Raw genomic sequence first — 45,925 nt, forward strand, 5'->3', positions numbered from 1 at the left:
TCAGCCCCTCGATGCCGGCGCCGACGAGCGCTTCGCGCACGTCGTCCAGCTTGAAGGGTTTGACGATCGCTATGATCAATTTCATCGCCTGCTCCCGCGCGGCCCAAGCCGAGACGCGCCAGTGGGTTGTTTTCCCGCGCCGTCGGCGAAACGCGGCTTGCACTCCCCCTCCGACAGCAAGGCGACGCTATCGATCGCGAGGGGCGGCGAGGGCGCTTGGTAACCTCTGGTCAAGGAAAAGGCCTTTCCCGCCTGTTTTTCAGGCGCCGACTGGCGGGTTTGCCTCAAATTGAGGCGATTACCGCCTCCAGCGGAGGCGTTTGCGACCGGGGACGGACGGAATGTGGGCGGTTCCGGGGCGCGGTCTCACGAAGCCGTGATGGGGGAAACTCCTGGGCCCGCCGCGCGTAGTGAGCCGCGAAGGCCGGGCTTCCCCTGGCCAGGGCTTGATCTCTCCACCCCCCCAGAGGACCCAGATGCATCTGACCCGATTCCTGACCACCGCAGCGGTCGCGGCCCTGCTCGCCGGCGCAGCCCAGGCCCAGACTCCCGCCACCCCGGCGACCAAGGCGCCGGCCGCCACCGCCGCTCCAGCGCCTGCCGCGGCCGCTCCAGCGCCTGCCGCGGCCGCGCCGGGCGCCGCGGTCGCGGCCAAGGTCACGCCGGCCGGCGACATCGTCGACACGGCCAAGGCGTCGGGGCAGTTCACCACCTTCCTGAAGGCGGCCGAGGCGACCAATCTCACGGGCCTCTTGAAGACCAACAAGAACCTGACGGTGTTCGCGCCGACCGACGCGGCCTTCGCGGCCCTGCCGGCCGGCGAGCTGGAAAAGCTGATGCTGCCCGAGAACAAGGCCCAGCTGCAGAAGCTGATGATCTATCACATCGTCAACGCGCCGGTGACCTCGGCCGACTTCAAGGGCTCGACCCGTAAGGCCGCCACCGTGGCCGGCCCGTCCGTCGAGCTTTCCGGCGGCGAAAAGCCAATGGTCAACGACGCCACCATCGTCCAGGCCGACATCGCCGCCAGCAACGGCATCCTCCATGTGGTGGACAAGGTGCTGATGCCGGGCGCGGCCTCGGCGGTCGCCAGCGGCGCCGCGGCCTCGACCACCGCGCCGGCCTCCCCGGAAAAGCCCGCGACCCCGCCCGCGGCCGAGGCCAGATCGACCTCGCCCATGCCCAAGACCACGCCGCCGAAAGACAAGGTCGCCGCGCTCGACGGTTCGGTCGTCCAATGCCTGACGCAGGAAACCAAGGAGATGGCGCCATCGCCGGTTCCGCCCAAGGAGCCCGTGGAGGACACGAAGGCCGCGGTGAAGGACGAGTCCGCCACACCACCGCCCGCCGCCGACAAGTCCGGCGCCGACGCCGCGGTCCAGGAGCAGACGCCTCCGCCCGCCGCCGAACCGGCGCCGACCCCCGAGGCGGTCCCTCCGACCAGCGATGCGACGACGCCTCCGGCCACCGACGCCATGACCGCGCCGGCCGCGACGCCCGGCGCCGATGCTTCGGCCGCGGTCACCGCGACCACGTCCACCGCCACCATGCAGCCGGTGGCCGACACCCCGGAGAACCGCGCCAAGTACAAGCCGCTCTCCAACGCGGGCAAGCGTAGCAAGGCGAAGGGGAACTAAGCCGGACTCGGCGCGCTAATTCGTCGGGCGGCCCGGAGTACGGGGAACCGGGCTTCATTCAGGACTCAGGAGTGAAGACCATGTATCTCAAGACCTTGCTCACCGCGGCCGCCGCGACGGCGCTCTTCGCTGGCGCGGCCCAGGCCCAGACGCCGCCGGCCGAGCCGGCCAACCCCCCGACCTCGGCCGACGCCATGGCGCCGGCCACGCCGGACACCGCCGTCAATCCCCCGGCCGGGACCATGATCGATCCGGGAACCAAGACGTCCGAGGCTGCCGCCACCCCGGCCACGGCCGCGGCCATCGACGCCTCGGCCACGGTCACCACCACTCTGGTCACCAACGGCCCGATCGCCGACACCCCGGAGAACCGCGCCAAGTACGGCCAGCCGCTCTCCCGGGCCGGCAGGCGCACGGCCGCGCGCGGCAACTAGAGAGACACTTCAAAGCCTTGTGGCGGCGGTCGGCGGGCCCTATGGTCCGCCGACTTTTTTTGCGCCTGCGAAGTCCATTCGATGCCCGCCCAAAAGCCGCTTTCGTTTCAGGGACTTATCCTGAAACTGCATGATTATTGGAGCCGTCAGGGCTGCGTGATTCTGCAGCCGCACGACGTTGAGGTGGGGGCCGGCACCCTGCACCCGGCCACGGTGCTGCGCGCGCTCGGCCCCAAGCCGTGGCGGGCGGCCTATGTCCAGCCCTCGCGGCGGCCCGGCGACGGCCGCTATGGCGAGAACCCCAACCGCTTGCAGCACTACTACCAGTACCAGGTGATCCTGAAGCCGAACCCGGACAACCTGCAGGAGCTCTATCTGGGAAGCCTGGAGGCCATCGGCCTCGACACGCGCCTGCACGACATCCGCTTTGTCGAGGACGACTGGGAGAACCCCACGGTCGGGGCCTGGGGCCTGGGCTGGGAGGTCTGGTGCGACGGGATGGAAGTCACCCAGTATACCTACTTCCAACAGGTCGGCGGCCTGGACGTCTGGCCGGTGGCCGGGGAGCTGACCTACGGCCTGGAGCGCCTGGCCATGTACATCCAGAACGTCGACCACTTCACCCAGCTGGCGTTCAACGATCCGGACGGCCCCGAGCCGATGACCTATGGCGACGTGTTCCTGGAGAACGAGCGCCAGCAGTCGGAAGCCAACTTCCATCTCTATGACGTCGAGACCCTGAAGCGTCAGTTCGAGGACATGGAGGCCCAGGTGCCGCGGCTGCTGGAGGGCAGGGGCCCCCAGGGCCAGCGCACCGTGCTGCCCGCCTATGACCACGTGCTCAAGGCCAGCCACCTGTTCAACCTGATGGACGCCCGCGGCGCGATCGCCGTGGCCGAGCGCCAGAGCTATATCGGCCGCATCCGCGACCTGACGAAGATGTGCGCCGAAGCCTGGGTGGCCAACGAGGGGGGCAACGCGTGAGCCTTCATCGTCTTACCGGCGCGGTCGCTGGGGTGGTGGTGGCGATTTCGGCCATGCCGCTCCTCACGGCCTGTCAGCGCGAGAACTTTGTCGTCGTTTCGACAGGCGACCCGGCGGCCACCACCCCAGAGGTCGAAGCTCGTAAGACGCTGCCAATCTTCTGGTCGAAGGTTGAGGGCGCGCCCGCGGGCGTCGGCGAGTTCCGTTTGAAGATCGGCCTTCCGACGCCGAACGGAGCCGTCGAGCACATCTGGACAGATCTCGTGAGCCGGTCGAGCGAAGAGATCGTCGGAACCATCGCCAACGACCCGGTCAATTTGCCCGACCTCAAATTCGGCGCGGTGGTTCGTATCGATCCTGAGACAATCTCGGATTGGAGCTACGTGAAGGGCGAAAAACTGTACGGCGCATACACGATGCGCGCGCTGCTTGATCGCATGCCGGCAGACGAGCGGGCTGAGGCCCTTGCGCTTCTGTCGGCCCAGCCGCTTGAGGCCGGAGCCAACTGATGCCCCAGCTTCCGGTCAATCAAGTTCGCACCCTGTATCCCTCTCCCCTTGCGGGAGAGGGTGGCCGCTCGAAGAGGGGTCGGGTGAGGGGTTGCGCTCCCCTCGACGCGCGCCCGGCGATGACTTTCCGGAGAGGTCTGGGAGACCCCTCATCCGACCTCGCTCCGCGAGGCCACCTTCTCCCGCAAGGGGAGAAGGACGCTAAGCCCCACCTTCTCCAGCTTCTGGAGAAGAGAGCCTGATATGCCCCAGCTGCTGATCGAACTGTTCTCGGAAGAGATTCCCGCTCGCATGCAGGTCCAGGCCGCGCGCGATTTCGAACGCATGGCCCGGGAGCATCTGGCCGCCGAGGGCTTGCTGCCCGAGGGCCTGAAGACCTTCGCCGGCCCCCGCCGCCTGACCCTGGTGGCCGAGGGCCTGCCCGCCGCTCAGGGCGACCGCCACGAGGATCTGAAGGGCCCCCGCGTCGGCTCCCCCGATCAGGCCATCGAGGGCTTCTTGCGCAAGGCCGGGATCGCTCGCGACCAGCTGGTGGAGAAGGACGGCCTGTGGTTCGCCCATATTCATCGCGCCGGCCGGCCTACCCCCGAGATCGTCGCCGAGATGGTCGACAAGATCGTGCGCAACTTCCCCTGGCCCAAGTCGATGACCTGGGGCCGCGGGACCCTGCGCTGGGTGCGGCCCCTGAAGCGGATCGTCTGCCTGTTCGACGGCGAGGTGGTTGCCTTCGCCATCGACGGGATCGCCAGCGGCGACGTCACCGAGGGCCACCGGTTCATGGGCTCGGGCAAGCCCTTCAAGGTGAAGGACTTCGACAGCTACCGCGACAAGCTGGCGGCCCACTTCGTCATCCTCGACCCCGAGGAGCGCAAGGACCGCATCATGGACGGGGCGCGCACGCTCTGCTTCGCGCGCAATCTGGAGCTGGTCGAGGACGAGGGCCTGCTGGCCGAGGTGGCGGGCCTGGCCGAATGGCCGACCTCGATCCTGGGCGATATGGATCCCGCCTTCCTGGACCTGCCGCCGGAGGTGATCCGCACCTCCATGCGCACCCACCAGAAGTACTTCGCCGTGCGCGACCCTCGGTCGGACAAGCTCGCGCCGCACTTCCTGACCGTGGCCAATATCGAGGCGGCCGACGGCGGCAAGGAGATCGCGCGCGGCAACGGCAAGGTGCTGTCGGCCCGGCTCAACGACGCCCGCTTCTTCTGGGACGAGGATCGCAAGACCAGGCTGGAAGAGCGCCTGCCCAAGCTGAACGGCGTCACCTTCCACGCCAAGCTGGGTACGCTCGGCGAGCGGGTCGAGCGGCTGGAGATGCTGGCCAGGGACATCGCGCCCCGGGTCGGCGCCGACGTCGCAAAGGCGGTGCTGGCCGCGCGGCTCAGCAAGTCGGACCTCACCACCGCCATGGTGGGCGAGTTCCCCGAACTGCAGGGCCTAATGGGCGCCTATTACGCCCGCGAGGAGAAGCTCAGCGCCATCGTCGCCGACGCCATCCGCGATCACTACCGCCCGATCGGCGCCACCGACGAGGCCCCGGCTGCCCCGGTGACTATGGCCGTGGCCCTGGCCGAGAAGCTCGACACGCTGACGGCCTTCTTCGCCATCGACGAGAAGCCCACCGGCTCGCGTGACCCCTACGCCCTGCGCCGCGCGGCGCTCGGCGTGATCCGCATCCTGCTGCAGTCCGAGGTCCGCGCGCCGATCCGCCAGCTGGTCGGCGACTGGTATCACGCGCTGAAGTGCTTCGTGGATCCCGGGCGGGCCCTCTACGTCTCCACCCGCCGCACCACCGGCTATCTGGGCGCGCTCGCCCGCTCGCCCTCACGGGTGTTCGAGGTCTATGTCGACGAGTTCGAGGACGCCCTGCTCGAGGGCAAGCCCTATGTGGTGGCCGTAGCCGAGGACTTCGACATTCGCTTCGACCGCTCGGCCCCGGCCGGCGACCCGCCCGAGGGCGGGGTGGCCTACGAGTTCCGACCCTATCCGGTGGTGGCCGACGAGGTCCTGGAGTTCCTGGCCGACCGCCTGAAGGTCGTCCTGCGCGACCAGGGCAAGCGCCATGACCTGGTGGACGCGGTCTTCGCGCTCGGCGACGACGACCTGGTGCGCATCGTGGCCAAGGTCCAGGCCCTGGATTCCTTCCTCACGACCGAGGACGGCGCGAATCTGCTGGCCGGCTTCAAGCGGGCCGGCAACATCCTGCGCGCCGAGGAGAAGAAGGGTCCGCTGCCCGCGGGTCCGGCCGTCCCGGTCGCCACCGCGCCGGCCGAGGAGGGCGCTCTGATCAAGGCGCTCGACCAGGTCGAACCCCAGGTGGCCCGCGCGTTGCACGACGAGGACTTTTCCGCCGCCATGCGCGCCCTCTCGGGACTGCGCGGACCGGTGGACGCCTTCTTCGAGGGTGTATTAGTGAATTCTGAGGTAGCAGCGGAACGCGAGAACCGCTTGCGGCTTCTGGCTCAAGTTCGAGACCTGATGGGACGGGTCGCGGATTTCAGCCAAATCAACGGCTAAGGAGGACTACAAGGATGTCGACCGAAACGCTGACCAAGTCGCGCTGGGTCTATTCCTTTGGCGGAGGCGGGGCCGACGGCGACGCCTCCATGAAGAACCTGCTGGGGGGCAAGGGAGCGAACCTCGCCGAGATGTCCTCCCTGGGCCTGCCGGTCCCGCCGGGCTTCACCATCACCACCGAGGCCTGCGTCCACTATTACGCCAGTGAGCGCCAATACCCCGCCGACCTGAAGGAACAGGTCGCCACGGGCCTAGCCACGGTCGAGAAGCTGACCGGCAAGGTGTTCGGCGATCCTTCCAACCCGCTGCTGGTCTCGGTGCGCTCGGGCGCCCGGGCCTCGATGCCGGGCATGATGGACACGGTGCTGAACCTCGGCCTCAACGACGAGACCGTCGCGGGCCTGGCCAAGCTGTCGGGCGACAAGCGTTTCGCCTTCGATAGCTATCGCCGCTTCATCCAGATGTACTCCAACGTGGTCCTCGACCTGGACCACCACATGTTCGAGGAGATCCTCGACGAGCATAAGGAGCGCCTCGACGTCACCGTCGACACCGCGCTCACCGCCGAGGACTGGGAGAAGGTGGTCGCCGACTACAAGGCCGCCGTCGAGCAGGAGCGGGGCGAGCCCTTCCCGCAGGATCCGCACGCCCAGCTCTGGGGCGCGGTCGGCGCGGTGTTCGCCAGCTGGATGAACGACCGGGCCAAGTTCTACCGCCGCATGCACGACATCCCCGAGAGCTGGGGCACGGCGGTCAACGTCCAGTCGATGGTGTTCGGCAATATGGGCGACAGCTCCGCCACGGGCGTGGCCTTCACGCGCAACCCGTCCACCGGCGAGGCCCGCCTCTATGGCGAGTTCCTGATCAACGCCCAGGGCGAGGACGTGGTCGCCGGCATCCGCACGCCCCAGGCGCTCACCAAGATCGCCCGCGAGGAGATGGGCGAGAAGTCGCTCTCCATGGAAGAGGCGCTGCCTGAGGTCTTCGTCCAGTTCAAGGCCGTCGTCGAGAAGCTGGAACAGCACTATCGCGACATGCAGGACATCGAGTTCACGGTGGAGAAGGGGCGCCTCTACATGCTCCAGACCCGCAACGGGAAGCGCACGGCCAAGGCGGCGCTGAAGGTTGCGGTCGATCTCGCCAGCGAGGGCCTGATCACCCAGGAAGAGGCGATCATGCGGGTCGAGCCCGCCAGCCTCGACCAGCTCCTGCACCCGACCATCGACCCCGCCAGCCCGCGTGACGTGATCACCACCGGTCTGCCGGCCTCGCCCGGCGCGGCCACCGGCAAGATCGTCTTCAACTCCGACGAGGCCGAGCGCCTGGGCTCGGCGGGGGAGGCGGTCATCCTGGTTCGCGATGAGACCTCGCCCGAGGACATCCACGGCATGCACGCGGCCAAGGGCATCGTCACCGCCCGGGGCGGCATGACCAGCCACGCCGCCGTGGTCGCCCGCGGCATGGGGCGTCCCTGCGTCTCCGGCGCCGGCGAGCTGCAGATCGACGGCAAGGCCGGCGAGTTCCGCGTCCGTGGCCGCACCTTCAAGGCCGGCGAGATCATCACCGTCGACGGCTCGCGCGGCGAGATCCTGGCCGGCGCCGTGCAGATGATCGAGCCCGAGCTCACCGGCGACTTCGCCACCCTGATGGTCTGGGCCGACAAGGCCCGGCGCCTAAAGGTCCGCGCCAACGCCGAGACCCCGCTGGACGCCCGCACCGCCCGCCAGTTCGGCGCCGAGGGCATCGGCCTGTGCCGCACCGAGCACATGTTCTTCGACGAGGACCGCATCGCCGCCGTGCGCGAGATGATCCTGGCCGACGACGAGAAAGGCCGCCGCGTCGCGCTCGCTAAGATTCTGCCGATGCAGCGCAACGACTTCGTCGAACTCTTCACCATCATGGAGGGCCTGCCGGTCACCATCCGGTTGCTGGACCCGCCGCTGCACGAGTTCCTGCCCCACACCGAGGCCGACCTCGAGAGCCTGGCCAAGGCCAGCGGCATCGACGCCGTCAAGCTGATGCGCCGCGCCAAGGAGCTGCACGAGACCAACCCCATGCTGGGCCACCGCGGCTGCCGCCTGGGCGTCTCCTATCCCGAGATCTACGAGATGCAGGTCCGGGCCATTTTCGAGGCCGCCTGCGAGATCGCCGAGAGCGGCAAGACCGCCCCGATCCCGGAGATCATGCATCCCCTGGTCGCGAAGGGCGAGGAGATGAAGTTCCTCCGCATCCTCACGGACCGCACCGCCCAGGCGGTGATGAAGGAGCGCGGCCGCGAGGTCGCCTACCAGGTCGGCACCATGATCGAGCTGCCCCGCGCCGCCATCCGCGCCGGGGACCTGGCCGAGAACGCTGAGTTCTTCTCCTTCGGCACCAACGACCTGACCCAGACCACCTTCGGCATCAGCCGCGACGATAGCGGCCGGTTCCTCAACGCCTATCTGGAGAAGGGCATCTTCGAGAAGGACCCCTTCGTCAGCATCGACCAGGAAGGCGTCGGCGACCTGATCCGCATCGCCGTGGAGCGCGGCCGCGCCGCGCGGCCCGACGTCAAGCTCGGCATCTGCGGCGAACACGGCGGCGATCCGGCCTCCATCGAGTTCTGCGAGAAGGTCGGCCTGGACTATGTGAGCTGCTCGCCCTTCCGCGTGCCGATCGCCCGCCTCGCGGCGGCCCAGGCGGCGGTCGGGGTGATGGAGAAGGACAGATGAGCCGGGTCACCGTCATCCCGCGTGAGCGGGTGCTGGTCTCGCCCCGCGCCACCTCGGCCGGGGCCATCGGCCTGGGCGCCATGGGCAGCCTGATGCTGGGGGCCATGGCCTTCGGCGCCCTGGCGGTCGGCGCCATCGCCATCGGAACCCTGGCCATCGGCAAGGTCGGGATCGGCCGCGCCAGGATCAAGAAGCTCGAGATCGACGAACTGACTGTGCGGCGCCTGACGGTGCTCGACGACGGCGAACCCAAGCGGTTCTAGGCGGGCCGCGCCTCACTCACAGGTGTCATCCCGGTTTGCGAAGCAAGACCGGGATGACACGGGGTGGGAACCCACCCTAACCCGCCGCCACGACCTCGATCTCCAGCAGCCAGGCTTCGTCATAGATGCCGGTGATGATCACGGTGAGCGCGGGCGTGCGCGCCTGCAGAACCTCGTGGCGGATGCGCATGTTCTCGTCGCGATAGAGCCGGTCGGACAGGAAGATCGTGACCTTGACCAGGTTGTCGAGGCTCATCCCGCCCGCCGCCAACTGGCGCTCCACATTGGCCCAGGCCAGCCGGCACTGGTCGCCGAAGGTCTGCGGCACCCCGCCGTCACGATCGGCCGGGACCTGGCCGCTGATGAACAGCCAGCGCGTGGCGCCCTCCACCTCGAAAGCCTGGGCGTAGGAGGTCTCCGTCGGGTCGATCGCTCGGGTTCTCACTTGCCGACATCCTCCGTTGAGGCCACCAAGGAAGCCCGAGCCAGGAAGAGATGTCCATGACCGATAAGCCGCGCCCCCGTCTCGACCAACAGGCCATCCGGACCCAACTGGGCGTGGGGTAGGGCAGATGGGCGGGGACTTGGCCGCGGACTTCTACCGGCTGACCAGCTTCGAACTGGTGCGGCTGGGAAAGACGGCGATCACGGTGGGCGGCCTGGCCGCCGCCGTGGTGATCGTCATCGCGGCCCTGCTCGCCGCGCGCCTGGTCTCTGCCTTCTTCCGGCGGGTGCGCGGGCGGGTGACCGAGGCCGCGCCGTCAATCTACATCTTCGAGAAGCTGGCCGCCTACGGGGTGGTGGTGTTCGGGGTGATCGCCGCCTTCTCGACGCTGGGCCTCGACCTGTCGTCCTTCGCCCTATTCGCAGGCGCGCTCGGCGTCGGCCTCGGCTTCGGCATGCAGGGGGTGGTCAAGGAATTGATCTCCGGCCTGGTCCTGCTGTTCGACCGCCTAGTGCGTATCGGCGACTATATCGAGCTGCAGACCGGCGAGCGCGGGGTGGTGGCCGAGATCGGGCCGCGGGCCACGCGCATCCGCAACAATGACGACCTGGATGTCCTGATCCCCAATTCGCGGCTCATCGAGCAGCCGGTGACCAACTGGACCCACCAGAACGGCACCCGCCGGATGCATGTCCCCTTCGTCGTCGCCTACGGGACCGACAAGGAGAAGGTTCGCGACGCGGTGCTGAAGGCCGCCCACGACGTGCCCTTCACCCTTAAGGACACGAGCGCGCGCAAGACCCAGGTCTGGCTGGTCGGCTTTGGGCCGAGCGGCCTCAATTTCGAGCTGGTGGTGTGGCCGAGCGTCGAGGCGGTGAAGCGCCCCAACGCCGCCCACGCGGCCTATACCTGGGCCATCGAGGACGCCCTGCGCGGCGGCGGCTTCGAAATCCCGCTGCCCCAGCAGGAACTCCGCGTCCGCGCCTTGTTCGGCGAGCAGGGGGAGGCGGCCCGCCGCACCCTGGGCCTGCAGGCCGACGGCCCCGGCGAGGCCCTGCCGGAGGTCCATGCCTCGGTCAACGACGCCGCCGAGGATCTAGTCCGCGGCGCCGAGCAGGATGAGGACGACCCGCTGCAGGTCAGGCCGCGCCCGGAGCCCTGACGACCGGCGCCAGGTTCCAGACAGCAAAACGCCGCCGACCAGGGGTCGGCGGCGCAATGTTGTTTGGTTCGCGCGACTAGATCGCGGCGAGCGCCATCTTGCGACGGTTGCTGCGGAGCATCGTGCCCGCCGCGCCGAAGCCGATGATCATCATCGCCCAGGTGGCCGGTTCCGGAACCACGCCGCCGGTCTGATACAGCACGGCCGAGGAGCCGCCGTTCAGGTTGAGCTTGAAGGTGTCCAGGTTGTTCGCGGTCAGCTTGAAGAAGGCCGTGCCGTCGAAGCTGCCGCCGACGCCCTTGTGGATGCCGATATAGGTCGTGCCGTTCAGCGGGGTGTCGAAGTCGTAGGTGAAGCCGTCGACTTCGGGGCTGATCTTCGTCGTGAGCGTGTCGACCGCGGCCCAGTTACCGTCCCAGACGAAGCCAAGCTCGGCCAGGGCGGCGATTTGGTCCGCGATGTCGCTGGCGGTGCCGGTCAGAAGATTGGAGTTTCCGTCCGTGCCGGTCCACCAGCCGCTGCAGTCGTCGGCAACCGGGTCGATATCGCCGTTGCTGCACTCGCTTCCCAGCGCGATCGTAGCGGCGCTGGCGGGAGCCGCCGCGGCCAGCCCGAAGGCCATAGTCGCGACCGCGGCCGCCATCGTCAGTTTAAAGTTCATCGTCACTAACCCCTAGATCTCAAGTGCCCCAGACGACCTGTCGAGCCGGGAGTCCCCACGCCCCGCCCATTCGGCATCCGCCCATTGGGTTCATATAAAATTTACCCGGTAGTGCACGCAACGAAATTCCCCAAATGCGTGTCATTTCAAAAGACTGTTATGAATAATTAGGATTTTGAAGATTAGTTTTCGCCGCTCTTAAACGGCGAAGCGGCGTTTTCCGCCCCGTTCTCCGAGCCCTGGGTCCGGACAACAGGACGCCGCCGACCAGGAGAGGCGGCGCCTCAAGGAATTTTAGTGAACGGCGGGCGACGAGATTCCCCACACACGTCTGCGATCTCCAGCAATCGTTATCGAGCAGCCGGCCGCGTTGTTGATCGTCATGATCTGTCGGCGGTCAATTCCAAGCAATTCGAATGTCGCCCGCAGCGCGCGCGGTTATGTGCGGGGCTCGGCGCTGTTGGAGGCGGAGAGGTCGATACAGCGGCCCGCAAGAAGTCGGCTACAATTATAAGTAATTATAGTTTCAAGCACGCTTTCGTGGTCTTCAAGCTTGACTGTTGAACCCTGGATTGTGCGTATTAAGTCTTCACCAACTTGTGCGAATAAGGCAAATACCTGCCGCGGGAATTCACTTGCCGCCAGATATGGTCAGTGTCTGATGGGTGAAAGCGGCCAGCGTAGCGCTGGTTACTTCTTTTTCTGACACAGGCTAACTGTTGGGGGATCAGTCGGCCCGCAAAGCGAGGGCTATCGGATGAAAAGGTATCTAGCGTCAGCGATCATTGGGGCCGCCTGCCTCGTAGCCATGCCGGCCTCGGCGGCCGTCGTGTTGTCGTGGAACAGCGCCGACACTGGCGTCACCCAGGGCTCCGACTTTATCGGTATCGTCAACGGGTCGGTGCTCGCCGGCCTGACCGCCCATGTGGACTACACGCTGCAGTCGGTTTCCGGCAATGACTGGACGTTCGCCTATTCCGTGGAGAACACGTCCAGCGCGCCGGTCACGGCGTCGCGCGTTTCGGTCTTCGGCTTTGACGTCACCCCTGACATCTCAGGCGGAAGCTCGACGGGCGTGTATGACAACTTCACCGCCGACGGCAACGTGCCGCAGATCGGCTTCCGCGAGGCCTGTTTCTCGCAGGTGAACTGCGCGGGCGGCGCCGGGGCCGGGGCGCTGCTCGGTCAGACCTTGTTCGGCACCTTCACCCTGACCTTCGCCTCGGCGCAGACCGACCTGTCGCTCGAAAACCTGTTCGTGCGCTACCAGTCGATCGATGCGCCCGGGATCAACGGCGGTTCGGGCACTGGCGTGCCGCCGGGCGGGGTCATCCCCGAGCCGGCGACCTGGGCGATGATGATCATCGGCTTCGGCGCGGTCGGGACGATGCTTCGCAGCCAGCGGCGCAAGTATGCCTTGGCTTGATCCAAACTAGCGACCTCCAGACGAAGCGCCGCCGGCCGCAAGACCGGCGGCGTTTTCGCGCTCAGCTTCCCGCGTGGCGAACCTAACCGCCTTTTCACCTGACAAGCCGCGCCATCTCTGGCCTGCTCCGCGCGGGTAGTTTGGGGGAGGGGCGCATGGCCCAGAGTTTCGATCCGGCCGCGGCCACCGCGGCCTATCTGGCGCAGCTGCCGCCCGAGGCGCACGCCAAGGCCACGGCCTATACCCAGGGCGGCCACTGGCTGCTGCTCTGGGGCGCCCTGGTCGCCATCCTGGTGGCCTGGCTGGTGCTGAAATCGGGCGTCCTTGTGCGCATCCGCGAGAAGGTCGAGAGCCGCAAGGCCCGGCCCTGGCTCGCGGTCTTCGCGGTGGTGGCTGCGGACTCCCTGATCGAGACCCTGCTCAGCCTGCCCTGGAGTGTCTACGGCGACTGGTGGCGCGAGACCGCCTATGGCCTCACCAGCCAGGCCTTCGTGGGCTGGCTGGCCGAATTCGTGCTGATGGCGGTGATCTCCACCGTGCTCGTGGTCCTGCTGGTCGCCGGCCTCTACGCCCTGATGCGCCGGGCGCCCAGGACCTGGTGGGCCTGGGGCGGCGGCCTGGTGGCGGTGTTCTTCGTGATCGTTATGGTGCTGGCCCCGGTGTTCATCCAGCCGCTGCTGAACGACTATCAGGAGGCCCCGCCCGGACCGGTCCGCGACACGGTGGTGGCGATGGCGAAGGCCAATGGCGTGCCGTCCGACAAGATCTACATCTATGACGGCTCCAAGCAGTCCAACCGTTACACGGCCAATGTCTCGGGCATGTTCGGCACGGCGCGGATCGCCATGAGCGACGTGATGTTCAATAAGGGCGCGGACATCGCCGAGGTGCGCGGCGTGGTCGGCCACGAGATGGGCCACTATGTCCACATGCACGCCCTTTGGATCGCCGGGACCTATGGCCTGCTGGCCCTGGTCGGTTTCTTCCTGGTCGACCGCCTGTTCCCGCGGGTTCTGCGGCTGACCGGCGCCAAGGGGATCCAGGGCCTCTCCGACCCCGCCGGATTCCCGGTGATCGGGATCATCCTGGCGGGACTGAGCCTGCTTTCCACGCCGCTGTTCGTTACGGTCATCCGCCAGGCGGAGGTCGATGCCGACCGTTACTCCCTGGAGCACGTCAACGAGCCGGACGGCCTGGCCAAGGCCCTGGTCAAGACCATCGAGTATCGCGCCGCCACCCCCTCCAAGCTGGAGGAGACCCTGTTCTACGATCACCCGGCGGTGGGCAATCGCGTGCGCATGGCCATGGACTGGAAAGCCGCCCAGGCGACGACCGACCAGGTTCGGTAGGCGATGTCGTGAGCCGCGCCCTGCTGGCAGCGACTTGCGCTGACCGGCTGGAGACGGCGCAAGCCGCGAAGATTCGAGGAAACGGGACACGAAGTACGCAAAGACCACAAAGGGCGCCTGCGGCGCGGCCTATCGCGTTCGGCTCCCTTCGCGCCCATTGCGGTCTTCGTGTCTAGACTGGCTTCGCCGATCTGACCGGCAAGGTCCGGGAGCCCCCTTATCCGGCTGTTCTCCGAATGGCCACCTTCTCCCGCGAGGAGAGAAGGCTGCTCAGGCTTGGGCGAAGGCCCGCGCTCCCCGGCGGTGGGCGGACCGCAGCATGACGCCGGCCGCGCCGAAGCCGACGATCATCATCGCCCAGGTCCCGGGCTCGGGCACGGCGGTGAGCTGGGTCACCGTAAACCGGTAGTCGATGGGGGTTCCGTCGAGGGTTGCGGCTTCCGCGAAGAGGCTGAAATAGGGGCTCTCGAACTTCTCCTCCAGATAGACCGGCGTCCCCGGCGCGATCCCAAAGTCCGCATAGTGGGCGGGCGCGCCGAAGAAGGTGAAGCCCGTCTTCGGAACGGTGAACTCCCACGCCGCGGTCAGGCCGTTGGCGTATTCGTCGATGACGAACGGATTGCTGTTGCCCTCGATGTTCTCGTTGTGGGGCCTGGGCGGCGGCGCCAGGAAGACGTCCCAATGCTCCTCATAGCCGCCGGTGAAGGTGAAGAAGGCGGCCACGTCGCTCGTCGCCTCGAACCGGTACTTGCCCGGGCCGGGCAGGGGGGCGTTCGAGATGTTGACGAAGCTTTCTGTTCCCGTTTGCTGGAAGATCACCGTCGAGGCCTGGGCCGAGCCGGCGCCGGCCAGGACGCAGACCGCTGAACAGGCGGCGAAAAAGATACGCATGGTCGATCTCCCCTAGGTAGCCGAGGAGCATCGACGCACGCTTCGGACTGTCAAGCGGCGAACCGACATGGGCGGTGAAATGAGTCGGGCCGCGGTGACCGCGCCACGCGCTAGGCGCCCAACGCCATGACATAGCGATCGGCGCCGTCCTCGGTCTCGCCGGTGGCGCTCAGGCCCAGGCGCAGGGCGAGCCGGACGGAGGCGAGGTTGGCCGGCTCGACGAAGGCCTCGACCTCCACTGCGCCGGGGCGCGCCGCGAGCCAGGACACGGCGACGACCGCCGCCTCGGTCATCAGGCCCCGGCCCCAATAGTCCGGGCGCAGGTGGTAGGCGAGCTCCGAACAGGCGCCGAGCGCGTTGAAGCCGATCGCGCCGACGAAAGTGCGGTCGTCGCGGGTCAGCATGGCCCAGCGGAACCGCGCGCCGCGCGCCGCTTCGTGGGCGAAGAAGTCGATGATCTTGTCGCTGTCGTCCGGCGTCTGGGCCGGCAGGCGGATCGGGCGCCCCTCGATATCGCCCGCGCCGCCCGAAAATTCGCAGACCTCGGGGCGCGACCATAGGGCGAACATGCCGGCCGAGTGGGCGACCGACAGCGGTTCGAGGATCAGGCGTTGCGACCGCAGCGTTGGAACGGCGAGGGCAGGCGCCATCCTACCGCTTGCGCACGAAAACGGTCCCCGCCGAATAGCCCGCCCCAAACGAGCAGATCAGCCCGGTCTCGCCCGTCCCGAAGTCCTCGCTGGCCTTGTGGAAGGCGATGATCGAGCCGGCCGAAGAGGTGTTGGCGTATTCGTCCAGGATGATGACGTTCTCGCCCGGCGCCGGCTCCCGGCCCAGGACGCGTTTGCCGATCATCTCGTTCATGTTGATGTTGGCCTGGTGCAGCCAGAGGCGCTTCAGCCCCTTGGGGTCGACACCCAGGTCCGCGGCGTGCTGGACGATCATCTCGGCCACCATCGGCACCACCTCGCGGAACACCTTGCGGCCCTCCTGCACGAACAGCTTGTCGGTCGCGCCGATCCCCTCGGGCGCCGCGCGGTTGAGGAAGCCGAAATTGTTGCGGATGTTGTTGGAGAACACCGTCTTCAGGCGCGTGCCCAGGATGTCCCAGCCATCGGTGGCGTCCTCGGCCCGCTCCACGATCACCGCCGTGGCCACGTCGCCGAAGATGAAGTGGCTGTCGCGGTCGCGGAAGTTCAGGTGACCCGAGCAGATCTCCGGATTGACCATCAGCACCGCGCGCGCCGAGCCGGAGGCCACGAAGTCGGCCGCCGTCTTGATCCCGAAGGTGGCCGAGGAGCAGGCCACGTTCATGTCAAAGGCGAAGCCGTCGATCCCCAGCGCCTGCTGCACCTCGATGGCCATGGCCGGATAGGCCCGCTGCATGTTGGACGCCGCGCAGATGACCGCGTCGATCTGGGAGGGGTCCTTGCCCCAGCGCGCGATGGCCTGGCGGGCCGCGGCCACCGCGATCTCGGCCAGCACCGAGATCTCGTCGTTCGGCCGCTCGGGGATCACCGGGCGCATGACGTCGGGGTCGACCAGGCCGGACTTGTCGATCACGAACCGCGACTTGATGCCCGAGGCCTTCTCGATGAATTCGGGCGAGGAATAGGTCAGGGCCGGGGTCTCGCCCGCGGCGATGGCCTCGGCGTTGGCCGCGTTGAATCGGTCGACATAGGCGTTGAAAGTCTCGACCAACTCGGTGTTCGAGAGGCTGTGCGGCGGGGTGTATAGCCCGGTGGCCGCGATTACGGCGTGATGCAAAATGGTCTTCTCCGACGTCGCGCTCCTTGTCGCCGGTATGCCGGCGGGCGCTTCCCGGGCAAGTGATAGCACGCCTTCACGCCAGGTCAGCGGCCTTGTGGCCATAAGGTCACAACCGCAAATGGTCTTGGCAAAACCGGCGAACCGGCCTTTTCCGGCCGCGTTTGCATCCCACCTGACGACACGGCTGGGGAGCTTGAGTGTAAGTACGTACGGAGTAGTAAAATGAAGTCTCTCGCAACCGCAGCGGCCTTCGCCGCGATCGCCGCAGCCGCCCTCCCCATGGCGGCCCAGGCCCAAGACCTCGGCACGACCACCTTCTACGGTTCGGCCGGATACAGCCACGCCGACCTCGACGACGCGAAGCTTGGCGCCATCACCGGCCGGGTCGGCGCCCGCTTCGGCCAATACCTCGGCGTCGAGGGTGAAGCCGGCTTCGGCGTCAAGGACGACGAGGTCAACATCCCGGCGATCGGCGCCTCGCCCGTCGACGTCGAGCTGAAGCACACCTTCGCCATCTACGGCGTCGGCTTCCTCCCGGTGGCCCCCAACGCGGACCTCTACGCTCGCGTCGGCTACGGCACCTCGAAGATCAAGGCCTCCGTCGCCGGCCCGGCCGGCGGTTCGGCCACCGCTGACGGCGAAAGCTGGAACTACGGTGTCGGCGGCCAGTACTTCCTGGACGACAAGAACGGCGTCCGCGCCGACTACACCCGCTACGACTTCACCGACGGTGGCGGTGACGCCGACGTCTGGTCGGTGGGCTACGTCCGCAAGTTCTAAGATACCGGAGCGCCCCTCTCCCAAGACGGGAGAGGGGATCGCTTGGGTTGCGGATTCACCAAAACCTTCCCCAAGACCGCTAGGCGAGTGCAATTTTATGCGCTCTCGGGCCGTATCCGTCGAACAACTTGACAGTTTTGCGACGCGCCCCCCATCCTCCGGCGAGTAACTACGGCACTACCAAATCAATCAAAGAAGGCGCTCTCACTAGCGCTCGCCGTTAGGACTGCGCCTCGCACCTGGGGAGGTGATCATGAAGCGCCTAACGGGAGGCTTGGCCTCTCTAGCCGTCACAGCTATGGCCGCAACGCCGCAGGCGGCGACAGCCCAGGCCAGGGACCAGGGCACGGCCGTCGAGGAAATCGTCGTCACCGGCTCACGAATTCGGACCAGTCCGCTGGACCAGGCCCAGCCGATCGTCCAAATCGACCAGGACGCCATCGCCAAGACCGGCCTCACCTCCACCGCCGACGTGCTGCAGCGCATTCCCTCGGCCGGCGGCGGCCTCAATTCCAAGTTCAACAACTCCGGCAATTTCGGCAATCCGCCGGACGGCGGCGGGGTCGGCGCAGGGTCGGCTGAGATCGACCTTCGCTATCTCAGCTCGCGCCGGGTCCTGGTGCTGGTCGACGGCCTGCGCTGGGTCAGCGGCGCGGCGGCCTCCGGCGTGCCGGGCTCCGTCGACCTCAACACCATCCCCACCGGCATGATCGGGCGGGTCGAGGTGCTGCAGGAAGGCGCCTCGCCGATCTACGGCTCCGACGCCATCGCCGGGGTGGTCAACATCATCACCAAGGATCGGCAGGAGGGCCTGCAGGCCACGGCCAATTTCGGCGGCTATGGCGACGGCGACGGCTTCAGCCAGGACTACACGGTCTCCTGGGGCGTCAATCAGGACAACCTGCGGGTCGTCGTCGGCGGCGGCTATTTCAAGCAGGACCCGGTCTATGCCGCCGACCGCGACATCTCGCGGTTCCCCAGCCCGTTCGCCACCTCCTGCCTGGACGGCGGATGCAGCTCGGGCACGCCGCTCGGCCGGTTCATCATCAGCGACCCGAACACCGGCCAGGATCTCGACATGACCCTGAAGGCGGCGCTGTCGCCGGGGGTTCGGCCGACCTACATCCCGGGCGACCCCACCGGGGCGGCCGGCAGCTACAAGCCCTTCGCCACCATCGATCGTTTCAACTTCCAGCCCTACAACTACATCGTCACCCCGTCCGAGCGCCTAAGCCTGTTCGGAAACCTGACCCAGGAGTTCAGCGACAGCCTTCGCCTGCGGGTGCGCGGCAGCTATGTGGAACGCAAGTCCGCCAACCAGGCCGCGCCCCTGCCGCTGTTCGTCGGCCCTGACGCCGGCAACGGCAACCTGCTGGACACCGTCGCGGTGGACGCCACCAACCCCTTCAACCCCTTCGGATTCACCCTGCAGCCCGGCACCTACGCCTTCATCGGCCGCCGCCTGGTGGAGAACGGGCCGCGCCACTACGAGCAGACCGTCAACACCTGGAACATCACCACCACCCTGGCTGGCGAGGTCCCGCTGGGATCCAGGACCTGGTACTGGGACGCCAACTATGTCTGGTCGCGCAATCGCGCCGAGCAGACCTTCACCGGCAACGTCAACGCCCAGCGCGTACAGCAGGCGCTAGGCCCGCTCGCCGGCTGCACCGGCTCCTGCGTGCCGCTCAACATCTTCGGCGGGGAGGGGACCATCACCCCGGCGATGCTGAACTTCATCGCCTTCACCCAGCAGGACGTCTCACAGCAGGAACTGCGCGACTTCAGCGCCAACCTGACCGGCGACTTGTTCGACCTGCCGGCCGGGCCCCTGGCCTTCGCCGCCGGGTACGAGCACCGCGAGACCGAGGGCTTCTTCCAGCCCGATCCCCTGGTGGTCGCCGGGCTCTCCTCCGACATTCCGGCCCAGCCGGCCCGGGGCTCGATCACCATCGACGAGTTCTACGGCGAGGTGCGCGTGCCGCTGCTGGCGGACATGCCCATATTCCACAAACTGGACGTCTCCCTGGCCGGCCGCTGGTTCGACTATTCGACCTCCGGCAAGGACGCCACCTACAAGGCGGGCCTGACCTGGAAGCCGATCGAAGACGTGCTGCTGCGCGCTTCCTGGGGCGAGGGCTTCCGGGCCCCGGCCATCGGCGAGCTGTTCGGCACGGCCTCGCGGTTCGACCAGGAGGTGGTCGATCCCTGTTCGGACATGCTCAACCTGCAGCCCGGCGGCCCGCCCGCCGCCAGCGCCACGGTGCAGGCCAACTGCATCGCCCGCGGCGTTCCGGCCAACGGCAGCTATGTGCAGCTCAATCCGCAGGTCTCGGTGATCACCAGCGGCAACCGCAACCTGGCCCCGGAGACCAGCGAGAGCGAGAACTACAGCTTCGTCTGGGAGCCCAGCGCGCTGAAGGGCGCCAGTTGGGCCAATGGCGGCTCGATCGAGGTGGTCTATTCCAAGATCGAGCTCGACCAGGCCATCCAGGCCCAGAATGGTCAGAGCCTGCTGGACCGCTGCGCCCAGACGGCCGACGCGGTGGCCTGCGCCACCATCACCCGCACCGCCTCGGGCCAGGTGGCCGCGATCTCCAACCCGCTGATCAATATCGGCGGCATCAAGACCCGCGCCGTTGACGTGAACCTCAACTACACCTCGCCGGAGACCAGCGTCGGGACCTTCGGCCTGCGGTGGTACACCACCTTCCTGCTGGAGTTCACCGAGTTCGTCCCGACCTCCACCGGCCTGGCGCCGGTCGAGCGCGAGGGCACGGAAAAGGGCAGCCCCGACCAGGCCTATCCCAAGACCAAGTCCACCCTGATGCTGGACTGGGACCGCGGCGAATGGGGCGCGACGGGGGCCCTGCGCCACATCTCTTCGATCGACGAGACCACCGTGGCCAACAAGCTCAGCGCCCGCACCTATGTCGACGCCCAGGTGCGCTGGGAGCCGGCCTTCCTCGACGAGCGGGTCACCCTGGCCGCAGGGGTCAACAACCTGTTCGAGAAGGACCCGCCAGGCTGCGTCAGCTGCGGCCTGAACAACTACGATCCCAACGCGTATGACGCCCCGGGCCGCTTCTTCTACATGCGGCTCAGCTACCGCCAATAGTCGACGACGTTCGTGGGGAGCACGGGCGGCGGAGGGGGCGACCCTTCCGCCGCCTCGCTTTTCTTGAGGCGCCCTGTCGGGGCCCATCGTCCTGGTTCGTCCTCAGGCAAACAAGGCGGCCGGATGCGCTACGCGATACTTTGCTACAGTTGCGAGGACGCCATCGGGTCCTGGACCCTGGAAGAGGAAAGGCTTGTCATGGGGCGACTGGCGGCCGTCGAAGGCAAGCTCATGAGGGAAGGGCGGCTCGGCCCCACCGCGCGCCTGTTGCCCACCACCTCGGCCACCACCCTGCGCAAGAGCCGCAAGACCGTCGTGCTGGACGGACCCTATGCCGAGACCAAGGAACAGCTGCTCGGCTTCTACCTGGTCGATTGCAACGGCCTGGAACAGGCCATCGAGACCGCCATCGAGCTCGCCGCGGCCAATCCGTGCGGGGGCGCCTATGAGATCCGGCCCGTCGACATCATGAGCCTGAACCTGCCCCGGACGCCCTTGCCATGAGCGATATCGGCTGGATCGACGCGGCCCTGACCTCCGCCCGGCCCCAGGCGGTGGGGGCCCTGCTGCGCTATTTCCGCGACCTGGACACCGCCGAGGAAGCCTTCCAGGACGCCTGCCTGCGCGCGCTCAAGTCCTGGCCCCAGAACGGACCGCCCCGCGATCCCGCCGCCTGGCTGATCCTGGTGGGCCGCAATTCCGGCATCGACGCCGCGCGCCGCCGCAACAAGCAGACCGAGCTGCCCGACGAGGCGGCCATCTCCGACCTTGAGGACGCCGAGACGGACATGGCCGAGCGCCTGGACGGCGCCCACTATCGCGACGACATCCTGCGGCTGCTGTTCATCTGCTGCCATCGCGACCTGCCGGCCACCCAGCAGATCGCCGTGGCCCTGCGGATCGTCTCGGGCCTGTCGGTCCGCCAGATCGCCCGCGCCTTCCTGGTGGGCGAGAGCGCCATGGAGCAGCGGATCACCCGCGCCAAGGGCCGCATCGCCAAGGCGGGGGGGGGCTTCGAGAACCCGACCCCCGACGAGCGCGCCGCGCGCCTGACGGCGGTGGCGGCGATGATCTACCTGGTCTTCAACGAGGGCTATTCGGCCGCCGGCGGCGACGAGGCCGAGCGCCGCGCCCCGCTCTGCGACGAGGCGATCCGCCTGGCCCGCCTGCTGCTGCGCCTGTTCCCCTCCGATCCGGAGATCATGGGGCTGACGGCGCTGATGCTGCTGCAGCACGCCCGCGTCGCCGCCCGCTTCGACGCCGAGGGCTTGGCCATCCTGCTGGCCGACCAGGATCGCAGCCTGTGGAACGCGCGCCATATCGCCGAGGGCCTGGCCCTGATCGACAAGGCCATCCGCCACCGCACGCCGGGCCCCTACCAGGTCCAGGCCGCCATCGCCGCCCTGCACGCCCGCGCCGCCAGGGCCGAAGACACCGACTGGGCCCAGATCGACCTGCTCTACGCCACCCTGGAGGTCCTGACCCCGTCGCCGGTGGTCACCCTCAACCGCGCCGTGGCGGTCTCCAAGGTGGCCGGGCCCGAAGCGGCCCTGGAGATGATCGAGCCCCTGGCCCCGCGGCTCGCGGGCTATTTCCACTATTTCGGCCTGAAGGGCGCCCTGCTCAAGCAGCTCGGCCGCAACGGCGAGGCTCGCACCGCCTTCGACCAGGCCATCTCACTCGCCAACACCGCCGCCGAAGCCGCCCACATCCGCCTCCATCTCGACCAGCTCACCGAGGGCGCGGACCGGGTCTAGGGCACTATGCGGACACCGAAGATGCTCCCCTCTGGGGGAGCTGGCCCGAAGGGCCTGAGGGGGACTTTAACCCCTGCTGAGACCGGTCGAACCGCCGCCAAAGTCCATTCTAGTCCCCCTCACCCGGCCATTCGGCCGGGAGCTCCCCCAAGAGGGGAGCATCTGGCCGCCGTGCCGTTCCGACCATTGGCCATATGCGATAACCCTGGGCTCTATGAGAGGCCCGCGAGAAAAATTCGAGCGCGTGTCGTGGAGCCGATCGCTCGTTCGTCCTCGGGATACAAAGAGCCCGGAGAGAGACTATGAACCCCACCATCACCGCCTTCAAAAGTTCGCCCGATCGCGGCAAGGGACTGGCGCGGGACATGCGCGTTCGCTGGGCGCTCGAAGAGGTCGGCCAGGCCTACGACGTCCGGCTGGTGACCTTCGCCGAGATGAGGGAGCCCGCGCACCTGGCCCTTCACCCGTTCGGGCAGATCCCGACCTATGAGGACGGCGATCTGGTTCTGTTCGAGTCCGGCGCCATCCTGTTCCACATCGCCGAGCGCCATGCCGGCCTGCTGCCCGCCGATGCGAACGCCCGCGCACGCGCGGTCACATGGATGTTCGCCGCGCTCAGCACGGTGGAGCCGCCGATCGTCGAGCGTTCCATGGCCACGATCGTAGAGCGCGACAAGAGCTGGTACGAGGAGCGACTGCCCGTCCTCGAAGGTCGCGTCCGTGACCGGCTGGGCCAGCTTTCCAACCGCCTGGGCGACGCCGACTGGCTCGACGGCGCGTTCAGCGCCGGTGACCTGATGATGGTGTCGGTGATGCAGAGGTTGGCCGGCTCGGGTCTGGTGGAGGAATATCCGAACCTCGCCGCCTATATCGCCCGCGCCGAAGCGCGGCCCGCCTACAGGCGGGCCTTCGACGCTCAATATGCGGTCTTCGTCGCCGCCTCAGGCGGCTGATCGAGGCTCGGGTCGATCTAGCCCATCACCACCGCGCCAACATGTCGCCGCGGCGCAGGAACGCCCGGATGGCGGCTGTCGCGGCGGGCTCCATGAGGTCCGGCGCGTGGCCTCGGTCGGGGATCGTCACCACCTCGGCGGTCGGAAACCGTCGCGCCACCTCCGAAGCCGTGTCCGCCGCCAGGATGTCCGAAAGCGCGCCCCGCACGATCAGGGCCGGGATCGTGCGCAGCACCTCGAAGGCCGGCCACATGTCCGGCGCCACCCCCGTGTCGGTCGCGAAGGCCTGGGCCAGGGCGGGATCGTAGTCCGGCCGCAACCGTCCCTCCGGCGTCTCCACATAGGTGGCCTGGGCCATGCGCATCCAGTCGGCCGGCCCATAGGTGGGATAGGAGCCGCCTTGCGCCGCCTGGAGCGCCGCGGCCGCCTCGGCCCAGCTGGCGACGGGCGCGCCCTTGCCGACATAGCCCGCGATCCGCGCCAGGCCGCGGGGGTCGACCTCGGGGCCGGCGTCGTTGAGCACCAGCCCGGCGATCCGGTCCGGCCGCGCATTGGCCATCAGGATCGCCATCAGGGCGCCCATGGAGGTGCCGACGACCACGCAGCGCTCGACGCGCTGCTGGTCGAGCAGCGTCCAGACATCCCCCGCCTGGACGAGCGGATTATAGTTCAGCGGCTGCGGGTCGTAGGCCGACGCGCCGCGGCCGCGCTGGTCGGGTGCGATGACCCGGTGCTCGGCCTGCAGGGCGGCGGCCAGGCCGGTGAAGTCGCGGCTGTTGCGGGTCAGACCGTGCAGGCAGAGCACGACCCCGGCGCCCGGCGGACCCGGGAAATCCCGGGCCGCCAGGGTCAGGCCATCCGTTGAGCGAAAGGCCAGCGGGTTTCCGTCCATCACCGCCTCAGAACCGGTAGTCGAGGGCGACCGAGATCGTTCTCGGCGGACCGTAGAAGCCAATCACCGAGTCCCCGAAGATGATTGTCGACGGCGCCGCGGGGTCGAAGGCGAAGGTGTAGGCCCCCGTGCGGTAACGCTCGTCCGTGAGGTTGCGGCCGTGCAGCCCGACCCGCCAGCGCTCATCGTTCGAGGTGAAGACCAGGCTCAGGTCATAGAGCTCGTAGGCCTTCTGATCGACCTGCGGGAAGGGGGTCTCGAACATCGAGCTGTCCGAACGGAAGGACATCGAGCCCAACAGCTGCAGGGCGCCGGCGTCGCCCAGCGGATGCTCGTAGGCCAGGCTCAGATTGCCCGTCCATTTCGGCGTGTTCTGGAACTGCCGCGAGTCCGCCACGTCGGTCTCGATGAACACCGGAGGCGGCGCGGGATTGGCCACGAAGCTGAGGAACTGGTCGAACTCGGCCTTGGTGTAGCCCAGGGCGAAGCTGGCGCTCAGCCGCTCGCTCAGCCGGGCGCGGCCCTCGAACTCCCAGCCCCAGATGGTGGAGGAGCCGACATTGTCGACAAAGCTGACCACGCCGGTGCCGGCCGGGTTCACCCGCTGGGTGGTGATCTGCTGGCCCGCATAGTCGGTGTAGAACACCGCCGAGGTGAGGGTGAGCCGGCGATCCAGCAACGCGCCCTTCAGGCCGGCCTCATAGGAGTCGACGATCTCCGGATCGTATCCGTTTCGCGTGGAGGGGGTGGCGGTGGCGTCGCCGCGCATGTCGAAGCCGCCGGATTTGAAGCCCCGGCCATAGGCGGCGTAGACATTGACCTCGGGCGTCAGCTCGTAGGTCAGGCTGACCCGCGGCGTGAATTCCTCGAAGGTCGCCGAGGCCGAATAGTTGGTCAGGGTCTGGATGGGAGCCACCACCCGGCCGGTGATCGGGCTGCCGATCCCCAGATAGTTGGCCTTGAAGACGGAGGCGTCCTTCTCGTCGCGGGTCCACCGCCCGCCCAGCGACAGCGAAAGCCGATCGGTCAGGTCGTAGGAGAGGTCGCCGAACACTGCGATGCTGCGCGTGTCGACCCTGCCGGTCGTGCCCTGCGTCAGGTTCGCGGCCTGCAGGATCGTGTCGAACTGCCCGCTCGCCGTGGCGTCCAGATAGTAGATCCCGGCCACCCCCTGCAGTCGCGGACCTTCGTAGAGCAGTTGGAATTCCTGGGAGAACTGGTCGTCGCGATAGATCGTGTTGGCCACCGCCACATCCAGGATCCGCGCCGGGGTGTTGTCGAAGTCGATCCCCGTGCCGTGGGTCACTCCCTTCCGGTAGGCGGTGATCGACTTGAAGGTGAGCGCCTCTTGCGGTGACCACTCCACGAGCGCCGAGGCGCCCTTGGTGATGACCTCATTGGCGTCGCCGAGGCCCGCGCAGGTGTCGTACTTGCTGGCCAGCACGACGCGGCACTGGACGGGGGTCACCAGCGGGGCGAGCGCGGCCGGGATCGGGCGTTCGCGGTGGCCGTGGTTGGTGTTGGAATCGTCTTCCAGCCGGTCGGCGCTGAGCCGTACGAAGAGGTTGTCCGTCGGGCGGAGCTCCAGGCTGATCCGGCCGGCGAGCACGTCCTTGTTGTAGGTGTCCGCCCCCGTGAAGACGTTCTCGCCGTAGCCGTCGCGCCGGTAGAGCGCGAACGCCCCGCCCACCGTCGCGCGCTCGCCCAGCGGAACCGAGCCGGAGAGGATCAGGTCCCTCTGGTCATAGCTCCCCGCCGTTCCGCGCACCCGAAGATGCGGCGCGGTGTTGTCCAGGCGCGCGGTGACGTACTTGATCGCGCCGCCGATGGTGTTGCGGCCATAGAGCGTCCCTTGCGGACCCCGAAGCACCTCGATGCGCTCGACGTCGAAGATGTCCAGCACCGCGCCCTGCGGCCGGGCGACATAGACATCGTCCACATAGAGGCCCACGCCGGGTTCGAAACCCCAGAGCGGATCCTGCTGGCCCACCCCCCGAATGAAGGCGGTCAGGGTGGAATTGGTGCCGCGCGAGACCTGCAAGGTCAGGTTCGGCGTGACCCGCTGCAGGCTGGTGATGTCCGGCGCGCCCCGCGCCTCCATCTGCTCTCCAGTCTGGACGCTCATCGAGATCGGCACGTCGATCAGGGTCTCGGACCGCCGGCGGGCGGTCACCACCACTTCCTCGACCACGGCCGTGTCGCCCGTGGAGGCGGTTTGGGCGACGGCGGGCGCCGCTCCGCCCAGGCATATGATTGATGTTCCAGCGCACAGGATGCGCTTCAGGCCAAGGTCCGTGATCACCGACGTTTCCCCCATATTTTCCCGGAGGTTGGGGGGAGGGCGGTCGTCATGTCAATTAATTTATTGATCGACCAATAAAGTTGTTGCCATACCGTTGCGCTAGGGTTCGGAACTAAGGTACGGCGAGGACATGGCGACGGTCGCGACACGACGGCGAACGAACAAGGCCCGGCGCGGTGAGTCGCAGGAGAAGATCCTGGACGCCGCGGAGGCCCTGCTGGCCACGCACGGTTTCAATGGGGTCAGCATCAAGGATATCGCCACCGCCGCGGAGGTGGATGCGAGCCTGCTGCACTACTATTTCGCCACCAAGGCCGGGCTGCATGCCGCGGTCATCGCGCGCCGCGCCGACGAGGTGAATGCGAGCCGTCTCGCCTCGATGCAGCGTTACGCCGAGACCGCGGCCGGACACTTCACGGTGGAGGGGGTGCTGCGCGCCTATCTCGAGCCCACCTTCGCCTTCGTGCGCACCCCTGACGCGGGGCGCTTGAGCTATCTCACGCTCATCGCGCAGCTGAACAGCACGCCGACCGGCGTGATCCCCGGCGCCGAGGTCACGCCCTTTGATCCCGTGATCCAGGTCTTCATCAAGCTGCTGCGGGAGGCCAGCCCGGCCTCGTCCGACGAGGACCTCTACTGGTTCTACCACATGCTTTCCGGCGCCATTTCGGTGTCATGGGCCCGAACCGGCCGCATCGACAGGCTGTCCGGCGGCCTCTGCCGCTCAGACGACTTCGAGTCGATCGCCCGCCACATGATCGCGCTCTTCGCGGAAGGCCTGACGCGCGACCGTGCGGGCGGCGGCGTGCCGTCGGCCGACAGACGTTGAAGCTCCGTGTCCCGGGTGCGCCCGGACATGTCTTGAGTTTCGCGCGCGCCTGACTCGATCAAGGATCGAGGCGTCCTCGCGAGTTTCTTTAGGGCGCGTGTCGGAAGCGTGTGGTTCGGTTCGTCCTCGATATGACAGCGCCCAGGCGCCGTCATATCGCTCGGAAAGGAGCCTGCCGTGACCACCGACCTCAAGACCCGCCCCGACATCTTCCGCGTCGAGCGTTCGATCCAGATCGCCGCCGCGCCGGAATCCGTGCTCGCCTTGATCGAGGACTTCCGGAAGTGGACCCAGTGGTCGCCCTACGAGCACATGGACGCCGATCTCAAGCGCACCTATGGCGGCGCCGCCAAGGGCGAGGGGGCGACCTATGCGTGGGAAGGCAAGAAGACAGGTTCGGGCAACATGCGGATCACCCGCGCCACCCCGTCCCTGGTCCAGATCGACCTCAACATGATCAAGCCGTTCCAGGCCAGCAACCTGGCGGAGTTCACCCTGACCCCACAGGGCGACGGCACGCGGCTCACCTGGGCCATGAGCGGGACGAAGACCCTGATCTCCAAGCTGATGGGTCTGTTCTTCAACATGGACAGGTTCGTCGGCGGCCAGTTCGAGACCGGCCTGGCTGACCTCAAGGCCGCCGCCGAGGGCCGCGCCTGATCATGCGCCTATGGCCGATGGTCGGAGCCGGCCCGGGCGTCAGATGCGCCCCCTCTGGGGGAGCTCCCGGCCGAATGGCCGGGTGAGGGGGACTAAAATGCGCTTCGACGGCGGTTCGACGGGCCTCAGCAGGGGCTAAGGTCCCCCTCAGGCCCTTCGGGCCAGCTCCCCCAGTGGGGGAGCATCCCAGGCCCGCCGCATATGCGATAGGCCCTGGGGCTGGCAGGCGCAGATCTCCCGTCAGGCGTCAACGAACCCACGCGCGGACTGGAGCACGCTCGGACGGCAGCGGATCTCGCAGACGACGCCCTCGGACGCAAAAGCGACCACGACCTCGCCATGCAGGTCGCGGGCGAGGCTCCGCTGCAGGAGACGGGAGCCGAAGCCCGAGCGGACCGGCGGCCGGACCGGCGGCCCGCCGTCCTCGCGCCAAGTGATCGTCAGCAAGTCCCCCGTCAGGTTCCAGCCGATCGTGACGCGACCATCGGGTGTCGACAGCGCGCCGTACTTCACCGCGTTGGTGGCGAGTTCGTGCAAGGCCAGGCTTAGCGCCAAGGCGGGCTGAGCGGCCAGCCAGACGGGCTGGCCGGAGCGGCTGATTTGCGACCGCTGCAGGGTTTCGAAGGGGCCCATGGCCGCGGCGATCACGTCGACCAGACGTGCGCCGTGCCAGCTCTCGGCCGTGAGGATATCGTGCGCGGCCGCCAGCGCCACCAGGCGCGCTTCCAGGGCGACGCGCGCGCTCAACAGGTCGGGGGCGGAGCGCAGCGTCTGGGCAGCGATCGACTGCACCGTGGCCAGGCTGTTCTTCACCCGGTGGTTCAGCTCGTTGATCAGCATCCGCTGCCTATGCTCGGCGGCGCGCATTTCGGTGACGTCCCTGAAGAGGCCCACAGCCCGTGTGTTGGGGCCGTGCGGACCCGGCGACAGGACGCTGACGCTGACGATGTCGCGCTCGACGCCGTTGGGCAGGTGGATCCGGAACTCGCGCTCCTGTCTTGGACTCTCCGACCAATCGGGCGTCGTCCCGATGCCGATGCGCGTGAGGTCCTTGGGAGCGATCCGCAGGATCACGTCGTCGATGGTCACGATCGCGTCGGGTTCGAAGCCGAAAATCTCGCGCGCGCGCTCGTCAAGCGTGGCTTCGCGGGTCTGGCGATCCCAGCGAATGGCGCCCAGGCGCGCGATCGCGATCGCTGCGCTCAGCTGCTGACCGCTCTCCTCCGCCGCCGCCTGGGCGCGCGCCTGCTCAGTGACGTCGAAGCCCTCGACGAAGATGCCGGAAACCTCGCCCTGCACGTTGCTCACCGGCTGCAGGACGAAATCGAGAAGGTGCTGCTCCAAGGGGCCGTCCGGCCGATCTCTCAGGTTCACCGGCTGAGCCCGGGCGACATGGCGCTTTCCGGTCGCGTAGACGTGGTCCAACAGCTCGATGAACCCCGGATCCGGGAGGTCGGCGAAGACCTCGGCGTGGAATCTTGCAACCTGGTCCCGCTCCCCGAACAGGCGCTTGTGGGCTTCGTTTCGAAACTCGAAGAGGTGGTCTGGGCCGCTCAGCAGGCAGATGAACCCCGGCGCCTGTTCCAGCATCTGCCGTTGCCGCTCCGCATTGGCCGCGTCCCTCCGCTCGGCAAGCACCCGCTGGGTGGTCTCCACCACGAGGGCCAGCACGCCGGCGGGCCGCCCCGCTTCGTCCGGGACGGGAGAGTAGTCGAGGTCGAACCAGAGCGTTTCCAGCACGCCCGAACGGCGCAGCTCCAGCGGCTGGTCGCGGTAGTTCAGGGTCGCGCCCGCAAGCACGGTCCTGAGCACCTGCTCGTTGAACTCGATCAACTCGGACCAGGCTTCCCCCACCTTGCTGCCGAGCAGATCCGGATGACGCGACCCGGCGATCTCGGCATAGGCGTCATTGTAGATCATCACGCCTTCCTCGCCCCACAGCAGCGCCATGGGCGCGCGCGAGCGCAGCACGATCGCCGTGGCGGTCCTCAGGCTCTGGGGCCAGGCGCTTAGCGGGCCGAGCGAGGTCGAGGCCCAGTCGAACTTCGCGATCAGGGCGCCTGTCGCACCGCCGTCGCGGAGGAAGGCCGCATCACCGCCCGGATGGTCTGGCTGGCCCACGTTTCACCGATGTTCTGCATCAAAATGAAGCACATGATCCAGGTTTTGCCGCAACCAACCAGCGCGAGAGCCGAGCGCGCCCAGGGACGGCTTGGGCGCCCTAGGCCGAGGCCCGATTTCCGCGAGATTCCGGGTCGCGCGCGTCGGCCGCCGGCGTCCGGTTCGTCCTCGGCCGCGAAGGGAGTCGCCCTCAATCGCGAGAAGGGCGACCCACTCAAGGCGGTCTACTTGATGAACTTCAGCTCACGGCCGAGGAAGCCGCCCCGGGTGGTCCGCAGGGTCTCGCGCGACACCGCGGCCTGGTTGGCCTTCACCGGCGAGCCGAAGGCCGCCGAGGTCTGCTTGTCCAGTTCCTCGTCCGACTGATCGAAGACCGCCATGTTCTTGTATTCGACCATCAGGACCAGATCCGGTTCATTGTCGCGCACGTCGTTCACGCTGAGAATCTTGTAGCTGATGACGTCGCCGCGCTTCTTGGCGGCTTCCTGGATCGCCTTCCAGGGGCCGTTCAGATAGGCCATGTAGTCGTCGAACATGCCGGGCTTGGTCTCGATATAGCCGACCGACCAGACCGTACCTTGAGCGTAAACGCGTTCCGCCGTCTGGGCCTGGGCAATACCGGCGCTGCCGCAAGCGATGGTTGCGGCAAGCGCGGCGGCGCGAATGATAGTCTTCATGATCTCTTCTCGCTAACGGGACGAGACGGCTGAACTCCCCCGAGCCCTGATCTGCTGACCGTCGTCCCGTCGATACTGAACGCCTGAGATGGAAACTTGGCAATAACTTATGCAGCGCTGTTATGATGCATTATGAATACGGGGTCAGAGGCCTGCTCCGGGCTTCTTGCGCCGGGGTCGTTCCCACATCACGCCGGGATAGCCCTTGAGCGGCGCCAGGGGCTCGCCGGCATAGGCCCAGTCGGCCTTCTCATGCAGCGACATGTGGTAGCGCGGCTCGCGGCCGGTGCGGGTGGTGAAGAGGGCGCGGGGGATATTGACCATGGTCGGAGAGCGGGCGCGTTCGTAGATCAGCGGCGTGCCGCACCGGGCGCAGAAGCTCCGCGCGGTCCCGGCCTTGGCGTCCTCGAACCGGCTGATGCTCGCCGCGCCCTTCAGGATCCGGAAGCGGCTGCGGTAGCTGCCCACATAGGTCGCATAGGCGGTCCCTTGGGCATGGCGGCTGGCGGCGGAATGGTCGTGCCAGGCCCAGCGGGCGGGGACGTCGATCTCCAGCGCCACCGCGCCGCAGACGCAGGCGCCCTCCGCCTGGACGGCCGAGGCCTTGCCGGTCTTGGAGGCTGCCTTGCGCATGTGAACCCCGCGAGCTTGCGCTTTCCATCTAGCTCCTAGACGCTGGCCCGCAAGGGGAGGCCATCGTGACATCGCAATCCAGCCCGTCGGCCGAGGCCCCCACGGGGTTCGCCCCCTACCTGTTCGCCCACGCCGCCTGGTTCCTGGCCTTCGGGGTGCAGGTGGTGCTGTTCCCCTATCTGGTGCGGGTGGTGCTGCAGGAGAGCGAGGTCCGCTTCGGATTGGCCCAGATGGCGCTGCAACTGCCAACCACCCTGTTCATCCTGCTGGGCGGGGCCCTGGCCGACCGGGTCCCGGTCAAGTCCATCGTCGTGGTCGCCTGCGCCTTCGCGGTGCTGATCTTCGGCGGCCTGGGCGCGGTGGTCAGCCTGGGCGTGCTGACCTATGGCCTGATCATCACCTACGCGCTCACCGTCGGGACCGCCCAGGCCTTCGCCACCCCGGCCCGCGACAGCCTGCTCAGCCTGGTGGCCCCGGCCAGGGGCGGGGTCCAGGGCGCGGTGGCCTACGCCTCGCTCGCTCAGTTCGGCGGCCAGATCCTCGGCATGGGCTGCGCCGCCGCCGCCCCGCTGGTGGGGGTCGGCCCCCTGCTGCTGGGCCAGGCGGGGCTCATGGCCGTGGCGACGCTGGCGGCCCTGCGCATCCGCCCGCGCCCGGCCTATGTCCGCCCCCGCCGCGAGGGCGGCCTGCTGATCGGTATCGGCCGCGACATCCGCGAGGGCTTCGCCGCGGTCCTGGCCTCGCCGGTCATCGCCCCGGTCATGCTGTGCGGCGTGGCCATGGGCGTCTGTTTCATGGGCAGCTTCTTCGTCCTGCTGCCGCTGATCGTGGAGAGCTATTTCGACGGCCAGGTCTTGAGCCCCGGCAAGACCGAGATCGCCGCGGCGCTCGGCCTGTTCAGCATGTGCTTCTGGATCGGCAGCATGGTCTCGGCGCTGGCCCTGGTGCGCATCGGCCCCCTGCGCCGCAAGGGCCTGATCTATCTCGCAGCCCTCGGGGCCGGCGGGGTGATCCTGATCCTCTGCGGCTTCCGCATGCCCTTCTGGCTGCTCTGCGGGCTGAACTTCGCCTGGGGCCTGGGCGGCGGCGTGGCCATGACGCTGGGCCGCTCCTTCGTCCAGCAGCACGCCCCCGAGGCCGTCCGCGCCCGGGTGCTGTCGATCTTCACCCTGGGCCTGATGGGCGGCGGGCCGCTGGGGGCGCTGGCCGACGGCTTCCTGGCCCAGGCCATCGGCCCCCATGCCGCGGTGATCTTCCCCGGCGCCCTGATGCTGCTGATCGTCGCCGGCCTGCTGGCCTTCTCCCGGGTCCCCAAACTCAGCGACTTCCCGACGACCTAGCCCTTGCCGGCGACCGCCGGCGCCAAAGGCAGACCACGGAAAGCACGAAAAACGCGGAGGGAGCCTCGCCCTCTCTCCGTGCTTTCCGTGTCGTCCGTGGTCAAATCTTACGGCTTCGCCGCGCCCCCGCCACGCCTTGACGCCCCGATCCCCACGGCCGACCCTGCGCGCAGGGGAGTGACGCCAAATTGGACAAGGCTTTTCTAATTCAGCTCGCCGGCTCGGCCGCCGCGGTCATGGCCCTGGTGGGCCTGGCCGCCTGGGCCAAGATCGCCAAGCCGCTCACCCCGCTGGACGACGCCCGCGCGCGCCGCCTGCTGGCGCAGGAGTTCCCCGGCAAGCCCTTGGAGCGCGTCTGGGTCGCCACCGACGGCCGCGGCGCGGTGGCCCGCTCCGGCGCTTCGGCCCTGGTGCTGTTCGAGCTGGGTGACGCCTATGTGGCCCGCCACATCCCCTGGGCCCAGGCGGTGGCGTCCTCGTTCCGCGACGGGGTGGTCAAGATCGACCTCTCCGACGTGGCAGCCCCCATGGCCCGCATCGCCCTGGACCGCTGGCCCCCGTCCCCGCGCGAGGCCGCCTGATGGACCCGATCAAGCCCAGCTTCGACCCGGTCACCCTGGCGATCCCGTTCTTCGTCCTGGCCGTGGTGCTGGAGATCGCGCTCGCCCGCTTCAAGCTGGCCCGCGCCAACTACGAGACCCGCGACACCCTGGCCTCGCTGACCATGGGCCTGGGCAGCAATGTGGCCGGCCTACTGACCGGCGGCGCGGCCTTCGCCGGCCTCTTCGTCTACCAGCACCGCCTCTTCGACATCCCCATGACCGCCCTCTGGGCCTGGGTGGCCGTCTTCCTGCTGGAGGACCTCACCTATTACGGGTTCCACCGCATCAGCCATGAACGGCGCTTCTGGTGGGCGGCCCACGTCAACCACCACTCCTCGCAGCACTACAATCTGTCGACGGCGCTGCGGCAGACCTGGACCGGGGGCCTGGCCGGGACCTGGGCGCTCTGGCTGCCCCTGGCCTTCCTGGGCTTCCCCCCGGCCATGATCGCCATCCAGAAGGGGATCAGCCTGGTCTACCAGTTCTGGATCCACACCGAGGCCATCGGGCGCATGCCCCGCTGGTTCGAGGCGGTGTTCAACACCCCCTCCCATCACCGCGTCCACCACGCGCGCAACCCGCGCTATCTGGACCGCAACTATGCCGGCATACTGATCGTCTGGGACAGGCTCTTCGGCACCTTCCAGCCCGAGCTCGACGAGGAGAAATGCCGCTACGGCATCGTGAAGAACCTGGGTGACTTCAACATCCTGCGAGTGGCCTTCCACGAATGGGCCGGCATCGGAGCCGACGTCGCCCGCGACCCACGCCATGCGCTGGGCTACATCTTCGGCCCCCCGGGCTGGAGCCCCGACGGCAGCCGCGACACCTCCGCCAAGCTCCGGGCCCAGTGGGAAGCCAGCCGGCCGGCCGAGACCCCGGCGGAGTAGGCCGCTGCGCGCGTCGGTCGTCATCCCCCCACGCCTGTCATCCCCAACGCCTGTCATCCCGGTCTTGCTTCGCAAACCGGGATGACGACGGTGGGGGCGTGCTCGCGCCATGCCTTGAACCCCCACCCCCTACCGCTCGCCCACCCCGGGCCCGCTGATCACCGCCCCGTCGCTGAACCGCTGCACGAAGACGTTGATCTTGGTCGGCCCGGACGCCTTGTCGCCCTCGCCCCAGACCTTGGGCGCCAGCCGCGCGGCCCGCCAGCGGATCACATCGAACTGCAGCCGCGCCACCGGCACGGTGGTGGGCGCCGCGGCCTTGGCGATGGTCCAGGCCTCGTCGGCCAGCAGCTCGGCCTGCACCCCGCGCGCCTGCACATACATGTCGCTGAAATCGGGATGGACCCGCAGCCACTCATAGACCGTGCCCGTCACCGGCATGTCGGGGCCCGCGCAGATATCGACCATGCTCTCGCCGGCCGCAATCCGCCGGCAGATCGCCTCGCCGATCTCCACGGCATAGAGGTCGCAGCGCCCCCAGTCGTGCTTGCGCCGCGCCTTGCGCGCCTCGATCAGCTCCAAATGGGCGCTGGCCGCCGCCCGCCGCGCCGCGCTGCGCGCCTCCCGCTGCCTGTTCGCGAGCTTGTGCCGGGAAATAGATATGGTGTCCCCGCGTTCCTCGGGGAGCCTGCTCCACAGCGGCGCAGGGGTGGGCCGGGGCGTCGCCCTCCCGATAGTCCTTTCTCTCCCAGCCACGTACTCAGCGCCGGCAGTCGGTTGTCCAGCATTGCCGGGCCCCGGGGACGGCGCTCCTCGATCTACGCGTCGCCTGCGTGGAAGGCGTAGAACTCGACCGGGTTCTGAGCGTGCGGCTCGCTGGAGTTCAGCAGTCTAACCTCTAGTTATCCACAATCTGCCAACACGGTGTCTGTGGATAGATCTGGGGATAACCTGGGAGCCCTGTGGATAGGGCTGATGGGGTGATCGACCGTCGCAACGAGTCACCGCTGAAATAGAAAAGCCGGGGGTGTGCAACCACCCCCGGCTTGTTGAAACCGCCGGGTGGGCGGCTTCGATCTACCAACATTCGGACATTGCGTTCGGAATCAGTTCGAAGGCAACCCACCCGGCAACCAAAAAAGGAGCGGCAAATGGCCCGCACCCAATACGTTGTCGTGAACTATCAGAACCAATGGCACGTATCGCTCAACGGAGAGCGTTACGGCCCTTATGCGACCCAGAAGGACGCAATCAGGTCGGCAGTCGACGCCGCTCACAAGGCCACCAACTCTCAGGTCTTGGTCCAAGGCGCGGACAGCAAGTTCCGAACGGAATGGACCTACGGCAGCGATCCCTATCCGCCTCGCGGATAACCACCGAGAAACCCCCAGCCACAGGGCTGGGGGCCATCGGAGTTTCTGGGACGCTATACCTAACCTCTAGTCCCCATCACCCCGGCGCATTCTCCCGGAACGCCGCCATCTGCCCCGCCATCGCCCGCGCGAAGGCCGGCCGCGCCTCGCACCTGACCCGATAGGCGTCGAGCTTGGGAAACGGCTCCAGCGCCCCGCCGTCCACCAGCTCGCGCAGCACCGCCGTCATCATCAGGTCTCCCGCCGTGAAAGCGTCGCCCTCGAGGTAATCCTTCTCCCCCAGCCAGGCGCCGAGCGCTTCCAGCCGCCGGTCGAGCTTGGCCTGGACCTGGGGCCGGCGGTCCGCGGCCCAGGCCTCGCCGGAGTCGTCGAGTTCGATCAGGTTCTGGGCGTGCGGCTCGATGGAGTTCAGCGCCGCCAGCACCCAGGTGGCGACCCGCGCCGCCCCGGCCGGGTCGCGCGGTGAAAGCGCCTCCGACTTGGCGGCGATATGCAGCACGATGGCGCCGGACTCGAACATCTCCACCTCGCCGTCGCGATAGGCGGGAACCTGGCCGAAGGGCTGCCACTGACGATGGCGATCCGAAGCCAGGGCGTCGGCGTCGACCAGCACCACCTCATAGGGCAGGCCGGCCTCCTCCAGGGCCCAGCGGATCCGCAGGTCGCGCACATAGCCCTGTGCGAACGGCGGAACCCAGCGGAAGGCGGTGAGCTGGATCGTCATGGGCGGGGCTCCTGGCTTGGACGAGAGCGTTCTAGCTGGTCGTTCGGCGTCGCGCCAAATCGACACGCTGGCCGGGGAAAAGCGGTCCTGCCCAGGTTCGCCGCCATCAAACAGCGATATATGGGTCTTGCAATGAGATTGAAATCGCATTAAGAGCCTATGGTATCAAGTCACCCAATGGGAGGGACGACCATGGCGCTGAGCCAAGAACAGATGGACGCCAAGATGGACGCGCATTTCGGGTTCGAGGCCCGCGACGACGTGGAGGGCGTGCTGGCCACCCTCACCCACGAAGTCGAGCACGACATCGTCGGCTGGCCCACCGGGCCGACCCACGGCCGGGAGGGCGCGCGGCCGTTCTACGAGACCCTGTTCGGCGATCTGGCCGACGGCAGGATCGAGACGAAGAAGCGGCTCTATGGCGACGGCTTCATGGTCGACGATTCCTTTTGGCGGGGCAGGGCGGTCGGCATGCCCTTCGGCCTGCAGGGCCGCGACCGCCCGCTGGAATTCCGGCTGCTGCACGTGGTCGAGTTCGCGCCGGACGGCGACATCAGCCGCGAGAACGTCTGGCTCGACCTGGCGGCCATCATGCGCCAGCTGCCGCAGGACTGAGATGCCGCAAGCCGAGAAGCCGGGCCGCCCGAACCAGAAGCAGCGCACCCGCAAGGACCTGCTGGACGCCGCCGCCCGGCTGATGAAGCAGGGCCGCAAGGCGGGACTGGAGGAGATCGCCGAGGAGGCCCTGGTCTCGCGCGCCACCGCCTACCGTTATTTCCCGAGCGTGGAAGCGCTGCTGCTGGAGGCGGCGTTGCACGTGGCCCTGCCGGAGGCCGCCGAGCTGTTCGCCGATGGCCCGGCCGCCGATCCGGTGGCGCGGCTCGACCGCGTCGAGGCCGCCATGCACGAGATGATGGCGGCCAACGAGGCGCCGCTGCGCGTGATGCTCGCCAACACCCTGCAGGCCGGACTCAAGGGCGACGCCGACAGGGACCTGCCCGCCCGTCAGAACCGCCGCACCCCGCTGATCGAGGCGGCGCTGGCGCCCGCGCGCGACGAGTTCGACCCCAAGGCCCTGGAGCTGCTCGGCCCGGCCCTGGCCCTGATCATCGGCACGGAGGCCATGGTGGTGTTCAAGGACGTCCTGCGCCTCGACGACCGCCAGTCCCGCAAAGTCACCCGCTGGGCCATCCGCGCCCTGGTGGCCGCGGCGAAGACATGATCCTTCTCCCCTTGCGGGGTCGGATGAGGGGGCTCTCAGGACTCTCGGGGTGGCGTCGGCGAAGCCGGATTCAAACCACGAACCTCACGAACCTCACGAACGGAGCCGACCTCGACGGGCCGAGACGCTGCGCGTTCGTGAGGTTCGTGGTCCAGTCCTTTGCACGCTCGCGGCTGCGCCGCCGCCAGCCGGACAGGGCTGTCGACCCCTCATCCGCCAGGCTTCGCCTGCCAGCGTCGGCGCCCCGGCGAAGCCAAATGGACACGAAGGACGCGAAGATCGCGAAGGACGGTCGAGGCCGTGCTGCGGCCCCTTCGTGGCCTTCGCGTCCTTCGTGTCCCATCCCTTCCAGGAGTCGCGGCTGCGCCGCCGCCAGCCGGACAGGGCTGTCGACCCCTCATCCGTCAGGCTTCGCCTGCCACCTAGGTCGGCGCCCCCTCGTGGTACTCGAACTCCAGCAGGTAGACGTTCTCGCCCGGACCGTGCTTGGCGACCTTCAGCAGGTCGACCACGCCGGCGAACCCCGAACGCCGGGCAAGCTGCGGCGTGACGTCCGCCAGGTCGATCTGGCGGATCGAGGTCACCTCCACGAAGCCCGGCCCCAGGGCGTAGCGTCCGCCGACCTTGGCCCGCGGTCGCTGCCAGATCCGCACGCTGCACGTCACCTCGCCACGCATGATCGGCTCGTGCAGACGCTTGGTGAACATCATGGGCGCCTCTCTCGAGCTATTCCCGCAGCAGCGGCAGGCTCAAGCCCGAGACCGGCCGCGCGCCGAGGATCTCGCGGCGGAAGCGGAACAGTTCGGCCGGGCGGCCGCCGGTGTCGGCGTCGACGCGGCCCAGGCCCTCCACCAGGTCGGCGCGTTCCAGGGCGCGGCGGAAGTTCTGCTTGTGCAGCGGCACCCCGGCTATGGCCTCCACGGCCCGCTGCAGGGCCGACAGGGTGAAGGCCTCGGGCATCAGCTCGAACGCCACCGGGCGGTACTTCAGCTTGCCTCTGAGGCGGGAGAGGGCGGTGGCCAGGATGCGGCGGTGGTCGCTGATCATCGGCTCGCCCAGGGCCGCGGCCAGGTCGGGGGCGGGCAGGGACGTGGCCTCGCCGCGGTCGCGGGCCGCCTCGGGCGCCAGGCCCGCCTCATAGAGCAGCTCGTAGCGCTCCAGCACCCGCTCCTCGTTCCAGGGCGCGCCGTCGAGCGCGAACAGCAGCCGGGCGCGGGAGAGCCGCTCCGTGGCGCCGTGCGCCCACTGGCGCAGGGCCGGGTCGATGTGGGCAAGCGCCTCGGGGCGGCCGTCGCGCCAGTCCTCATAGGGGAAGAACCGCGCCCAGCTGGCCCAGGCGGTGTCCGGCGCGGCGGTGTCCACCGCCTTGGGGGTGAGCGCCAGATAGCCCACCGAGAGAACCCGGGCGGCGCCCGCCTCCTGGCCGTCGCCCCCATTTCGAGTGCCCATATCGGCCAAGGGCGCGTCGCGGCCCCTGTCGCCGAAGGTGTAGAGCTGTTCCACATAGCCCAGGTCGAAGCGGGTCTGGGCGGTCACGAAGGCCCGCAGGGCCAGTTCGAAGGTCCGGTGGCCGCTGGGATCGAAGGGGCCGAAGGGCAGGCCGGGCAGCTGGCCGGGCGGGCGCACGGTCAGGACCACGGCGTCGCCGTCCTGGATGGCCACCACCACCGCCGAGAGCCCGATGACTACCACGGGTAGCGGACCGGGAAGTCGAACGGGACGCCGACGCCGGAATATTCGTAGTCGCCCATGGCCTCCACGGCGTCGATCATTCGGCCCTTGCGCGACAGCATGTCGTCGGCCAGCGCCACGATCCGGCGGTTGGGATAGGCGTGGCGGGCGACCTTGCGCATGGCGAGCGCGATGGCCTTTTCCGAGGCGTCCGGGTTGCGCTCGCAGGCCAGGACGAAGGCGCTGGCGCTGGAGCGGCTGATCCCGGCCCAGCAGTGGATGATCATCGGGGCGCTCTCGTCCCAGGTCCTGCCGAAGGCCAGCAGGTCGGCCACCAGGCCCGCGTGCGGCAGGACCATGCCCTCCATCGGCTCGGCGATGTCGTTGACGCCGAGCTTCAGGTGCCGGTCGGCGAAGCCCGCCGGGGTCTCGATCATGCTGGCGGGGTCGAGCAGGGTGATCATGTGCGACGGCCGCCGCGCGGCGATGATCGCGGGAACCTCGGCCAGTCCGCATACGATGAGGGTCACGGCCGTCCTACTCCGTCTCGAAGGCCGCGGCGGGGGAGGTGGCGAATCCGGCCGCCTGCGACAGGGTATTGTAACGCTGAATGTAACGCGATTGCGCGACGGCGGCGCTCTGCGGCTCGATGTGCAGCAGGTAGCCGTCCGGCGGGGCGTCGAAGAACTCCAGGGCCTCGGAGGCCGTGAACCCCGCCAGCTGCGTCGCCTCGAAGAACGCGCAGGCCCGATCCGCCTTCTTGATCAATTTCTTGATATGAATCGGGGCCTTAGCCGGAATTCCGAACCGCACATGGATCGCCGTTTCCAACCGCTCCTCGAAGGTCTTGTAGTCCACCCCCAACGCCGCCTTGAACGGACTGATCATGTCGCCGATCACATATTCCGAAGCGTCATGCAGCAAGGCCGCCAGCCGCCATTTCGGCTCGAGGTCCGGCTGGATATGGGCGCAAATCTCCTCGACCACCACGGAATGCTGGGCGACGGAAAACGCGTGTTCCCCCACCGTCTGGCCGTTCCAGCGCGCGACCCGAGCCAGGCCGTGGGCGATGTCCTCGATCTCGATATCCATCGGCGAGGGATCCAGCAGGTCCAGCCGCCGTCCCGACAGCATTCTCTGCCAGGCGCGCGGTTGTTGCACGGATCTACGCAGCCCTTTCCTCACCGACGCGTTCCTTTCACAGTGAAGGTCTGAACTGACCCAGGAGTTGCGCCATATCAAGGCGCGGAACGGGGTTAAGGTCCAGATAGGCGTCAATAGGGGACCGAGCATGAGCTGGGCGAGGATCATGGTTCCGCTTTCGGGCGGGGAAGGTGACAAGGCGGCTATCGCGGCGGGCGCCAAGCTGGCCGAGCCGTTCGGCGCCGAACTGGCCTGCGTCTACACCCCGGCCGACGTGGCCGACGTCATGCCCTGGATGGGCGAAGGGTTCCTGGGCGGGGTCCAGACCACCGCGCTGGAGTCCCTGAAGGAGGCCGCCGCGGCGGGCGAACGCAACGCGCGTGCGGCCATGGACACGATCACCTACGAGAAGCGCCGCTTCATCGCCCTGCAGACCCCGGTCTGGGCCGGGCTGTCGGCCGAGAGCCGGCTGTCGGACGTGGTGGTGTTCAACAACGACCCGGCCCGCGGGCGCGGTCCCCTGGCCGAGGCCTTCCAGCAGATGGTGGCCGACGAGCAGCGGCCGGTTCTGATCGCCCGCGAGGGTTTCGCGGTCGGCGGCCCCGTGGCGGTGGCCTGGGACGGCGGCAAGGAAGCCTCCCGCGCCGCGCGCCTGGCGCTTCCGATGCTGGAAAAGGCGCCGCGCGTCGTGATCCTGGCCGCGCCCAAGGCGACCTCGCGCAGCTTCGAGCCTGCCCGCCTGCAGGCCTACTACGCCGCGCGCGGGGTGAAGGCCGATATCGACATCCTGCCAGACAGCGGAGACGCCGCCCCGCTGCTGCTCTACGCCGCGCGCAAGGCCGAGGCCCAGATCCTGGTCGCCGGCGCCTTCGGTCATCCGCGACTGCAGGAGTTTATTTTCGGCGGCACGACGCGCACTCTGCTGGCGTCCGACCAGCCGTCGCTCTTCCTGTCTCACTAGTAAGAGGTTCGATCATGTCCCTGTCGCGCATTGTGATGCGTCTTGCCCGCAATCCCGGCACCGAGTTCGCCGGCGGAGACGACCATCGGGGCTACGCCCTGACGGCGCCCCTGACGGCCGACGGGCTCCTGGACGCGGCGGCCTACGCCAAGTCGAAAGCCAATTGCGTGGTGCGGCGGTTCGCGCCGGACGAGGACGCCATCGACGGCCGCCTGGCGCGCAAGGGCGCGCGCTGGTTCTTCGACTATGACGATGACGACGAGGCCGACGACGAGCCCGTCCATCGGCTGGGCGAGCACCGCTTCGCGGTGGGCGAGTATGTGACCGTGACCGACGAGGAGGGGCGGCCCCTGACCTACAAGGTCGTCGAGGTCCAGCCCGCGGGTTAGACCCCGCCGTTGCGGCGCACCAGGTCCTGGACGTCGTGGTAGATGTTGTCGCCAGACTCGGTGTCGACCTTCGACTTCACCTTGGCGACGGTGATCGGTCCGGTCTTCGGGCCGCCGGCCTCGTAGCCGACATAGCGGTAGCCCGAGGGCAGATCCTTGCCGGTATAGATGAAGGTGGCGCGCACGCCGCGCTTCTCGCGCGACAGGGCCTGGCCGCGCAGGCGCACGTCGCGGAACATCCTGACCGTGGTGTCGTCGTCATTGGCGTCGATGTTGATCGGGCCGACCCGGACATTGGCCTCTTCGCCGCGGGTGTTGATATGGATGCCCGGCAGGTCGACCCGGGTCACCTCGCCGTCCTCCGTGTCGACGGTTCCGACCCCCATGCCGCCCGCGCGGACGGTGACGCCGGCGTCGGCGGCGGCTTCGGCCTGAACCCGGGCGACTTCGGCCGCGACGCTGCCGAGCCGGGCCTTCGCGGCCTGGGCGTCGGCCACGAGGGCTCCGACTTCGGCCTGTGTCTGCTTGGCCTCGAGCGAAAGTGGGCCAGGCGTGCTGCGCAGTTCCTTCTCGATGGCGTCCAGGGTGGCGTTGACGTCGCCCTTCACCGCCACCAGCTCCAGGGTGACCTCGGCCCCGTCCGACGAGCGATAGGCGCAGGTCTTGCCGTCGGGGCTGACGCTCACGCGAGTCAGGTCGCCCTCGGTTGTCGGGCAGGTGAGCTTGGCGATCGTGCGAGGTCCGTCCTGGCCGCAGGCGCTCAGAGCCAGGGCGGAAGCCGCGATCAGCAGGGTGGTCTTCATGGACGTCTCACTCCGGTCCGTTCGCCAGGGAACCTGACCGGAGCGCCTTGATTGGTCGAGTGAATTCGCCGTAACGGCTACTGTTGGCCCGGTCGCGAGGCCGCGCCCTCGCGTCGCGCCAGGAAGGCGAGGCGCTCGAACAGGTGAACGTCCTGCTCGTTCTTGAGCAGGGCGCCGTGCAGGGGCGGGATCAACTTGGTGGGATCGCGCTCCTTCAGCGCATTCTCGTCGATATCCTCGACCATCAGCAGCTTCAACCAGTCGAGAAGCTCGGAGGTGGAGGGCTTTTTCTTCAGGCCCGGCACCTTGCGCATGTCGTAGAAGATGCGCAGCGCCTCGGCGACCAGCTTCTGCTTGATGCCCGGATAGTGGACCTCGACGATCTCGTTCATCGTCTCGGCTTCGGGGAAGCGGATGTAGTGGAAGAAGCAACGGCGCAGGAAGGCGTCCGGAAGCTCCTTCTCATTGTTGGAGGTGATGATCACGATCGGCCGCACCTCGGCCTTGATCGTCTCATTGGTCTCGTAGACGTAGAACTCCATCCGATCGAGCTCCTGCAGGAGGTCGTTCGGGAACTCGATGTCGGCCTTGTCGATTTCGTCGATCAGCAGGACGGGGCGCTTGTCGGAGGTGAAGGCCTCCCAGAGCTTGCCTTTCTTGATGTAGTTCTTGACGTCCTTGACCCGCTCGTCGCCCAGCTGGCTGTCGCGCAGGCGGGTGACGGCGTCGTATTCGTAGAGGCCCTGATGGGCCTTGGTGGTCGACTTGATGTGCCAGGTGATCAGCTCGGCGTTCAGCGCCTTGGCGATCTCATAGGCCAGCACGGTCTTGCCCGTGCCCGGTTCGCCCTTGATCAGCAACGGCCGTTCCAGCGCCACGGCGGCGTTGACGGCGACCTTCAAATCCTCGGTGGCGACGTAATCTTTAGTGCCTTCAAAACGCTGGCTCATGCGGGGTCCCCAGAGGCGAGCGTAGAATGCGCCCGCTTTCGAACAAATGTTTCAACTGGGGACAAACTAAAGCCAGTCGCGCGACATTCAAGCGACTTGAGCGTCACGGGCCGCCCGACGTACGCAAATTGCTCGGTCGACACCTAGTCCTTGCGCGCTGAGTCCTGCGTCGAGGCAGGCTGGCGGGCATAGCCCATGTGGTCGAGATCCTCGTCGCTCAGGCCCTTGGACTGGAAGTTGGTGAAGTCATCCTCGCCGCCGCTGACCAGTTCGGCGTCGCCGACCTCCTCCAGGCCATCGATGGAGTCGGGATCGACCTGATCTTCGTCGAAGGCGTCCTCGTCTTCGTCCTCATCGCTGGCGGCCGCGCTGTAGTGGAGTTCGTCGTCATCCTCGAGGTCGGAGTCCGTGAAGGCGTCCTCGTCGAACTCGTCGGCGTCGAGGGCCAGGGCCTCGTCCTCGTCGCGATCGCCCCGGGCGCTCGTGACATCGAGCAGATCGGGCAGTTCCTCGAAGGTGCGCATCTCGTTGTGCCCTTCGTGGTCGTCGAGATTGCTCTCGTCATAGGTCTCGGCGCCGTCCTGTTCGTCATAGCCGTCGCCGATCTCGGGTCCGGGCATCGGGTCGCTCCTCGCCGCGGGCGCCGGGTGACGCCCCTCGATAGGGACAACCGTTCCACCGCGCCCGGCGTTCCCCCGCCGCGCGCCGCGGGGCTAACCTCTGGCGAGGCCCTGGAGTATGATGCGGCATTGCGTCACGCCCCCTGCAAGAGGTCGTTAACTCGCGCTCGGTAAGCGTGACGGGTCCGGGGTTGGAATCGATCCGGGACGGGATCGGAACGGGTAACTCGCGTCGGCCCGACGCGGGTCAATTCGGGGGGACGGGCCTTGCCGCTTAAACTGTCGCTGAAGCCGGGCGAGAAGTTCGTGCTCAACGGCGCGGTCGTCCAGAACGGCGACCGGCGCGGCGTGCTGATTCTCCAGAACAAGGCTTCGGTCCTTCGCGAGAAGGACATTATGCAGGAAGACGAGGTCACCTCGCCGGCCCGCCGGATCTATTTCCCGGTGATGATGATGTACCTCGATGAGGCCGGGGCCGAGCGCTACTACGACGAATTCGTGCGGCGACTCACCGAGTTCATGGGGGTCATCAAGAACCCTCCGGTGCTGGCCGACTGCGTGAACATCTCCAAGCAATGCATGGCGCGCGAGTACTACAAGGCGCTCATGCTTTGCCGGAAGCTGATCGAATACGAAGACGAAAGGTTGGGGAATGTCGCTTCGGGCGTACCAGCAGACCGCGGCTAGGGGCGAGTCCGGCCGCGAGCTGGAGTACCGGCTGTTCGGCCAAGTGACGCGCGCCCTGATGGAGGCCGCGGCCCTCGACCCGAGCGAGGTGTCGGCCCGCGCCGACGCCCTGGACTGGAATCGTCGGCTATGGGCGACCCTGGCCGGCATCGTGGCCGAGCCCGAGAACGCGCTTCCAGCCGCCCTGAAGGCCCAGATCATCTCGATCAGCATCTGGGTGGGCAAGTACACCAGCATGGTGATCCGGCGCGAGGACGACGACATCCAGGCCCTGATCGACGTCAATCGCGCGATCATGCAGGGCCTCAGCGGCGCGGTCGCCGAAGCCGCCTGAGACCCCCTCCCATCGAGACGTTCTGACCGCCGGATCGGGCCTCGATCCGGCGTTTTCGTTTGTGGCGGCAGATACTGCCGAGACCGTTCGGCAGGCGCTGCCCATCGGCAAGTTTTCATGGTCAAGCTTGCGGATCGCGTCGCCGAAGCGCGCGAAATTATCAGCTAAATCAATAGGTTCGTTGAAGCCCAAGCTGGCCGGTCTGGCCCGCGCCTTGCTACGGTTAACGGAGAGCGAAAATGCGCTCCACGGCCAAAATGGCCGCAACGCCTCCGACCAGAATGGAAGGGTACTAAAATGGCTATGAATTCCGTCAACACCAACGTGGGCGCGATGGTCGCCCTGCAAAACCTCAACGCGACGAATGCGGAGCTGTCGCAAGTCCAAACGCGGATCAATACGGGCAAGAAAGTCTCGTCCGCGAAAGAAAACGGAGCCATCTGGGCGATCGCGCAAAACCAACGCGCGACTTCCAGTTCGCTGAACGCCGTCCGTGACTCGCTGCAGCGTACTGCTTCGACGATCGACGTGGCGATGTCGGCGGGTGAATCGGTTTCGGACCTGCTCGTCCAGATGAAGGAGAAAGCACTCGCGGCTTCGGATACGACCCTGGACGCCTCGTCGCGGACGGCCCTGAACGAAGACTTCAAGGCCCTGCGCGACCAGATCTCCAAGGCGGTGAACAACGCCGAGTTCAACGGCGCGAACATGATCAAGACCGGTGGCGCGACG

At 67.8% G+C, this 45,925-nt stretch carries 47 protein-coding genes and 1 pseudogene; 28 read left to right on the plus strand and 20 right to left on the minus strand.

Features of this window, described 5'->3' with window-relative positions:
• On the minus strand, positions 1-85 hold an 85-nt coding region (locus tag Q8Q88_RS19925), incomplete at its 3' end, for a P-II family nitrogen regulator (protein WP_305676974.1).
• A 391-nt stretch (positions 86-476) separates the two neighbouring features.
• Between Q8Q88_RS19925 and Q8Q88_RS19930 the strand changes: the two genes are divergently transcribed.
• From Q8Q88_RS19930 to Q8Q88_RS19960, 7 genes are all read left to right on the plus strand, one after another.
• Positions 477-1,637 carry a fasciclin domain-containing protein gene (locus tag Q8Q88_RS19930; protein WP_305676931.1) on the plus strand — a complete coding sequence of 387 codons (1,161 nt, stop codon included), beginning with the start codon at positions 477-479 and terminating at the stop codon, positions 1,635-1,637.
• 80 nt (positions 1,638-1,717) lie between these two features.
• Positions 1,718-2,071, plus strand: a complete 354-nt coding sequence (locus Q8Q88_RS19935) for a hypothetical protein (protein WP_305676932.1) — start codon at positions 1,718-1,720, stop codon at positions 2,069-2,071.
• An 81-nt stretch (positions 2,072-2,152) separates the two neighbouring features.
• Positions 2,153-3,055, plus strand: a complete 903-nt coding sequence (locus tag Q8Q88_RS19940) for a glycine--tRNA ligase subunit alpha (RefSeq protein WP_305676933.1) — start codon at positions 2,153-2,155, stop codon at positions 3,053-3,055.
• Positions 3,052-3,564 (plus strand): DUF2314 domain-containing protein, encoded by a 513-nt coding sequence (locus Q8Q88_RS19945; protein ID WP_305676934.1) that lies wholly within the window; start codon positions 3,052-3,054, stop codon positions 3,562-3,564. Before Q8Q88_RS19940 ends, Q8Q88_RS19945 begins: the two co-directional genes overlap by 4 nt.
• Positions 3,565-3,807: 243 nt before the next feature.
• A complete protein-coding gene (glyS, locus tag Q8Q88_RS19950) occupies positions 3,808-6,084 on the plus strand; it encodes a glycine--tRNA ligase subunit beta (RefSeq protein ID WP_305676935.1) in 2,277 nt (758 codons plus the stop codon).
• Positions 6,085-6,098: 14 nt separating this feature from the next.
• Complete coding sequence (gene ppdK, locus Q8Q88_RS19955) at positions 6,099-8,795, plus strand: pyruvate, phosphate dikinase (protein WP_305676936.1); 2,697 nt, start codon at positions 6,099-6,101, stop codon at positions 8,793-8,795.
• Entirely contained in the window at positions 8,792-9,058 is a 267-nt protein-coding gene (locus Q8Q88_RS19960; protein WP_305676937.1) for a hypothetical protein, read from the plus strand. The genes ppdK and Q8Q88_RS19960 overlap by 4 nt, the downstream gene beginning before the upstream one ends.
• A 76-nt stretch (positions 9,059-9,134) precedes the next feature.
• Here Q8Q88_RS19960 and Q8Q88_RS19965 read toward each other — a convergent pair whose 3' ends face one another.
• Positions 9,135-9,503 carry a RidA family protein gene (locus tag Q8Q88_RS19965; RefSeq protein ID WP_305676938.1) on the minus strand — a complete coding sequence of 123 codons (369 nt, stop codon included), beginning with the start codon at positions 9,501-9,503 and terminating at the stop codon, positions 9,135-9,137.
• 127 nt (positions 9,504-9,630) lie between these two features.
• Between Q8Q88_RS19965 and Q8Q88_RS19970 the strand changes: the two genes are divergently transcribed.
• Entirely contained in the window at positions 9,631-10,665 is a 1,035-nt protein-coding gene (locus Q8Q88_RS19970) for a mechanosensitive ion channel family protein (RefSeq protein ID WP_305676939.1), read from the plus strand.
• 76 nt (positions 10,666-10,741) lie between these two features.
• Here the strand turns inward: Q8Q88_RS19970 and Q8Q88_RS24835 are convergent.
• Positions 10,742-10,846, minus strand: a pseudogene (locus Q8Q88_RS24835) (PEPxxWA-CTERM sorting domain-containing protein); the annotation flags it as partial.
• A 1,288-nt stretch (positions 10,847-12,134) separates the two neighbouring features.
• On the opposite strand from Q8Q88_RS24835, the gene Q8Q88_RS19980 reads away from it, so the two are divergent.
• A complete protein-coding gene (locus Q8Q88_RS19980; RefSeq protein WP_305676941.1) occupies positions 12,135-12,752 on the plus strand; it encodes a cistern family PEP-CTERM protein in 618 nt (205 codons plus the stop codon).
• A gap of 155 nt (positions 12,753-12,907) precedes the next feature.
• Entirely contained in the window at positions 12,908-14,101 is a 1,194-nt protein-coding gene (locus Q8Q88_RS19985; protein WP_305676942.1) for a M48 family metallopeptidase, read from the plus strand.
• Between the two features lie 270 nt (positions 14,102-14,371).
• Here Q8Q88_RS19985 and Q8Q88_RS19990 read toward each other — a convergent pair whose 3' ends face one another.
• The 3 genes from Q8Q88_RS19990 to Q8Q88_RS20000 form a co-directional block, all read right to left on the minus strand.
• Positions 14,372-14,992: a PEPxxWA-CTERM sorting domain-containing protein gene (locus Q8Q88_RS19990; RefSeq protein WP_305676943.1), complete on the minus strand. Its 621-nt coding sequence runs from the start codon at positions 14,990-14,992 to the stop codon at positions 14,372-14,374.
• Between the two features lie 110 nt (positions 14,993-15,102).
• Positions 15,103-15,642, minus strand: coding sequence for a GNAT family N-acetyltransferase (locus Q8Q88_RS19995; protein ID WP_305676944.1), 540 nt, complete (start codon positions 15,640-15,642; stop codon positions 15,103-15,105).
• A 1-nt stretch (position 15,643) separates the two neighbouring features.
• On the minus strand, positions 15,644-16,759 hold the full coding sequence (locus tag Q8Q88_RS20000) for a beta-ketoacyl-ACP synthase III (protein ID WP_305676945.1): 1,116 nt from the start codon (positions 16,757-16,759) through the stop codon (positions 15,644-15,646).
• 225 nt (positions 16,760-16,984) lie between these two features.
• Here Q8Q88_RS20000 and Q8Q88_RS20005 point away from each other — a divergent pair, with 225 nt between their 5' ends.
• The 5 genes from Q8Q88_RS20005 (at position 16,985) to Q8Q88_RS20025 (ending at position 23,370) form a co-directional block, all read left to right on the plus strand.
• On the plus strand, positions 16,985-17,542 hold the full coding sequence (locus Q8Q88_RS20005; RefSeq protein ID WP_305676946.1) for a porin family protein: 558 nt from the start codon (positions 16,985-16,987) through the stop codon (positions 17,540-17,542).
• Positions 17,543-17,795: 253 nt separating this feature from the next.
• Positions 17,796-20,660, plus strand: coding sequence for a TonB-dependent receptor domain-containing protein (locus Q8Q88_RS20010; RefSeq protein WP_305676947.1), 2,865 nt, complete (start codon positions 17,796-17,798; stop codon positions 20,658-20,660).
• A 123-nt stretch (positions 20,661-20,783) separates the two neighbouring features.
• Entirely contained in the window at positions 20,784-21,164 is a 381-nt protein-coding gene (locus tag Q8Q88_RS20015; RefSeq protein WP_305676948.1) for a YciI family protein, read from the plus strand.
• Positions 21,161-22,417: an RNA polymerase sigma factor gene (locus Q8Q88_RS20020; protein WP_305676949.1), complete on the plus strand. Its 1,257-nt coding sequence runs from the start codon at positions 21,161-21,163 to the stop codon at positions 22,415-22,417. The genes Q8Q88_RS20015 and Q8Q88_RS20020 overlap by 4 nt, the downstream gene beginning before the upstream one ends.
• A gap of 302 nt (positions 22,418-22,719) precedes the next feature.
• Positions 22,720-23,370, plus strand: coding sequence for a glutathione S-transferase family protein (locus Q8Q88_RS20025; protein ID WP_305676950.1), 651 nt, complete (start codon positions 22,720-22,722; stop codon positions 23,368-23,370).
• A 25-nt stretch (positions 23,371-23,395) separates the two neighbouring features.
• On the opposite strand, the gene Q8Q88_RS20030 is transcribed toward Q8Q88_RS20025, so the two are convergent.
• Both Q8Q88_RS20030 and Q8Q88_RS20035 read right to left on the minus strand, forming a co-directional pair.
• Entirely contained in the window at positions 23,396-24,262 is an 867-nt protein-coding gene (locus tag Q8Q88_RS20030; protein ID WP_305676951.1) for an alpha/beta fold hydrolase, read from the minus strand.
• A gap of 7 nt (positions 24,263-24,269) precedes the next feature.
• Positions 24,270-26,564 (minus strand): TonB-dependent receptor, encoded by a 2,295-nt coding sequence (locus Q8Q88_RS20035; protein WP_305676952.1) that lies wholly within the window; start codon positions 26,562-26,564, stop codon positions 24,270-24,272.
• Between the two features lie 130 nt (positions 26,565-26,694).
• On the opposite strand from Q8Q88_RS20035, the gene Q8Q88_RS20040 reads away from it, so the two are divergent.
• Together Q8Q88_RS20040 and Q8Q88_RS20045 are read left to right on the plus strand one after the other, a co-directional pair.
• A complete protein-coding gene (locus tag Q8Q88_RS20040; RefSeq protein WP_305676953.1) occupies positions 26,695-27,393 on the plus strand; it encodes a TetR/AcrR family transcriptional regulator in 699 nt (232 codons plus the stop codon).
• Between the two features lie 177 nt (positions 27,394-27,570).
• Positions 27,571-28,053: an SRPBCC family protein gene (locus tag Q8Q88_RS20045; protein ID WP_305676954.1), complete on the plus strand. Its 483-nt coding sequence runs from the start codon at positions 27,571-27,573 to the stop codon at positions 28,051-28,053.
• A 240-nt stretch (positions 28,054-28,293) separates the two neighbouring features.
• On the opposite strand, the gene Q8Q88_RS20050 is transcribed toward Q8Q88_RS20045, so the two are convergent.
• From Q8Q88_RS20050 to Q8Q88_RS20060, 3 genes are all read right to left on the minus strand, one after another.
• Positions 28,294-30,174 carry an HWE histidine kinase domain-containing protein gene (locus tag Q8Q88_RS20050; protein ID WP_305676955.1) on the minus strand — a complete coding sequence of 627 codons (1,881 nt, stop codon included), beginning with the start codon at positions 30,172-30,174 and terminating at the stop codon, positions 28,294-28,296.
• Between the two features lie 224 nt (positions 30,175-30,398).
• Positions 30,399-30,851, minus strand: coding sequence for a hypothetical protein (locus Q8Q88_RS20055; protein ID WP_305676956.1), 453 nt, complete (start codon positions 30,849-30,851; stop codon positions 30,399-30,401).
• A 144-nt stretch (positions 30,852-30,995) separates the two neighbouring features.
• Positions 30,996-31,484 (minus strand): GFA family protein, encoded by a 489-nt coding sequence (locus Q8Q88_RS20060; RefSeq protein ID WP_305676957.1) that lies wholly within the window; start codon positions 31,482-31,484, stop codon positions 30,996-30,998.
• 65 nt (positions 31,485-31,549) lie between these two features.
• Between Q8Q88_RS20060 and Q8Q88_RS20065 the strand changes: the two genes are divergently transcribed.
• The 3 genes from Q8Q88_RS20065 to Q8Q88_RS20075 all read left to right on the plus strand — a co-directional run bounded on the left by Q8Q88_RS20065 (position 31,550) and on the right by Q8Q88_RS20075 (position 34,316).
• Positions 31,550-32,824 carry an MFS transporter gene (locus tag Q8Q88_RS20065; RefSeq protein WP_305676958.1) on the plus strand — a complete coding sequence of 425 codons (1,275 nt, stop codon included), beginning with the start codon at positions 31,550-31,552 and terminating at the stop codon, positions 32,822-32,824.
• Between the two features lie 188 nt (positions 32,825-33,012).
• Complete coding sequence (locus Q8Q88_RS20070) at positions 33,013-33,405, plus strand: hypothetical protein (RefSeq protein ID WP_305676959.1); 393 nt, start codon at positions 33,013-33,015, stop codon at positions 33,403-33,405.
• Complete coding sequence (locus Q8Q88_RS20075; RefSeq protein WP_305676960.1) at positions 33,405-34,316, plus strand: sterol desaturase family protein; 912 nt, start codon at positions 33,405-33,407, stop codon at positions 34,314-34,316. The genes Q8Q88_RS20070 and Q8Q88_RS20075 overlap by 1 nt, the downstream gene beginning before the upstream one ends.
• A gap of 129 nt (positions 34,317-34,445) precedes the next feature.
• On the opposite strand, the gene Q8Q88_RS20080 is transcribed toward Q8Q88_RS20075, so the two are convergent.
• A complete protein-coding gene (locus tag Q8Q88_RS20080; protein ID WP_305676961.1) occupies positions 34,446-34,898 on the minus strand; it encodes a hypothetical protein in 453 nt (150 codons plus the stop codon).
• A 569-nt stretch (positions 34,899-35,467) separates the two neighbouring features.
• On the opposite strand from Q8Q88_RS20080, the gene Q8Q88_RS24840 reads away from it, so the two are divergent.
• Positions 35,468-35,689, plus strand: a complete 222-nt coding sequence (locus Q8Q88_RS24840) for a DUF2188 domain-containing protein (RefSeq protein ID WP_371129887.1) — start codon at positions 35,468-35,470, stop codon at positions 35,687-35,689.
• A 76-nt stretch (positions 35,690-35,765) separates the two neighbouring features.
• Here Q8Q88_RS24840 and Q8Q88_RS20085 read toward each other — a convergent pair whose 3' ends face one another.
• On the minus strand, positions 35,766-36,413 hold the full coding sequence (locus tag Q8Q88_RS20085; RefSeq protein WP_305676962.1) for a glutathione S-transferase family protein: 648 nt from the start codon (positions 36,411-36,413) through the stop codon (positions 35,766-35,768).
• 192 nt (positions 36,414-36,605) lie between these two features.
• Here Q8Q88_RS20085 and Q8Q88_RS20090 point away from each other — a divergent pair, with 192 nt between their 5' ends.
• Positions 36,606-37,028: an ester cyclase gene (locus tag Q8Q88_RS20090; RefSeq protein ID WP_305676963.1), complete on the plus strand. Its 423-nt coding sequence runs from the start codon at positions 36,606-36,608 to the stop codon at positions 37,026-37,028.
• 1 nt (position 37,029) lies between these two features.
• Positions 37,030-37,635, plus strand: coding sequence for a TetR/AcrR family transcriptional regulator (locus Q8Q88_RS20095; protein WP_305676964.1), 606 nt, complete (start codon positions 37,030-37,032; stop codon positions 37,633-37,635).
• 422 nt (positions 37,636-38,057) lie between these two features.
• Here Q8Q88_RS20095 and Q8Q88_RS20100 read toward each other — a convergent pair whose 3' ends face one another.
• From Q8Q88_RS20100 to Q8Q88_RS20115, 4 genes are read right to left on the minus strand one after another with little or no spacing between them, the layout of a single operon-like run.
• Positions 38,058-38,345, minus strand: coding sequence for a hypothetical protein (locus Q8Q88_RS20100; RefSeq protein ID WP_305676965.1), 288 nt, complete (start codon positions 38,343-38,345; stop codon positions 38,058-38,060).
• Positions 38,346-38,361: 16 nt separating this feature from the next.
• A complete protein-coding gene (locus Q8Q88_RS20105) occupies positions 38,362-39,372 on the minus strand; it encodes an NAD regulator (protein ID WP_305676975.1) in 1,011 nt (336 codons plus the stop codon).
• Positions 39,321-39,836 (minus strand): tyrosine phosphatase family protein, encoded by a 516-nt coding sequence (locus tag Q8Q88_RS20110; RefSeq protein ID WP_305676966.1) that lies wholly within the window; start codon positions 39,834-39,836, stop codon positions 39,321-39,323. Before Q8Q88_RS20110 ends, Q8Q88_RS20105 begins: the two co-directional genes overlap by 52 nt.
• Positions 39,837-39,843: 7 nt before the next feature.
• Positions 39,844-40,491: a YfbR-like 5'-deoxynucleotidase gene (locus Q8Q88_RS20115; RefSeq protein WP_371129888.1), complete on the minus strand. Its 648-nt coding sequence runs from the start codon at positions 40,489-40,491 to the stop codon at positions 39,844-39,846.
• A gap of 106 nt (positions 40,492-40,597) precedes the next feature.
• On the opposite strand from Q8Q88_RS20115, the gene Q8Q88_RS20120 reads away from it, so the two are divergent.
• Positions 40,598-41,410: a universal stress protein gene (locus Q8Q88_RS20120; protein ID WP_305676967.1), complete on the plus strand. Its 813-nt coding sequence runs from the start codon at positions 40,598-40,600 to the stop codon at positions 41,408-41,410.
• Positions 41,411-41,424: 14 nt separating this feature from the next.
• Entirely contained in the window at positions 41,425-41,799 is a 375-nt protein-coding gene (locus tag Q8Q88_RS20125; RefSeq protein ID WP_305676968.1) for a hypothetical protein, read from the plus strand.
• On the opposite strand, the gene Q8Q88_RS20130 is transcribed toward Q8Q88_RS20125, so the two are convergent.
• From Q8Q88_RS20130 to Q8Q88_RS20140, 3 genes are all read right to left on the minus strand, one after another.
• On the minus strand, positions 41,796-42,602 hold the full coding sequence (locus Q8Q88_RS20130) for a hypothetical protein (RefSeq protein WP_305676969.1): 807 nt from the start codon (positions 42,600-42,602) through the stop codon (positions 41,796-41,798). The genes Q8Q88_RS20125 and Q8Q88_RS20130 overlap by 4 nt on opposite strands.
• A gap of 77 nt (positions 42,603-42,679) precedes the next feature.
• Positions 42,680-43,552: a MoxR family ATPase gene (locus Q8Q88_RS20135; protein WP_305676970.1), complete on the minus strand. Its 873-nt coding sequence runs from the start codon at positions 43,550-43,552 to the stop codon at positions 42,680-42,682.
• Between the two features lie 143 nt (positions 43,553-43,695).
• Positions 43,696-44,172 (minus strand): hypothetical protein, encoded by a 477-nt coding sequence (locus Q8Q88_RS20140; RefSeq protein WP_305676971.1) that lies wholly within the window; start codon positions 44,170-44,172, stop codon positions 43,696-43,698.
• Positions 44,173-44,439: 267 nt separating this feature from the next.
• Between Q8Q88_RS20140 and flbT the strand changes: the two genes are divergently transcribed.
• The 3 genes from flbT to Q8Q88_RS20155 all read left to right on the plus strand — a co-directional run.
• Entirely contained in the window at positions 44,440-44,859 is a 420-nt protein-coding gene (gene flbT, locus Q8Q88_RS20145) for a flagellar biosynthesis repressor FlbT (protein WP_254833503.1), read from the plus strand.
• Complete coding sequence (flaF, locus tag Q8Q88_RS20150; protein WP_305676972.1) at positions 44,825-45,193, plus strand: flagellar biosynthesis regulator FlaF; 369 nt, start codon at positions 44,825-44,827, stop codon at positions 45,191-45,193. Before flbT ends, flaF begins: the two co-directional genes overlap by 35 nt.
• Positions 45,194-45,490: 297 nt before the next feature.
• Positions 45,491-45,925: flagellin (locus Q8Q88_RS20155; protein WP_305676973.1), on the plus strand; the 435-nt coding region annotated here is incomplete at its 3' end.

Origin of the sequence: Phenylobacterium sp. (assembly GCF_030697925.1) — a bacterium.
Taxonomy (GTDB): domain Bacteria; phylum Pseudomonadota; class Alphaproteobacteria; order Caulobacterales; family Caulobacteraceae; genus Phenylobacterium.

Excerpts from the sequence above, each read along its gene's own strand:
- Q8Q88_RS20025 (WP_305676950.1), top strand. The coding sequence starts at position 22,720 with ATGAACCCCACCATCACCGCCTTCAAAAGTTCGCCCGATCGCGGCAAG.
- Q8Q88_RS19930 (WP_305676931.1), top strand. The coding sequence starts at position 477 with ATGCATCTGACCCGATTCCTGACCACCGCAGCGGTCGCGGCCCTGCTC.
- Q8Q88_RS19980 (WP_305676941.1), top strand. The coding sequence starts at position 12,135 with ATGCCGGCCTCGGCGGCCGTCGTGTTGTCGTGGAACAGCGCCGACACT.
- Q8Q88_RS20090 (WP_305676963.1), top strand. The coding sequence starts at position 36,606 with ATGGCGCTGAGCCAAGAACAGATGGACGCCAAGATGGACGCGCATTTC.
- Q8Q88_RS19960 (WP_305676937.1), top strand. The coding sequence starts at position 8,792 with ATGAGCCGGGTCACCGTCATCCCGCGTGAGCGGGTGCTGGTCTCGCCC.
- Q8Q88_RS19935 (WP_305676932.1), top strand. The coding sequence starts at position 1,718 with ATGTATCTCAAGACCTTGCTCACCGCGGCCGCCGCGACGGCGCTCTTC.
- Q8Q88_RS20010 (WP_305676947.1), top strand. The coding sequence starts at position 17,796 with ATGAAGCGCCTAACGGGAGGCTTGGCCTCTCTAGCCGTCACAGCTATG.
- Q8Q88_RS20085 (WP_305676962.1), bottom strand. The coding sequence starts at position 36,413 with ATGACGATCCAGCTCACCGCCTTCCGCTGGGTTCCGCCGTTCGCACAG.
- Q8Q88_RS20040 (WP_305676953.1), top strand. The coding sequence starts at position 26,695 with ATGGCGACGGTCGCGACACGACGGCGAACGAACAAGGCCCGGCGCGGT.
- Q8Q88_RS20100 (WP_305676965.1), bottom strand. The coding sequence starts at position 38,345 with ATGATGTTCACCAAGCGTCTGCACGAGCCGATCATGCGTGGCGAGGTG.
- Q8Q88_RS20020 (WP_305676949.1), top strand. The coding sequence starts at position 21,161 with ATGAGCGATATCGGCTGGATCGACGCGGCCCTGACCTCCGCCCGGCCC.
- Q8Q88_RS19940 (WP_305676933.1), top strand. The coding sequence starts at position 2,153 with ATGCCCGCCCAAAAGCCGCTTTCGTTTCAGGGACTTATCCTGAAACTG.
- flaF (WP_305676972.1), top strand. The coding sequence starts at position 44,825 with ATGTCGCTTCGGGCGTACCAGCAGACCGCGGCTAGGGGCGAGTCCGGC.
- Q8Q88_RS20120 (WP_305676967.1), top strand. The coding sequence starts at position 40,598 with ATGAGCTGGGCGAGGATCATGGTTCCGCTTTCGGGCGGGGAAGGTGAC.
- Q8Q88_RS20030 (WP_305676951.1), bottom strand. The coding sequence starts at position 24,262 with ATGGACGGAAACCCGCTGGCCTTTCGCTCAACGGATGGCCTGACCCTG.
- Q8Q88_RS20015 (WP_305676948.1), top strand. The coding sequence starts at position 20,784 with ATGCGCTACGCGATACTTTGCTACAGTTGCGAGGACGCCATCGGGTCC.
- Q8Q88_RS20140 (WP_305676971.1), bottom strand. The coding sequence starts at position 44,172 with ATGCCCGGACCCGAGATCGGCGACGGCTATGACGAACAGGACGGCGCC.
- Q8Q88_RS20125 (WP_305676968.1), top strand. The coding sequence starts at position 41,425 with ATGTCCCTGTCGCGCATTGTGATGCGTCTTGCCCGCAATCCCGGCACC.
- Q8Q88_RS20135 (WP_305676970.1), bottom strand. The coding sequence starts at position 43,552 with ATGAGCCAGCGTTTTGAAGGCACTAAAGATTACGTCGCCACCGAGGAT.
- Q8Q88_RS19990 (WP_305676943.1), bottom strand. The coding sequence starts at position 14,992 with ATGCGTATCTTTTTCGCCGCCTGTTCAGCGGTCTGCGTCCTGGCCGGC.
- Q8Q88_RS20075 (WP_305676960.1), top strand. The coding sequence starts at position 33,405 with ATGGACCCGATCAAGCCCAGCTTCGACCCGGTCACCCTGGCGATCCCG.
- Q8Q88_RS20060 (WP_305676957.1), bottom strand. The coding sequence starts at position 31,484 with ATGCGCAAGGCAGCCTCCAAGACCGGCAAGGCCTCGGCCGTCCAGGCG.
- Q8Q88_RS19985 (WP_305676942.1), top strand. The coding sequence starts at position 12,908 with ATGGCCCAGAGTTTCGATCCGGCCGCGGCCACCGCGGCCTATCTGGCG.
- Q8Q88_RS20095 (WP_305676964.1), top strand. The coding sequence starts at position 37,030 with ATGCCGCAAGCCGAGAAGCCGGGCCGCCCGAACCAGAAGCAGCGCACC.
- Q8Q88_RS20130 (WP_305676969.1), bottom strand. The coding sequence starts at position 42,602 with ATGAAGACCACCCTGCTGATCGCGGCTTCCGCCCTGGCTCTGAGCGCC.
- Q8Q88_RS19995 (WP_305676944.1), bottom strand. The coding sequence starts at position 15,642 with ATGGCGCCTGCCCTCGCCGTTCCAACGCTGCGGTCGCAACGCCTGATC.
- Q8Q88_RS20005 (WP_305676946.1), top strand. The coding sequence starts at position 16,985 with ATGAAGTCTCTCGCAACCGCAGCGGCCTTCGCCGCGATCGCCGCAGCC.
- Q8Q88_RS24840 (WP_371129887.1), top strand. The coding sequence starts at position 35,468 with ATGGCCCGCACCCAATACGTTGTCGTGAACTATCAGAACCAATGGCAC.
- Q8Q88_RS20055 (WP_305676956.1), bottom strand. The coding sequence starts at position 30,851 with ATGAAGACTATCATTCGCGCCGCCGCGCTTGCCGCAACCATCGCTTGC.
- ppdK (WP_305676936.1), top strand. The coding sequence starts at position 6,099 with ATGTCGACCGAAACGCTGACCAAGTCGCGCTGGGTCTATTCCTTTGGC.
- glyS (WP_305676935.1), top strand. The coding sequence starts at position 3,808 with ATGCCCCAGCTGCTGATCGAACTGTTCTCGGAAGAGATTCCCGCTCGC.
- Q8Q88_RS19970 (WP_305676939.1), top strand. The coding sequence starts at position 9,631 with ATGGGCGGGGACTTGGCCGCGGACTTCTACCGGCTGACCAGCTTCGAA.